Source organism: Paenibacillus sp. S28, from assembly GCF_016624415.1.
Taxonomy (GTDB): Bacteria; Bacillota; Bacilli; order Paenibacillales; family Paenibacillaceae; genus Paenibacillus_AQ; species Paenibacillus_AQ favisporus.
Map to the genome: position 1 here is coordinate 57,672 of NZ_JACVTM010000014.1, position 57,671 is coordinate 115,342.

Sequence of the window (57,671 nt, forward strand, 5' to 3'; positions counted from 1 at the left end):
GGTCGCCATCGGCTTTTCCACCAGGACGTGCAGCCCGGCATTCGCTGCATCGATGCTCATCGAAGCGTGAAGGTAGTTCGGCGTACATACGCTGACTGCGTCAAGCTTCTCGTTCTTCAGCAGTTCCTTGTAGTCGGTGTATGCTTTGGCACCGTATTGTGCCGCCACCTCTTCAGCGCGCTCCTTGAGCGGATCCGCGAAAGCAACCAGCTCCACATTCGGGTTCGCTGCGTATTCAGGAATATGTCTGCGCTGGGCGATGGCGCCGCAGCCGAAAACCGCTACTCTAATTTTACTCATGGATACAAATCTCCCTTTCTTCAGCTCTAATCTCAATCACATTAAAATTGGTTCAAGTAGTTCTGCTTCAGCCAGTTCATGCTGTTCTCCACGCTTTGCAGCGGAGGATTCTGGCACACGTCCTGCTCGACGATCAGCCACTGCGTACCGGCATCGGAAGCGGCCTGAATGACGCCCGGCAAATTCACGTCCCCTTGACCAAGCTCAAGCGTCTTCATGTTGCCATCGGCATCCTTACTGAAGTCCTTCAGGTGAAGGAGCGGCAGGCGTCCGGCATATTTCGGGATATAGGTGAGCGGATCCTGTCCGGCAAACTGCACCCAGCATACGTCCATTTCCACTTGAACGGCTTCAGGCGAAGTGGAGGAGTACATGGCGTCGAATACAAACTCGCCGTCAATCTTGTCCGCGAATTCAAAATCATGGTTGTGATAACCGAACGTCAATCCTTGTTTGCGCGCCTCGGTACCCACTTCCTCCAGGAAAGCGAACAGTTCCTTCCACTGCTCGATGTTCTCCCGGTCTTCCGGTGCAACGTAAGGACACATCATGGTTGTCGCGCCGATCATTTTCAGGTAATCGATCTCTTTCTGCAGGTCGGCCCGAAGCAGATGCAGGCCCACATGAGCGCCGATCGCTTGAAGACCGAGCTCTTGAAGAAGCGTTTTCATTTCTTCAGCAGGAATGTCACCGTATCCGGCAAACTCCACACCTTCATACCCAAGCTCAGCCACTTTGCGAAGCGTTCCTCGGAAATCCTTAGCCGTTTCATCACGAAGCGTATACAATTGCAAGCCAATGTTCAATTTTTTCATAAAAAGGGCACCTCGTTTCCCAATAAAATGATTGCTCTATCTGCTACTATCATACATGCAAGTAAGCTAAAATGAACATAAACAATATGATTGCAACATGAACTATTTGCTTGTTTTTTTGAGAAAGGGGAGCACATGATGGAAGCCAGACTGCTGATTTGCGATTACTCCTACCATTTCCAGCAGTTCAGCAACAGCCACCGCGCGGGCTTGACGACCTATTTGTTCCGGCTGCAGACGGAAGGATCCTGCACCGTATTCTGCAACGGCACCGATTACCATGTCGAAGGCGGGGACCTGCTGCTGCTGAAGCCGGGAGACGAATACGAGCTTATGGTGCATGAAGATGCCGGCGGGGGACGCGTCTCGAGCGGCGATTATTTTCTGTTTTGCGAAGGCGGCTGGATCGATGCCTGGTGGAGCCGGATGAGCCGGCCTGTCGTCAGCCGGATTGGCAGCGACGATCGCCTGCTCGGTCTGTGGAGGCAGCTGCTGCTAGAAAAAAGGCGCGGCCTGGAGGGGGAGAACGTGGAGCTCACCGGTTACCTGCTGCGAAGCTTGTGCCTTTGCCTGGACCGGGCCATCACGGAGACGAAGCCGGCGAACCGCACCGCTTATACCGCATTGAGGCTGAAGCGTTTTGTCGAGGAGCATGCCACCGTTACCTTTAAATTGGAGGAAGCCGCCGCCCATGTCGGCCTGAGCCTGTCCAGAGCCGTCAAAATCTTCAAGGAGCAGTACGGCAAAACGATGATCCAATACGCTCTGGAAATCCGGCTGAACGCCGCCATCGAGCGGATGAAATACAGCACCATGACCCAGGAGGAGATCGCCGAAACCTGCGGTTTTGCCAGTTATTCCTACTATCACCGCGTGTTCCGCAGCACCTACGGGATGTCGCCGGCCCAATACAGGGAGAGCTTCGCGCGCCTGATGCCAAGCCGCAGCCGGACAAATAATCGGTCATACCAAAAAGCAACCCGCCCGGTATGAACCGTTGACGGATTGCCTGATTTTACGCGAGCAGATCGTTTTCGATCATTGAACATCCACACTATCCTTTGGTGGAGCCGGCCACCATGCCCTTCATGATTTTCTCCTGAAGGATCAGATAGATGACGATCGTTGGAAGCACCGCGATGGCCATCGCCCCCATCGTCAGGCTGTAATCCGTGCCGAAACCGTCCGAGAAAAGGGACAGACTGAGCGGCAGCGTCTTCAGCGCCTGCGTGTTGATAAAGACGAGTGCGAAGGAAAAATCGTTCCAGAACCGCAGAAACGCCAGAATCGAAACCGTTGCCACAATCGGCGTGCAGAGCGGCAGGATCATCCGGCCGAATATCCCCCACCATCCGCTGCCGTCGATCATCGCCGCCTCTTCAATCTCTTTCGGAATCGAGGACATGTAGGCCATGGACAGAAACACGGCGATCGGCAGCTCAAACGCTGTATAGGGCAGAATGAGCGCACCGTAGGTGTCGAGGAGTCCCATGTTTTTCATCATGATAAACAAGGGAACCAGCGTGCTGTGGATCGGAATCAGAAGACCCATCGTAAACAGCACGACGACGACTTTTTTAAACGGGAACGAAAATCTCGACAGCACGTACCCCGCAAGCACGCTGAGCAGAATAGTCAGGATAACCGCCGAGACCGTAACGACCGCGGAGTTCAGCATCGCCCTTCCCATATTCCCCAGATCCCACGCCCTTACCAGGTTTTGCACCATCCACTGTTTCGGCAGCCCGTACGGATTGGCAAAGAAATCCTGGTTTGTTTTAAAAGCGCTCGTAAACAGCCAGTACAGCGGATACAGCGTAACGACGGCATACGCCAGCAGGATCAGCTTGCCGAAGCCGGCCAGCCCTTTGAAGACGGCTCTTTTGCCCGTGCCGCTCCGGGAAGCGGCCGTAATCGTTGCATTCATCCTTGCTTCTCCTCCCCTCAGCTGCTTTTGCGGCGCGTCGCCAAATAGTTCAAGGCGATCAGCACCGCGCTGACGATCATGATCATGGTGGACACGGCCGAGCCGTAACCGTACCGGTAAACGCTGAACGTGCTGTTGTACATGTACGTCGCCAGCAGCTCGGTTGACCGCGCCGGCCCCCCGCCCGTCATGACGATGACATGGTCGAAGGCTTTCAGGCTTCCGGAGATGCAAAGTACGATCGTGACGACCACTGTCCCCCAAATGATGGGGAGAGTGACGTGAATCAGCTTGTTCCAGCCGGCGGAGCCGTCGATTTTGGCCGCGTCGTGGATTTCGGGTGAAATATTTTGCAGCGCCGCGACGAAAATGACCAAGTAAGGGCCGATGTTCGCCCAGTTGATCGGAATGGATATGGCCAGCATGTTGACCTTCGGGTCGGACAGCCAGGCCCGGGTCCAGGAGTGGAGGCCGAGCAGATCCAGCACATGGTTCGCAACCCCGAACTGCGGGTGATAAATGTATCCCCAGATGAGGCCGACCACGACGGTTGACAGCACCATCGGCATAAAAACGGCCGAACGTACAAACCGGGAGAACAGCGAGTTCTTGAACAATACGATGGCCAAAACGAGCGCGATCGGAACCTGGCCGACGATCGACGATACGACCAAGATCAGATTGTTGCGCAGCGCCCGCCAGAAAATCGGATCCCGGAACATCTCCTTATAATTGTCCAGCCCGATGAATTTGGCGTCGCCAAAGCCTTTCCAGCTGAAAAACCCGTAATACGCCGACCAGAACACCGGAATAATGACGAAGATCAAAAACAGCAGAAGCGCCGGAAGAAGAGCTAGCGCTATGAATCCTTTACTTCTCATCGCTGTTGGCATGGCAGCTTCCTCCCTTTCTCATGTCCGTCATTAAGGCGCGGCCGACCGGGCCTGCGCGTCCTGCAGTTTCTGTGCGACGCCTTCTACGGAGCCGCCCATCATAATTTCCTGGAGGCCGTTATTAATGACCTCGGCCGCTTCCGCCGACAAATAAGCATCATAGACCGGCGTGACTTCGGTCGATTTGACGAGGTTGAAGGCTTTATAGTAGAGGGAAGTCACCTTAGACTTGTCGATATCGGTGTCGTACATCACCATGGAGTTGCTCTCGGCGATCGCTTTCTGGGCATCCGGTCCGCTGACCGCATAAATCAGCTCCAGCGCCAATTCCCTTGCTTTGCCTTCCGTCCGGCTGCTGAGCGCAAGTCCGCCGCCGGCACCGCCGGAAATCGTGCCTCCCTTCCCTTTCCCTCCTGGGATTGGCGGCATCACAGTCACTTCGATATCCTTCATCTGGTCTTCCGTAGAGGATGCCGCAAGGTTCGTGAGCGTCCAGGCGCCGCTGATCATCATCGCCGCGTTCCCCTGTATGAAATACTGCTCAGCCTGCGTATTGTCAATGCTGTTGGCGCCGTCCTGGAACGCCTTGTGATCCACCAGCTCCTTAAAATGACCTAGCGCCTGGATGAATTCCGGATCAGTGAATTTGGCCCCTTTCTGCGCAGCGGCATTCTTGAACCATTCCGTTCCCGTTACCCGGTCGGCGAGCGAACCGAGAATCGTGGACTGCGCTACCCACGGGGCTTTGTTGCCCAGCGCAATCGGGGTGATGCCTTTGGCATTGAATGCGCTGACGGCCGTCATCATCTCATCCCACGTGGTCGGGACTTTGACGTTGTTTTTTTCGAACAAGGCCTTGTTATAGTACAGGATTGAGGTGGCCGACATGCCCAGCGGAGCCGAATAGATCTGACCTTGCTCGAACTCATACGGTTCAAAAGCGCCCTGCAGGAACTTGTCCTTCCAATCCGAATGCGCGTCAAGCACCTCCGTAATCGGCTGAAGCAGCTTGGCCTGATACAGCTCGGAGGACTGGCTGCCTGCGTAGACGAAAAATACGTCCGGCATTTCATTCGCCGCGGCAACCGTGCTCAGTCGCTGGCGGTAACCGTCAGGCGGGATGGCTTGGGCGTCGAGCTCTACCTCCGGATGGTCTTTGGCGAACTGCTCGATGAAGCTCCGGACCGATTTGGCCCGCAAATCATCCCCGGCAAAATTGTGCCAGATCGTCAGTTTCACTTTCTCCTGACCGTCCGTGCTTCCCTCTGCCTGCTTGCCGCTCTCCCCGCTGCCGCAGGCGGCAAGGAGCATCGTCATGAGCAGCAGAACAATGCCTAATTTGCGTGTAGTTTTCATGGTCATCCCCCTCTGATATAAATCTTAAGTTCAATCAGCCTTGCGATGATTAGCCCAAGTATAAAAGAGGATGAACGTCTCCCACAGGGGATAGAATTCAGTCAAGGGAGGGACAAACTTCAGCACTTGCCCGATATTCCGAAGGGGTCAGACCGGTGAATTTCTTGAACAGGCGATTAAAATACTTCAGATCTTCGTAACCGATCTCGCCGGCGACCTCGCTGATTTTGGCCGGCGTTTCCCGCAGGAGCCTCATCGCCTTGCGAAGTTTCGCCTGCGTGACGTATTCGAGATAGTTGCGGCCGGTCTCCCGCTTGAACAACTCGCTGAAATAGTTCGGGTTCATATGGACGTGCTTCGCCACTTGCTGCAGCGACAGGCTTTGGTCCAAGTGGTCGTGAATGTAAGCAATGGCCCGTTCTACCGGACTGGACGCCGATACCATCCCCCTGTACTGCTGCATGATCTGTTTCAATTCATGAACCATGATTCGTTCTGGCCACTTGGCCAGCTCGTAGATATCGAATGGAGCCCCTGAAGGAAGCGGACTGGAGTAACCGATCGATGCGGCGGCCCGCTCCAGCCACCGACGGGCCGAAACAAGAATGGAATGAAGGTAAGCCTGCATCGATCCTGGCGTAGCCTCGGGGTCCAGTATGATCCGTTCCAGCAAATCCATAATCCAGGACTGCAGGCGGGACGTGTCGCCCGCCCGGAGAAGGGCAAACAGCTCGGTTTCTTCCTCCACCGTGCATACCGTCCGGATGCCCCGGCGGGAGGCTACCTCTTCATACCGGATGCGCCGTTCTGCACGCAGCAGCCATGCATAGGAGCCGGCCTCCGCTGCGGCAGCTAAGGCGGCGGGCAGGTCCTGAAGCTGGGTGAACGGCAGCCCGCCGGCCGCCGTGACCCGGCAGCCCAGCTCAGCCTCCACATGGCCCAGCACCGGCCTCATGCGGCTCCAGTCGTCCTCGCCCCGGCTTTTTACCAGAAGAAGCAGTGCACTGTTCCATTCGAGCCATGCGCATGGCAATCGTTCAGCCAGCCGGCTGCCGACGATGCGGTATACATCGCCGTCCGGGCGGCTGCCTCTCTCCCCCGAGCTGGAGGAATGGACCGACAGCAGCCAAATCCGGAGCACCGTGCCCCCGTCAGCATCGGGCCGAAGGTCGGGGAACCGGTCCCAAAACTCGGCTTCGGTCGTGGCATCGGGTGCGGATCCCGAAGCCAACAGTCTCCTTAAGAAACCTCGGTTCACGATCGTCTGCTGGACCCTGCCGCCCTCCTCGTTCCGCCGGCGAACCTCCAGCCGCTCCCTGGCCTTGGCCGCGGACTGGATGATTTCCCCCGGTCTGCTCGTCTTCAGCAAATAGTCGCTGACTCCTTCGCGCATTGCCTGCTGGGCATAGGCAAACTCGTCGAATCCGGAAATGATGATGATTTCGGTATCCGGGAACTGCTTTTTCACCTCCCGGGCCATATCGATACCGCTGAGCCCCGTCATCCGGATATCGGTAAATATAATTTCGGGCTGCTCATCCGGAATCCGCTGCAGCGCTTCTTCGGCGGAAGCGGCCGGCTCCAGCACCGTAAAACCGTTCTCCTCCCAATTGACCACCGTGCTTAGCCCGTTTCGGATAATCACTTCGTCATCAACGATCATAACCTTCATCTTCGTTCTCCCCTTTGCTTGATTCTTTCCGAGTCCATTCCTTTGGCTCCTGCACGATCGGGATCCTGAATGTAATCCGCGTGCCCGCTCCTTCCGCACTCTCTACCCGAAGTCCGGCATCCCTGCCGTAATGCAGCGCCAGCCGCTTGTTGACATTGCGCAGCCCGTAGCTCCCGCGGGCGTCAGGTCCCTGCCCGTAGGCCGCCGGATGCTCCGCCAGCCGGTTCCGGAGCCACTGAAGCCTCTCTTCGGGCATTCCGATCCCGTCGTCCTCAACGGCGAAATCGAGGAACCCCCCGCTGCGTTCCACCGCAATCCGGATCATGCCCCGCCCGTCTCGGCCGAGCAGGCCGTGAAGGATCGCATTCTCCACCAGCGGCTGAAGCAGCAGCTTAAGCATCGTTAGATGGTGCAAACTCTCAGCTGCATCGACCCGAAAATCGAATTTGTCGGGATACCGGATCGACTGGATATTCATGTAATGACGGACATGCGTGATTTCCTGCAACACCGTGCAGTATTCCTGGCCGGCATTTAAGCTGAACCGCAGAAAATCGCTCAGCGAGCCGACCATCTCGGCGATCTTGGCACCGTCCTGATTCATCAGCGCCAGCCATTGCACCGAGGAGAGGGTGTTATACAAAAAATGCGGGTTAATCTGCACCTGCAGCGCATGCATATCGGCTTCCTTCTTCAGTGATTCATTGTGCTTGACCTCATCGGTGAGCTTCACGATCCGCGAAGTAAGCCGGTTATAGCTGATGATCAGCTGACCTACCTCGTCTATCGTTTTGACCGGCAGTGCAGGCAGAGGTTCTTCCGGCCTGGCGTTTCTGAGGAATTTGGTGAGCGCGGAGAGCGGGTTAGTAATTTTTTGAATCAGAAAAAGGACCAGAATGATGACAAACAGGATCGCAGCGGTGACAGCGACAGCCGTAAGCCTTAGAAAATACTGGTTTTGCGAGCTGTATTCCGCAGCCGGTATGATCCCGACAAGCTTCCAGCCCACGCTGGACATCTTTTTATACAAAATCGTCTTCTTACCGCTCCCCTGCCCGTAGACCAAATCCCCGCTCTGTCCCTCAAAAGGGCCGATCGAAGGATAATAAGCGTCCAGCGTAAGATTCGTTTCCATATCCGGGGGGCCTGCGAGAATCCGGTTGTTCTCGTCCAGCAGCAGCACGAAGCCCGTTTTTTCCAATTCCACCTGCCGGACCTGGCTGGCGATGACCCCCTGATCCAGATTGATCTGCAGATTACCGATCGGCTTGTATTTATCGGTGCTGCGGATCGGTCTTGCCAGCGTGATCATCTTTCTCACCCCTTCAAAGGTCCACTGCCGGTGGACCGAAGACCACCATTTGGGATGCTCGGCATAATAATCAGGATCCCTCTCCGTGACATCCTGGAACTCCGACCGCACCAGCGACTTGTAGGAGATCGAGTCCTTGGCCCCAAGCGGCTCGACGATGATGTTCGCGATATAGTCTTTGGAAAAGGCGAGGCTTGTCAGAAAGTTGATGACGGCGGTCTGCTGCACATAATTGCTTTCAGAGCTTTTTAAATAGGACTGCACGCCTTCGTTGCCGATCAGAAAAAGCGAAATGTTCTCAACGTCCTTGACCATCGTCTCCAGATAGACATCCAGCTGCCTGAGATTGTTCATTCCGGAGGTTTTGGCTTTTTCCTCGGTCAGGCTCTCGGCCATTTTGTAGGAGAAAATGCCGAGGAACAGCAGCGGAACCAGCGCGGCCAGAATAGTGAGCAGAGACAGCTTATGCTTCAAGGATGTTCCGAACCAATGCTGCATATGAGCCCTCCTACGTCGGTTTATGAAATGATCATGTAATATTATATAACACTGAAAACGCTTGCTCATAGACTAATTGGCTTTATCACAGAGATTCATGTTAGGTTTATTCACTATCTTAGAAGATCACTAGGTCTTAAGTAAATGGTTAAAAAGTCGCAGTAGAATCCGGTTCGCATCTAAAAACTCGTCGGTTGAGGGAGTATTTCACGCGTCAGAGCCTGCTCCCAGAGGAACGCCGTTACTACAGCTATGATCCGATCCCGTTACGCTGGAAGCCTCGTTTTCCTGTTTGCAAAATAAAACGGGGAAAGAGCATCGCTCTCTCCCCGTTTCTATACATCCGGCTCAGCCGGCCTCCAGTCGGCCCCTGCATTCCAGGTTACTCTTCATCAGCCGCCTGTCTTGCATGATGTTACTCTTCATCAGCCGCCTGTCTTGCATGATTGTACAGCTGCTCATAGTATCCGTGCATGGCCAGCAGTTCGTCATGGGTGCCTTCCTCAATCGCCCGGCCGTCTTTCATCACCAGAATGCGGTCGGCGTGCATGACTGTGGACAGCCGGTGGGCGATCACCAGCGTCGTCCGTCCGGTGGACACGTTCGCCAACGCGCTTTGCACCAGCTGCTCCGTATGCGAATCCAGGTTGGCGGTCGCCTCATCCAGGATGAGGATCCGCGGCTCAAAGACCATGATCCGCGCGAAGGAGATCAGCTGCCGCTCTCCGGCTGACAGGCCGCTGCCCCGCTCTGAGAGCAGTGTGTCGTATCCGCCGGACATCCGCATGATCATGTCGTGCGCGCCGACGAACCGGCAGGCATCCATCACCTTTTCACGGGAGATGTCCTCCTGAAACAGCCGGACGTTATCGAGGACGGTTCCCGCGAACAGATAGGGCTCCTGCTGGATCAGTCCGACGAGACGGTGGAGCTGCTGCTGCGGAATATCACGAATATCCGCCCCGTCGATTTTGATGCTGCCGGAATTAACGTCGTAGAACCGGTTCAAGAGGCTGATCATCGTGCTCTTTCCCGCCCCCGTCGTTCCGACGATGCCGACCATTTCCCCGGGCTTCAAATGGAGGTCGAGATGGGGAATAACCGGCTTGGATTCCGAATAGCCGAAAGAAATGTGATTGAAGTCGACCCGGCCGCGGGCTTCGGACAAGCGCAGCCGGCACGTTTGGTCAGGCTCCGGGTCCTTTACTTCGGGCTCGGTGCTGAATATTTTCCAGATCCGGTCCATCGATACGGTCGTCGACTGGAACGTGTTCCACTGCATCGTGATCTGGTTGATCGGCTGGAAAAACTGCCGGATGTAGCTCGTAAACGCGTACAGAACGCCGACGGCCATATGCTCATGGAATACCGCCAGTCCGCCCAGCCAGACGACCGTGACGAGGGCGACGTTGCCCAGAATGTCGAAGGTCCGGTTAAACAGCACGTTGGCGCGGACCTCCCTCATGTTCGCTTCCCAGTAGCTCTGGTTATTTTCGTTAAAACGCCGGGTCTGCTCCTCTTCCTGGCGGAACGCCTGAATCAGCCCCATCCCGGACAAATTCTCCGCAATGAATCCGATTAACCGCGACAAGCGGCTCCGGGTTACCTGGTACGCCTGGCGTAGATAGCGGCGGAACAGGAAGGCCACGAGGCCGATGACGGGCAGCACGATCATCGAATACCAGGCCAGCGTCGTATCGAGCTGAAACATAAAGACAATGATCAGTACGAGCGTCATGCCGTCGCGGATCAAGCTGAGCAGCACCTGTGTGAAAAACTGGCTGATCGTCTCCGTGTCACTGGACACATTGGTCACCAGACTGCCGCGGTGCACGCGGTCGAAATAGGACATCGACAGCTTGGAAATATGCTGGAACAGGTCCTTCCGGATCTGTGCCACGATGCTTTGACCCGCGTACTGCAGTAGGTTATTCTGCAAATACGTGAATAAGAAGCTGACGATCGAAATGCCGAGATAAATGCCGGCGATCGTGGCGATATAACCCAAGTCCCTGCCGCCGACAGCCAAATGATCGTCGATCACGATCTTGACCAGATACGGCTGCAGCAGATCGGCGGAAATGCCGAGGATCGCGCAGACAAACACGCCGGCAAAAGCCCACTTGTGCGGTTTGCCGTAAGCCAGTATCGCCCTGAAGGCTTCAAATGATCTTTTCTTTTCCGCTGCATCCTTTGCTTGCGTTGCCTTGAGGGCAGCGGCTGAAGAATTAGGCATGCTGCAGTCCCTCCTGTTGGATCCGGTATAAAGATGCATATGGCCCGTCCGGACAGGCCATCAATTCCTCATGGCTGCCCCGCTGGACAATGCGGCCTTGATCCAGCACGATGATTTCATCGGCATGCTGGACGCTGCTGATCCGGTGCGCGATAATGAGCGTCGATTTGCCGCTGCGCTCCCGGATCAAATTGCCGAGGATGCCCGATTCCGTCATCGCGTCTACGGCGCTCATGCTGTCGTCGAGAATCAGGAGCTCGGGCTTTTTCATCAGCCCTCTCGCCAGACTCGCGCGCTGCCTCTGACCGCCGGACAGCGTAAGTCCCCGCTCGCCGAGCCGGGTCTCAAATCCCGCTTCAAAGGAGTTGACGCTTTCCAGCAGCAAAGCCTGGGCCGCTGCCTCGCGGATTTGCTCGATGCTGGCGGAGCGGTCGCTGAAGGCGATATTGTCGGCGATATCCGTGCTGAACAAGAAGCCGTCCTGCGGCACATAGCCGATCTTGCGGCGCAGTGATTCCAGGGTCACACGGGTAATATCCTGGCCGTTCACCTTAATGCTGCCGGCCGGGGGCTCATAAATGCGCAGAAACAGCTTTGCCAGCGTCGATTTGCCGCTGCCGGTGCGGCCGATGAGCCCGACGGTGCGGCCTTCCGGAATGGTGAAGCTGACGTCCTTAAGCGCTTGTTCCGACGTCCCCGGATAAGAGAACGTCAAGTGGTCCACGGCGATATCCCCGATGCGGGCAAGGTCCGAAGCGTCGTCCTTGTCCCTCACGCTCGGCACCCTGGCCAGCAGCCGGTTGACGCGTTCCAGGGAGGCTCCCGAGCGCTGCATCATGTTAATCACGTTGCCGATCTGCTGCAGCGGTCCCGTCAGCATCCGGAGGTAGAAGGTCAGCGCAACGAAGCTTCCAAGTGTCATCCGGCCCTGAATCGTCATATATCCGCCGACCAGCAGCGAGACGACAAGGGATAACGCCCCCAAGAACGGAAGCAGCGCCTGGAACAAGGATGACATCCTCACCAGATGCAGCTGCGCGCTGCGCACCCCGTCGACCGTCTCGTCAAACCGGCGCTGCGCCGTCTCCTCGATGGCGAACGTCTTCGTGACGCGGATGCCCCCGATTTGCTCATCGGCGGATTCCGTCATCGTCGCCAACCCTTCCTGCACATCCATCGACCGGTTCCGGATGCGGGGACCAAAATAAATGACCAGAAACGGAATGGCGACCAGCGGGCACACGCTGACCAGAATCAGAGTTACCGGAATACCTGTAACCAGCATCATGACAACACAGGAGATGACCATGAACACGGCGTTGGTCGTCTGCGTGACTCCGAATGAAATCGCTTCCCTAACCGAAGTCACGTCGTTCATGACATAGCTGAGCAGCTTGCCGGTCCCCTGTTTGGAAAAAAAGTCCTCACTGAGGCGGGAAAACTGGGCAAAGATCTGGCCCCTTGTCAAAAACTCGAACCGCCGGCCGAGACGCATAATGGTAAACTGCCCTAAACCGAACAGCACGCCATAGGACACGGCAATCCCCAGCAGGATCAGGCTGTAGCGGATGATGTCCTCGCGACCGATCGAACGTTCCTTCAGTCCATCCGTCACCTTACCGAGAATCTGCGGCAGCAGCGCCTGATCCACGTTGGACAGGATGATCAGGATGACGGCGGTCAGGTAGAGAAGCGCGTTTTTCTTCAAATAATTGGTGAGCAGTTCGAAGCTTTTCAAGAGTTCCATTCCCTCCTTTGGTTTCAATTGAATTGATATTTCATCATTACCCGCTTCCGACCCATCCATTAAAATATACCACAGAAAAAAAAGAATGGGCTTTTCCCAACCTGGCAGAGCAGCGAAAAAACCGTGTCCCGGAACGGATAAATTTTTTTTGGAGTCTTACTTCTGCCTGCAAAAAACCGGCCGTCCATTAATTTTGCCGCACTGGATAAATGTCCACGATCCGCAGCTCTCTTCGGCATAAGATGACAGTATGCGAAATTGCAATCAGCAAAGGAGGAGGACCGCTTGAAGATTCGTAAAGCGATCATTCCGGCAGCCGGTTACGGAACGCGGTTTCTTCCCGCCACCAAAGCAATGCCCAAAGAGATGCTGCCGATTATCGATAAGCCCACCATCCAGTTTATTATCGAAGAAGCCGCGGCTTCCGGGATTGAGGAAATTTTGATCGTGACCGGCAAAGGCAAAGAGGTGATCGAGGATCACTTCGACTCGGCGCTGGAGCTCGAATATTATTTAGAACAAAAAGGCAAGTTCGAGGAACTCCGCAAAATCCGGGAATTTACCGGCATTGTCGACATCCACTATATCCGCCAATCAGAGCGTAAAGGTCTGGGGCACGCCATCGGGGTAGGGCGCAAGTTTATCGGAACCGAGCCCTTTGCCGTCCTGCTTGGAGACACGTTTTTTGACGCTGATCCGCCGTCGCTAAAACAGCTTATGGATGGGTATGATCGGCTGCAGACGTCCATCGTAGGTGTGCAGAGCGTGGCGGCTGACAAGGTATCGAGTTACGGCATCGTCGACGCCAAACCGCTGGTCGATTCGTTTGCGTATGTGAACCGGTTGGTGGAAAAACCCGCGGTCGATGCCTCTCCTTCGAGGCTGGCCATGGTGGGCCGTTACATTTTGACTGCATCCATTTTCGATATCCTGGAAAACCAATCCCCGGGAGTTGGCGGCGAAATCCAGCTGACGGACGCATTGAATCAATTACTTGTCAAAGAAGCGATTTATACCTGCGAGATTAAAGGCCGCTGGCATGACGTCGGTGATCCGCTGGGTTATGTGAAGGCCATTTTGGCACTGACGAAGCAAAGAGCGCAACTGAAGCAACACCTGCAGGACGAAATGAGCGAGCTGTTACAAGAGGACCCGCAATTACCGGATTCCGGTTCCGGTGACCCTGCGCCGTAAGCCCCAGCTTCACCCGCCTGCCTTCTCGTGATGCAGGTATGTAACGGAAAACCAATTCTAAAGAGAGGTGTCCCCGCAAATGATTGAATTGGCTTTAGCTTTTACGGATAAGGACGGAACCTATTCCGAGCACGCTGCCGCCGCGTTGGCTTCGGTGTTCCGTAATACTTCCTCCGAGCTTCAGGTTCACATCCTCCATGACGATTCGCTCCTGGAAGAAAACAGGAACAAGCTCGCCCAGCTGGCGGCGGATTTCAAGCATCCGATCCACTTCTATCCTGTGACCCTGCCGGTGGAGATGATGAACGTTCTCTCGGGAACCGGCTCCATCGACCGATGGACGTGGGGCAGTCTTTATCGGCTGCTGCTGCCAGCCGTGGTACCTGCTGAACGGGTAATCTATCTCGACTGCGACGTGATGGTCAATATGGACATCACCGAGCTGTGGGAGATCGACCTGAACGGCGGCTACCTTGGGGCTATCCACGACCAAGGCATCCACGGCATAGCAGAAGTCGTGGCCGTCCAGGGTTTAAACCCCGAAACCTATTTTAACTCCGGGGTCCTTGTATTTGACCTCAATGCCATTCGGCAGCACGTGACGTGGTTTGAAGAAATACTGAACTTTTTCCGCGCCTTTCCCGGCACCTCGATGCCGGACCAGGACTGCCTGAACCACGTATTCGGGGGAAACTGCCTGCTGCTGGATCAACGGTTCAACTGGTTTTACGTCCCGGGTGCCGAAATGGACCTCCAGCAAAAAATCGTTCACTTTGCCGGTGATATGAAGTGCTGGGACCCGCTTTCCCCAGGATATGCCCTCTATCAGGATAATCTGAGATTAACGCCATGGAGCAAGGAGCCGATACTCCCGGCGCCCATCAAAAGAAGCGCGGACAGAAAAGCCCGGCATCTGCTTATGAAACGCAAAACCCGCAAACACTCGCCTAGAAAACCATCCTCCCACCACCGGAGCGAAAGGGAACAGAGTGAAAGGGTCGTCATGAGGAAGCGGAGAAAAGCCTCCAGACACTCCAGGTACTCCCGGCACAAATCTGCAACCGGCAGCGGCAGCAAGTCCCGCATCCTTAAGATGCGCCGCAGCTCCCGCAGAAAGCATGCCATGTACATTCAGGGCTTCAGCAGCGGCATCTATTTGTAACGGTCGTCTCAAGAAAAATGCAAACAACCTCCGCCCTTCCGGCGGAGGTTGTGCTTTATTCTTCAATGTAAATGTTGTTTCCGGCGCCCCATCCGGCCAGCATATAGACGATGGCCACGATCAGCAGGACCGAGGTCGCGGTCGTCCAGCTGCCGCTCAGGTCATGGACAAGTCCAATCAGCAGAGGGCCTACAGCGGCCAGCAGGTACCCGACCGACTGGGCCATACCGGACAATTCCGCAGCCTGTTCGGTCCGGCGGGTGCGGAGCATGAAGAACATCGTTACGAGGCCGAAGGCCGCACCGGTGCCGATTCCGACCAATACGACCGCGACCGGAACGATCGCGTTCCATCCGCTAAGCAGTAGCACAAAGCCCAGAACAAAGCAGAGGAACGTCCCGACGACCAGTCCGCGCTGATTCTTAAAGCGTCCCGCCAGAATCGGCACGAAGAACGTGACCGGCACGCTGAAAAATTGCATCAGCGACAGCATCCAGCCTGCCGTCGAACCGCTCATGCCCCGATCGGTCAAAATTTCAGGTAGCCAGGACACGACCGAGTAAAATACGAAGGATTGCAAACCCATAACAATCGTGACCTGCCACGCCAGTTTCGAGCGCCAGATGCTGCTTTTCGATGAAATCCGCACCTCGCCGGTCCGATGCCGGTACCGGAGCTGCGGCAGCCAGACGATGAGCGCGATCAACGACAGGATTCCCCAGATGAGCAGGGATCCCCGCCACCCGGAAGCGAGATGATTCGACACCGGAAGGCTGACGCCGGAGGCGATAGCCGCAAAGATGTTCATCGAAACGGAATAGATTCCCGTCATGACACCCACCCGCAGCGGAAAATCCCGCTTAATCAGGCTTGGCAGCAGCACATTGCTGACCGCGATGCCGAGGCCGAGCAGAATCGTGCCGGCAAATAAAGCGGCGACCGAAGGAACGAACCGCAGGACAATGCCCAGCGTTACAGCGGCCACTCCGCTAAACAGCGTCTTCTCCATGCCCCATCTCCGGGCCAACTTCGGAGCAATCGGGGAGACGATGGCAAAGGCCAGCAGCGGGAACGTCGTCAGCAGCCCCGCAAGGGTATGCGACATTCCCGTATCGATCCGGATCGTTTCAACGAGCGGACCCACCGAAGTGATAGGCGCCCGCAGCGTCGTCGCGATCAGGATAATTCCAAGAACCAGCAGCAGCGCCTTCATCCCTGTGGAAACCTGGGGATTCTCCGCCGGCTGCGTAGACATTTCGTATGTTTTATTCATGATGTTCTGTATTTCCTCCTTCAGACTAATCAAGCAAGGCATCTTGGGATGCCTGGATATACGACCGGACAATTTCGCCCGCCACCGCCGCGTCCCGGCGGATGATGGCTTCAAGCAGACGCTCATTGAGCCGGCAGTGCACAAGCACCAGATCCCAGCGCAAGCTGCCCAGCGAGAGGGAACTCGTCACGGATTCACTAATGCTGTCATACAATTCGCTGAGCAGCCGGTTATGCGCAGCGGCGATCACCTGCTTGTGAAAGGCCAAATCGGCAATGATATAAGCTTCCATATCTCCGGACTGTTCTGCGGCGCTGCAGGCCGCAAGCGTAAGCCGGATCTGCTTGATATCATCCGCCGTGCTTCGCTGGGCAGCGAGCCGGGCGGCTTCCTGCTCCAGCGCAGCGCGAACCTCCAGCGTCTCGCTCAGCTTGGAGCGCTCCATCCGCCGCTGAAGGACGGGACCGAGGCTGCTCGACGCGACAACGTACGTCCCGTCCCCCTGCCGTGTCCGGAGCAGTCCCGCATGAATCAGGGCACGGATCGCTTCACGGATCGTGTTTCGGCTGACGCCCAGCTTCTCCACCAGCTCCGGTTCCGGAGGAATGCGTTCCCCAACAGGCCATTGCCCTTCTTCAATCAGCTTCTCCAGCTGGGATGCGACCTGCTCGACAAGCGTTGAACGCGTTGGACGCTGCAAATTCATTCGAATACCTCCAAACATAGGATGTTTGGTTCATTGTAGCATGAACTTCGGTTTCCTGCACAATTTTTTCGTTTACGTGCCATAAGAGACCCTGAAACGCAGCAACGGCAGCCTTCACTCGGAAGACTGCCGATCTGGTGCAGCCGGCTCTGTTAGAGCATGCTGCCTTAAGCTTGAAGTTCCTTCTGGTGCCGTACTTTCTCCCGGCCGCGGAGTGCCCCGGGCAGGACATAGATCACGAAGTGGTAGATTTCCACCATCGCGATCGCCGAAACGGCGTCCCAGAGAACATGCTGTTTCACGAACTGTGTCGAGGCAATGATGAGAATCGACATTGTGCTGACGAGAATCATGATCACGCGGCTCCGGGCCTTACTTGTCAGAAAGAGTCGCATAACCATGTAACTCGAGAAGCAGTGAATGCTCGGAAAACAGTTGTAGGGCTGATCCCGTTTATAAATAAATCGGACAAGCTCACTGAACGGATCGCTGCCGGTCACGACCGGCCTTGGCACCGTCGTTTGAAACACAAGATAAATGCCGTAGCATGTCATTGCGCATAACGTGTACAGTATAATACCACGGTAATACAAATTCCGGTCCTTAAAGAAAAGGTAGACCAGGCAGGCATAGATATAGAAGATCCATACGCCGTAAGGGAGCGCAAAATATTTTATAAATGGAATAGCCAGATCCGCTTGCGTGACAAGGGAATACACGCGGTCATTCGGGTGGTTCACCAGCTGGTAAATCGACCCCAGAACGGGAAAAACGAGCATCAGTACTAATGGGGCGAGAGGACGCAGCCTCTGCATCATTGCATTTACCTTCGTCACCATATCAAACCTTTCTCTGCCGGTTGCAAAAGATGTTAAGGGATTCCTTCGAGAACCGCTGCCTTATTGTACTGCTAGAACCGGTTTCCATCAACCATATTTATGTATGAAGCCTTTTCCAGTTTCTTGTTCATTTCCTCACAGTCTCCTCACCGAAGGATGACGGCTATGTTAACGAAAACTGAAACAGATCCTGCAGCACGACAGCAGCCGCACCGATTAATTTGCCGTCATCCCCAAGCGAAGACTGCCCAACAACCAGATCGTCCTTCAAAATACGCATGGCATACCTTGAAATATGCTCCTCAACCTTATGAAGCAGGATAGGATTGTCCTGAGCCACGTTCCCGCCTAACACGATCGCTCCCGGATTAAACAGGTTCACCAGGTTGACGATGCCTGCACCCAGATGCTCGGCGATCTCCTCGGTGATGTCCATAGCCAGCCGATCCTCTCTGGACAGTGCCTCTTTATACACCTCAGGCTCGATCCGGCTGAAGTCGCCGCCTGTCAGATCGTGGATAAGCGTCTGCCGGCCCGAGGCCATCGCCGCCATCATTCGGGAGTGCACCGCAGGCCAGCTTACCGAGTTCTCCAGGCAGCCGACGTTTCCGCATTCGCAGCGGATTCCGCTCCGGTTGACGCTCGTATGGCCGAATTCGCCCGCTCCTCCCAGCTTTCCCCGGAGGATCATGTCGTTGACAAGGATGCCCGCCCCAATCCCATTGCCGACCATAATATAGATCAGATTAGCAAAAGAGCTGTAGCTCCCGAACCGCCGTTCCGCAAGCACGAGCGAGTTGGTATCGTTCTCGACCCAGGTTTTAATCCCATAGCGGCTTTCCACGAGTTGCTTGACCGGAACGTCATTCAGGCGGAGCTTGGAATTATAGTAGACAACCCCCTGCTCAACATTAACCACGCCCGGTGTCGTGACGGCTATGCCGATGCAAGCGTCCAGGCTGCCGGTTTCGGTGACGAAGCGATCGATCATGCCGAGCATCAGCTCGATGACGCCTTCTCCCTGACGCGTTCCGACAGGGGCGGATTCTTTGCGCAGGATGTTCGCCTCCAGGTTTAATTGGGCAACCTCGATGACTGTGTTTGAAATCGATGCGGCAAACAAAAAATGGTTATCCGGCGCAAATCGCAGCAAAATGGGCTTACGCCCGCCGCTGGACTCTCCTCTGCCGATTTCAGTCACATAGCCTTCCCGGATCAGCTCCTGAACCGCCGCAGCTACGGTGGAGGGGCTAATCCGGTTTCCTTTGGCCAGCTCGATCCGGGAGATCGGGCCGTCCAGGCGGATTTTATTTAAAATGATCGACCGGTTCAGCTCCTGAATCAGTTTCCAATCGCCTTTTCTCATCGTTTTCAACCATCTTCCCCTTTCTTCGGCAAAATGCATCAATATATTCCATCTTATTCCATATTTACAGTAAAATATAGTTCCCAATGCTCCATTCCATGTAACATATTCCAATGACCAAAATATGCGGAAACCGATACTTTCCACTTGAAAACGCCGTTTTCCTGCCTTCCAAAAGTTTTTATGCAAATATTTATCAAACTATTGAAAATAACAATCACCAAATATATAATCTTACGCAAATAGATGCCATTCTTTTCCTGATACCTTACATCGAATGGTCGGCTGGCATCTACTTATTTTGATTATTGGAATAAGTATGGCGATGGATTTTCGCAAGATAAGGAGGGAAAATTCGTACATCATTGGAACTGCGGCAGATCAAGAATGAGTGCAAGAACCATATTTAGAGGAGGTTATTGGAATGGCTAGAAAAATGTCGATCATCCTCGTGTTCCTGTTTCTGTTCACTGCTGTAATGACGGGCTGCGGCGGCTCTTCCGGAGAAGCCGGCGGCAAAAAAGTAATCAACGTGGCTCTATGGGATGAGAACGTGAAGGACACCGTCAACAAATCGATTGAGCTGTACAAGAAAAAACACCCCGACGTGGAAGTCAAAGTAACTTACACCCCTTGGGCCGACTATTGGACCAAATTGAAAACAAGTCTCGCCGGCAACAGCGGGCCCGACGTGTTCTGGATGAACGGCCCCAACTTCTACGCTTATGCCTCCAAAGGCTGGATCAAGGATCTGCAGCCGCTTATTGATGAAAGCAAGCTCGATACCTCCGTTTACACCAACGCCCTCGTCAATCTGTACACCTACAACGATCATCTTTACGGACTTCCTTATTTCCTCGATGCGGTTGGACTCTACTACAATAAAGAACTTTTCGACAAAGCCGGCGTGTCTTACCCGGACGGCAGCTGGACCTGGGATACGATCGAGCAGAATGCCGCCAAGCTGACGGACAAGCAGAACGGCGTGTACGGCTACACCGCTTTGATTGACAGCCAGTCCGGATATTACGATTTGATCCACCAGGCCGGCGGTTACATCATCTCCGAAGATAAAACGAAATCCGGCTTCGATTCGCCCGAGGCGCTGTCCGCTTTTCAATGGGAGAAAAAGCTGATGGACCAAGGCTATTCCCCGAACGCCCAGCAGCAGCTTGAGACCAAGCCGCTCCAGCTGTTCGGCTCCGGCAAAGCCGCCATGTTCCCCGCCATTTCCGTCAGCGCGCCCGAGCTGTACAAATTGCTGGGAGACAAGCTGGGGGTTGCCCCGCTGCCGGCAGGCAAACAAAAAGCGACGATCGTTCACGGCCTGAGCTGGGCGATGAACGAAAAAACGAAGCATCAGCAGGAAGCATGGGACCTGATCCAGGTGCTTTCCGGCAAAGAAGGCGAGCAGTACCTGGCCGAATCGGGCTTCAGCATTCCCGCTTATAAAGGAACGGAGGAAGGCTGGCTGAAGTCGATCCCTTCCCTTGACCTGAAGGTATTCGTGGATAGTCTGGACTTTGCCGTGCCGTATCCGGTGTCCGAGCGGACGGCCGAGTGGCAGGACGTGGAGACCAAGGAGCTTCAGGACGCCTACCTCGGGAAAAAGTCGTTTGAGGAAGCGCTGAAAACGATAGCCGATAAAATGAACGAGATTCTCGCGGAAGAGAAGAAGGATTAGTAGAAGAGTCTATGCTTGTATCCACTTAACTTCGAGAGAAAGGATGGTGCTGCCGGTGAATACGCCGCTGGCCGTCAAGTCGAAAGACCCGAACCTGCCTGCAGCCCGGAAGCGGAAAACTTCCAAGCTGGCCATCCAGGAGGCGGTCTGGGGGTACGTATTTATCCTCCCCGTCGCACTGGGTCTGGCCCTCTTTTATATGGTGCCTTCCGCCGCTTCCCTGATTCTGTCCTTTACGAACTGGGACGGCATGTCCGCTCCGGCGTTCAACGGGATCGACAATTTTATCCAGCTGATGCAGGACGAGAAGTTTACGCGTTCCCTGCTGAATACGCTGCTCTACACCGTTGCGACCGTCCCGCTGTCCATCGTCTTTGCCACGCTGCTCGCCGTGCTGCTCAATCAGCATATCAAAGGGATGGTCGTGTACCGCACGTTCTATTTCATCCCGGTCATCACCATGCCGATCGCGGTCGGCATGGTGTGGAAATGGCTGTATAACTCCGAGTTCGGCCTCATCAATTACGTGCTCGGAGCGATGCATCTGCCCCAGCCGAACTGGCTGTTCGACGAAAAGTTTGCGCTCATGTCGATCGTCATTGTCAGCGTCTGGACCAGCGTCGGTTACAACGCCGTCATCCTGCTGTCAGGGCTGCAGGGAATTCCGTCGAGCTATTACGAAGCCGCCTCGCTGGACGGCGCCGGCACGGTCTACCGCTTTTTCCGGATAACGCTGCCGCTGCTGACGCCGAGCTTGTTTTTCGTGCTCGTCATGTCCTTTATCAACTCTTTCCAGGTATTCGACCTCGTCTTCATCATGATGGGGCAGCAGACCTCCCTGCTCGATTCCACGCGCACCGTCGTGTACAGCATTTGGGAGGACGGCTTCAAGTACTTCAACATGGGCTACGCTTCGGCGGAGGCGTTCATCCTGTTTATCGTCATCCTGATCATCACCGCGTTTCAGATGTATTTCCAAAAACGCTGGGTTCATTATCAATAACCTTCATGAGGAGGAGAGGCTGTCATGATAACCCGAACTTCCGACCGCGGAAGACGGCTGGCCGTTCATATTCTGCTGATCGCGGGAGCCGTCCTGATGGTGACCCCTTTTGTCTGGATGCTGTCCACATCGTTAAAGTCCTTTGCGGATTCCATGAAGGTGCCCCCTACGCTGCTGCCGTCGGAATGGCATTTTGAAAATTACGCCAAGGTGCTGACCACCATCGACTTCGGCACTTACTACCTCAATACGATTCTGGTGACGCTAGGCCGCACGGCCGGACAGCTGCTGCTGTGTTCCCTGGCCGCATACTCCTTTGCCTGCCTGAAATTCCCGGGGAAAAACGTCATTTTTCTCGCCCTGCTGGCCGTGCTCATGGTGCCGTCCCAGGTCGTCATGATCCCGAGCTTTGTCATCATGCGGCAGCTGAACTGGCTGGATACCTTCTATGTCCTGATTATCCCCGGCATCTTCAGCGCATTCGGCACCTTTTTGCTAAGGCAATTCTTCATGACGCTGCCGAAGGATCTGGAGGAGGCGGCCAAAATCGACGGCTGCAGCTATTTCCGGATTTATTGGAACATCTACCTGCCGCTGTCGAAGTCCGCTCTCGTCTCTTTGGCTATCTTTACGATTCTTGCGGCATGGAACGACCTGCTGTGGCCGCTCATCATGACCAGCTCGGAGGATATGCGCGTGCTATCGATCGGCATCTCTTCCTTCCAGGGGCAGCATTCGACCGATTATCCGCTGCTGATGGCGGGTGCCGTGATGGCTACGCTGCCGATCATCATCCTGTTCATTTTCCTTCAGCGCTATTTTATAGAAGGAATCGCTATGAATGGCATCAAAGGATAAGGAAACGAATAGACCTTTTACAAGTGTAACCGGTCCATCATAAAAGGAGCTGAAAACCGTTATGATTCACGTACTCGTTATAGGCGCAGGGGCGATGGGGAGCACCCATGCCGCAGCCTATGCCGATATGCCGTATGCGCACTTGGCCGGTATCGTCGACACCGACGCCGGCAAGGGGGCGCGGGTGGCCGAGGCATGCGGCACCTCTTCGTTCACTTCCTACGCGGAGGCGATGGAAGCGCTTGACTGCGTCGATGTCGTCGATGTTTGCCTGCCGACGCCGCTCCACAAGAAGTTTGTTCTTCAAGCGGCCGACGACGGCAAGCACGTCATCTGCGAGAAACCGCTGGCGCGCAGTCTGGCCGACGCCAGGGAAATGATCGACCACTGCCGTTCGCATGGTGTCCGGCTGTTCGTCGGGCATGTTCTCCGCTTCTTCCACGAATATGCGCATGCCAAGCAGCTGCTGGATGATGGCGTCATCGGCAAGCCGGCCGTCATCCGCGCGGGCCGCGGTGGAGGGTATCCGATCGGCTGGCAGCATTGGTACAGCGATTTCGGGGCCAGCGGCGGCATTACGCTGGACGCCATGATCCACGATTTCGATTTTCTTCGCTGGTGCTTCGGCGAAGTGGAACGTGTGTATGCCAAGGGGCTCCATGGGAGAGTTCACGCCCAGCTGGACTATTCGCTCGTGACCCTCCGCTTTCAAAGCGGCGCCATCGCCCACGTCGAGGGAACCTGGTCGCATGAAGGCTTCTCCATGAACCTCGAGATGGCCGGCACGCAGGGGATCATCGGCTATGACAGCGCCCGGGATCAGCCGCTGCTGTCTTTTCAGCGCGGCGGTCATGCAGGCGGAGGCGGCGGCGTACCCGTCCCGGAAAGCCCGGTCGAGGAAAACCCGTATTTCCAGGAGCTTCGCCATTTCCTGAATTGCATCGAGCAGGATGAAGAGCCGATCGTAACCGCGGAAGACGCCTATGAGGCGCTCCGGATTGCGCTCTCGGCACTGAAATCGATGGAGACCGGGCGGCCAGTTCATCTCGGAACCGGTGCAGCCGACCCGAGCAGCAAAGGAGTGATCGGCTCATGAAAATCGGCATCGCCAGTTTTGCCCATATGCACGCTTACAGTTATGCGAAAGCACTGATCCAATTGGAAGGAGTGGAGCTCGCCGGCATTTACGATCCCGATGAGCAGCGGGGTCAAAAGTTCGCCGGCATCCTTGGCACCAGCTATTACGGCGATTATGCCGAGCTTCTGTCGCAAGGCCTCAGCGGGATCGTCGTTACGTCGGAGAACGCAAACCATAAGGAGCATGTCCTTGCGGCCGCTAAGGCGGGGGTTCATGTGCTGTGCGAAAAGCCCATATCGACCAATGCCGCGGAGGCCCGTGACATGATCGAGGCCTGCAAAGCCGCCGGCGTCATGCTGCAGACGGCCTTTCCGGTCCGGTACAACCGGTCCGTCATCCGGGCCAAGCAAATGATCGACGAAGGCAAGCTCGGCCGGATTCTCGCTATGAAGGGGACCAACCGCGGGCAAAATCCGGGCGGATGGTTCGTCGACCCCGCCCTGTCCGGCGGCGGAGCGGTCATTGACCACACCGTTCATGTCGCCGATATTATGCGCTGGTTCACCGGCGCGGAGGTAAAAGAGGTGTACGCGGAAATCGGGCAGCTCATGTCCGCCGCCCCCATCGATGACTGCGGAATTCTGTCCATCGAATTTGACAACGGCGTGTTTGCCACGCTGGACTGCAGCTGGTCCAGGAATCCTTCCTTCCCGACCTGGGGCGACGTGACGCTGGAAATCGTCGGGACGGCCGGCACCCTGACGATCGACGCCTTCGGACAGAAGCTGAACGTATTCAGCGAGGAGCGCGGCTACCGGCACCATTTCTGGGGCGACGATATGGACTTCGGCCTGGTCCGGGATTTTGTAACTTCAATCGCGGAAGGCAAGACCGAGGCGAACGTGACGGGCGTCGACGGGCTCAAGGCGCTCGAAGTGGCCCTGGCTGCATACCGCTCGGCGGAGCGATTGGCCGCCGTTTCGCCTGCAGAGCTCTGAACCTAAACCTGACAAAGGGGTGTATGAAGCGATGCTGAAGTCGATAAATCAATGGGGATTTCCGGAGGGAACCCCGCTCGAGATGATTTTTCTTCATGCGGAGCAGGCAGGTTACGATGCCGTCGAGCTGAACCTGTATCCGTCCGGCGGAACCGGGCTGACCATGGACACCACTGCACAGGAGGCGGAGGCCGTACTGGCTCTGGCTTCCCGTCACAACATTCAGCTGCGCAGCCTTTCGACCGGCATGCTGTGGAAATCCCCCCTGTCCGCGGCGGATCCGGATGTCCGCGCCGGCGGACGGGAGATCGTCACCCGGCAGCTGGAGCTTGCATCCCTGCTCGGGATGGACACCGTGCTGGTCGTTCCCGGAGCGGTGACGCCTTCCGTCACCTATGAGGAATGTTATAGCCGCAGCCAGGGAGAACTGCGGGAACTCATTCCGCTGGCCGAACAGCACGGCGTTCATATCGGCATCGAAAACGTCTGGAACAAATTTCTGCTCTCCCCGATGGAGATGGCCCGGTATATCGACGAGCTCGATTCGCCCTGGGTCGGAGCCTATTTTGATATCGGAAACGTCCTTCTCTTCGGCTATCCCGAGCATTGGATCCGGACGCTGGGCGAGCGGATCCGCAAAGTCCACGTGAAGGACTTTAATCCGGCAGCCGGACCGAACGGCTTCGTCCCGCTGCTGTCGGGCAGCGTCAACTGGAACGAAGTGCGGCGGGCGTTGAACGAGATCGGCTACACGGATACCGTCACGGCCGAGCTCACTCCGTACAGCGCCGACCCTTACCAGATGGTATATGATACTTCCGCACAGCTGGATATCATTACGGGCCGTTGAGGGCAAACATGCTGGCCACTTCAGCCAATGGTATTGGCTTGCAGTCATCTCAAGCGTTCTGCTTCGCTGAATAAGCTGAAAAATTCAGTCAACCTTAAAGGGCTGTCTCGCCGGCAGAGTCATTGTGCCGGAAGACAGCCCTTTTTTCCTAGATCAAAGCTTATTTCGGTATGATACATATAAATGCATGTTCAAAAAGGTCGGTTTTCAGCACCGAGAAGATTGGATGAAGCTAGGGGCTGAGGAGCAAAGCGTACGTAGTGGGTACGTGAGCACCGGAAGACCCGGCTGAATTCAAGATTCGATGCCGAATCAGCTTCCCGATTTACTTCGTGATCAAAAGAGGACTTTTTGAACAACCTCTAGAAGACCCTATTTCTTCAGGCGCCGGTTGCTGATCCACAGCGGAATGCGGAACAGCAGGTTCATCAGGAGGACGACGATGACCAGCACCGCGGCCGACTTGTCGGCGATTTGGCGGGCATCCTCCACGATCGCTTCCGATTGCACGTACCAGAGGTGTACAGCCAGCGTCTCACCCGGTGAGAACAGATTAAAGTCCCACATCTCCCCGGAGGTGCTGAGCCCAGCGGTCAGCAGGATGACGGCCGATTCTCCGAAGGCCCGGCCCGCCACGAGGCAGATGCCCGTCACAATTCCCTGCATGGCCATCGGGATAACGACGGTCCGGATGCATTGGAATTTGGTCATCCCGAGGGCATAGGATGCGTTCTTTACGTCATTTTGCACCGCGCGCACCGCTTCCTCCGTCACCCGGGCCAGCATCGGCAGGTTGAGGAAGGCCAAGGAAACCGCTCCACCGAGAATGGTCAAGCCAATTTGAAAATACTCGGCAAAAATGGCCAAGCCCAGCATTCCGAATACGATCGACGGAACGGAGGAGAGGCTCTCGACGCAGATCCGCAGCACCTCTGTAAATTTATTCGGCGGGGCGTACTCCGCCATGTAGATCCCTGCTCCGACCCCAATCGGAACGGAAATGAGCAGCGACAGAATCAAAATATAAAACGAGTTGAACAGCACCGGCCCGATACCGCCGCCGGGGTCCATGTCCTCGGGCAGCTTCATCAAAAACTCGAGGCTCAGCCCGGGTAGCCCTTTGCCCAGGATGGTCAGCAGCAGCCAGAAGATCAGCAGCAGAACCAGGATGCCGAGCCCGTAGAACCCGTACGTTGCCAGCCGGTCGTACACAAGCGATCTTTGCATTTTGCGGGTGCGCGTCCATTCGCTCATGCCTGCTCCCTCCCTTTGCGTCCCAAATAACGGATGAACAAAATCAGGACAAACGAGATGATGAGCAGCAGGAAGGCCATCATGTGCAGCGCGTAATTCCAGGTGGAGTCAAACTCCACGTTGGAAATCTGCATCACGATGTTGCTGGTCAGCACCGAAGCCGGCGTAAACAGGGACTTGGCGAGCTGCGCCGTGTTGCCGATGACCATCACCACCGCCATCGTCTCCCCGATCGCCCGGGTCATCCCCATAATCACCGCCGCAATGATGCCTCTGCCGGCGGCGGGAATGACGACCCGCATCATGACCTGCAAGCGCGTGGAGCCCATGGCATACGCAGCTTCACGGTATTTTTTCGGCACGGCGGAAATCGCGTCGTCGCTGATCCGGCATATCGTCGGCAGCACCATCAGGGCGAGCACGAGCGCCGCCGCCAGCAGCCCGTCGCCCAGATTCTCCCCGCTCAGCCGGCGCAAAAACGGAATCAGCACCGTCAGGCCGAGGTATCCGTAGACGATCGAAGGAACCCCGACCAGCAGGTCCAGAATCGGCCGCATGGCGTTTTTCAGCCAGCCGGGCGCGATTTCGGCGATCAGCACCGCCATCCCGACGGATACCGGCACGGCCAGCGCAAGCGTAAGCGCCGTCAGGGACAGGGTGTTGATGATAAACCCGGCTGCACCGTAGTGCTCCTCCTCCGGGGTCCAGTTAAAGGAAAGGAAGAAATCCGCAAAAGAGATGTCGCGGAAGGTCAGAAGCGCGGTTTTGCCGATAAAAAAGATCACCAGGCCCAGCACCAGGCACAGCGCCAATATGCTGAACCAGAAATAATACGTAAACATGCGGTTGGTGAAACGGACCCTGGCGCTGCGGCTGAACCTGCGACGCTTCGCGGGCGGGGTCTGCACCTGACGTTCCTCGGGCACGTACTGCTGCACGGGGGTGCTCAAACTGGCTCTCCTCCTATAAAGCGGCCAGCCCCATCGGTATTTGAGGCTGGCCGCGATCATGAATATGGCTTGGCTTGGATTGGCTCAATCCACTTGCCTTAACGCATGGCGGAAATCGGAATGAATTTCAGTTTTTTCAGGGAACCCTGCTGGAATTTCGCGCTTTGAACATACTCGATAAACGCTTTGGTAGCGCCGGTCGGCTGGCCTTTGGTCATGTAATATCCGTATGCCCAAATTTTGTAGCTGCCGTTGATGACATTGTCCGTTGTCGGCTGCACGCCGTTATAGCTCAGCGCCTTGATGTCGCTGTTTACGTACACCAGGTCGATGTATCCGATGGCGTTCGGCGTTGTGGCTACGGCGGTTTTCATGTCACCGCTGGAGCCGACTTCCTTGTAGTTTTTGGCCTTTTTGACGATGTCGCCGCCAGCCAGCGCTTTGGCCTGATAGTTGACGCGGGTGCCCGAGCCAAAGGCGCGCGTGATGACGACGATGTCCGCATCATCACCGCCGACTTCTTTCCAGTTGGTGATTTTGCCGGAGAAAATCCCTTTCAGCTGTTCGGTGGTCAGGTTGTTCACCTTCACGTTTTTGTTGGTGACTGTCGCAAAAGGAATGACGGCCACCTTGTTGGCTACCTGGCCTTCAAAAGCCTTGAAGCCCGGTACGTCCATGCTGGCGTCCCAGTCGCACGCCCCGATGTCGGCAATGCCCTTCTTCACAGCCTGCGGTCCGGTTACCGAGCCTTTGCCGGAAGCGGAGATTCTGACTTTCGGATTGATTTTCTGAAATTCCTTGGCTGCCTGAAGCGTGAGCGGAAGCAGCGCAGTGGACCCGTTAATCGTAATTTTGCCGGAGATGCCGGAGGCGGCGCTAGCGGAGCCGACCAGGGTGGTTACCGCTACCAGGGAAGTGACGGCAGCCAGCGTTAATTTTTTGAACAGTTTCATCGTTTATTCTCCTTTTCGGTTAAGAACCGCTTTTATTTGGTAAGCTGAATGGTCTTTCCGCCTGTTATGACTACAATCCTGCCGTCTTCGATCAGCGCGATCCGGCTGCCGTCCGCAGACACTGCCAGCTCGCTGACGGTTCCGGACGTGCTGTAAAGCTGCGCCTGGCCGCCGCTGTCGATCTTCAGCACTTTCGTGCTGCCGTCGGCAGCGATGCCCGCTGCAACAAGCGTTCCCGATGGCCCGGCCGCGATAACCGTCACATCGATGATGCTCGCCAGGTCCTGAACGCTGCTGTCTGGGCCGATCACCTTGATGACGTCCTTGGCAGTGACGCTATCCGGGTCGGCGCTCAAATACGCCGCTTTGCCGCCATCCAGTGCGACAGGATACAATTTATTGTCTTTACCCGTTGTTAGCTGAACCGGTTTAGCTTCTTTATTCGTGAGGTCCAGGGAATACAGCTGCTGGCCCGCGCCCGAATAGTCGATGCTGAGCGATTCTTCCGTGCTGTCCTTATCGCTGCTGGCCACGCCGGTCACATTAACGATATAGACCAATCGTTTGCCGTCCGCGGACAGGCTCACATCGGATTTGTTCTCCACTTTGTCGGCCAGCACTTCGGTCACCTTGCCGTCGGCTACAATCATGTAAGATATTTTTTCCTGCTTGTCGCCCTGGATGAAATAAATCCGGCTGTTATCCGCCGACCAGGTCAAATCTGTCTTGACGGAAGTGTCGGAGCCGAGTTTTTGCGAGAGCCCGCTGGCAAGGTTCATCAGGTAGAGCTGGCCGGCGTTATCGGTATAAGCTCCCCACTGCCCGTTCGGGGACACCGCCAATTCCGCAGCATATTCGTCCGTCGAGATCACCGTGCTGCCATAGCTTGTGGGGTCCAGTTTAACGATTTGGGCGGACTCCCCGTCGTCACGGCTGGCAATGATTTGCCCTTGGGCGTTCCAGCGTACAGAAGAATAGCTTCCTTCCGGTTTTTGAACCGTCAATACCTGCTGCGTCTGCCCGCTGCCCACGATCCATTCCCCGCCCAGTGCTTCCACGAGCGATTGAAGCTCTACGTAGGTTTTGCCATCTTGAAGCACGGGAGCGTTCGTAAAGGCTGCGGCCTCTCCATTCACCTTATAGGACTTTGCTCCTGCCTGCAGCTGAACGACGCGTGAACCGGTCGCATCCTTTATCGTGACGATCCCTTTGGCGGCGCTTGCGCTTGCCCCGAAAGCCTTGACGATGTCTGACACGGCTACCAGGTACGCCTGGTTTAGCTGGACCGCATTGACGGAGACGCTCGCGCCGTTCACGCTGAGTTCCACCTTGGCCGCTTTCAGTTTTGGCGACGTCATCTTTGCAGCCTGACCCGCAGATGATGATTTTGCAGTGGAAGCGGCTTCTGCCGTTCCTCCGGCCAGTACGGAAGTTACAACTGCAGAGGCCATCAGTACCTGAAACATTTTATTTTTCTTCAACATCGGCTCACCCTTCTTCTATTAGCATAAGTGCTATAGACCTATTTTCTACTAGAATTGTAAAAAGCGGTTGATTGGAATGTTATGGAAATATTAAATATTTTATCGTTGTATTTTGCAAAAATAGCGATTATTCTAGTTAAAAATACAAATGCTACATTTAACTGTATCCGAAAACCAACCAGAGACTTTAAATGAAACGACAGCAAATTGCAAAGCTAAGTATTGGAGGCCTGACCATTGTGTATGTAATTGGATTTATTGTGTCGCTTGTTATCGTTTTGGCTTTGATCCCTCCTTTAAGGAAGCTCGCGATCCGGGTTGATTTCGTCGACCGGCCCACCACTCGCAAAATACATAAGGAACCCGTACCGCATCTGGCAAGCATCGCCATCTTTCTCGGCTTCATGGTTCCCTACATCGTTCTCACCGGACACTGGGACAAGGAAATGGCCGGCATTGTGGCCGGCTCGCTGCTCATCCTCGGCATCGGCATGATCGATGACTGGTACAAGACGAAAGGCAAGGATTTTGCCGCTCTGCCCAAAACGCTCGTGCAGGTAGGCGCTGCAGTGATCGTCTACTATTCAGGGATCTCATTCGAAGGGATCACCGTTCCGTTCGCCGGCCATATGGTCGTGTTTCCGGAGTGGCTGCAGTTTATTCTGACGATTCTGTGGATCTTCGGCGTCACGACGGTCATTAATTTTATGGACGGTCTGGACGGGCTGTCCGGAGGCGTGGCCGCCATTTCGGCCTTTACGCTGTTTATCGTTGCTATTGCCAAAGGCCAGTCCCATTCCGCGATCATGGCAGTGCTGCTGGTCGGGGTGACGCTCGGTTACCTGAGATACAACAAGCCGCCCGCCAAAATTTACATGGGGGATGCAGGCGCGACGTTTATCGGGTTCATGCTCGGCATCATCGCCCTGGACGGAGCCTTTAAACAGGTGACCGTCATTTCCATTCTCGTTCCCGTGCTGGCGCTTGGTGTGCCGATCTTCGATAACATTTACGTTGTAATCAAACGGTATCGGGACGGCAAGCCGGTATACAAGGCCGACCGAAGCCAGCTCCATTATCGGCTGCTGTCCTGGGGGCTGAGCCCGAAACAGGCGGTCGTGTTCATCTATTTGCTCAGTGCCTGCCTGTCATTGTCCTCGATTATCCTGATGTTGATCAGTTAGCGTGGACCTTCCGGCTAGGCGTGGTTAACAAGGAAGTAAGCAGGAATCGTTCGATGGGAGCGATTGAAACGAAATGACAAAGGGGCTGCCCACCGTCGTGCATGACACGACAGCATGGGACAGCCCCTTTTATTATAGCTAACCGACATACGCCTATTTAGATCGAATTAGGCTTGAGAAGCGGATTGAAGGGCACGAATGGACAAATCCAGCTCCACCATGCCGCCCGGAAGGTCGCGCGATCCGGCAATCACCCAATTTACGGCCAGTGCTTTTTGCAATGCAGCAAGCTGTTCCAAGGTGAGCCGCAGCCCGTGAATCACGCCCTCGCCAACCTCAAAGTCCTTTTCCTCATCCAGGCCAAAACGCTGCACCAGCCAGTTTTTCAGCCCGTTCCGCGTGTTAAACGTCATGCGGTAGCCTTCCGTTGCCGCCTGGGCCAGCGGCTCCCCGTGTTCCTCCGAGTAGCCGAACAGGTTGGTATAACGCTCGCCCTCGAGCCCAGCCTGGATAAACGGCTCAGTGTCCTTGTTATGGACAGCCTCAGCGATGGCGGCCGCAGACAGTCCGGCCCGCTTCGCCTGCTCGATCAGCAGCGCGGTCCACTGCGATACTTTAATATCCTGATTCATCCGGTCTCTCTCCCTTCTCGCTCTACTTGCTTATATCTAAAGAAAAAGCCCTCGAGTGAGGGCTTTCCTTGTACGTCCCAGGAGGGATTCGAACCCCCGACCGACGGCTTAGAAGGCCGTTGCTCTATCCAGCTGAGCTACTGGGACTTGCTATGTAATAAAAAAAGCGAATGCGTTATTTATTATACCGCATTTAGCCAATTTTTCAAGAGGAAAATGAGAAAGCCGATTGGCGGGAAATACTATGGGTAATAACTTAACAAAATACGTTGTAAAGGAGCATTTCCCATGCGACAGTTGTTATCTTCACTTTCCTACTTCAGCATATTTTTCGCCCCGTTTATCCTGCCGGTGATCGTATGGATCGCTGTCCGGGACGAATACGTCGCCAGGCATGCCAAGCGTGCGCTGCTCTCGCATCTGCTGCCGTTCATTGCGGCCGTACCGCTGCTGTTTTTTACTTTGGCAGCCCACCATGCCGGCTCGATCCTGGGATATATCCTGCTGTTCTGCGTTATTTACTTCGGCACGTTCGTCTACAACATCGTTAAAGGCATTCAGGTGCTTCGCGAATATGCGTAAAGCGTGAACAGCTAAGAATAGCTGAACAAACCTCCGGGGAACGCCCGGAGGTTTGTTCATGGTTCAAGGAGGTTACTGGTTGCCAAAACGTCTTGGGTTATGGGGCACAGCCAAATTTCTCGAATTTCTGCTCGTCACTCCACCCGCAAAAGCGTTTTGTCGGGCGTACTTGCTTCTCTTGCCTTTTTTGTTCGTGAAGTCCGCCATTTAGCTCACCTCCCCTAAACCATAGTATGGGGCGGGAGTCTGCCGGCTATGTTTCTTAAATTATGGCTGCGTTTACTTTGCGAACCTGCTCCGCAGGTCCTCCTCTACGTTCCCAAAAGAGATCAGGTCGCGCAGGAACAGATCCCGCTCCTCCTCGGCCGTCAGAAAAAAGCTGCCTTCGAACGCCTGCATCGTCACATCGGTATACGCCTGATGCATGCTGTTGTCGTACCAGTCGAGATCTGTGTCGGCATCGTTGCGGATCAGCCGGATCAAGTCGTAGCAGCCCGGCGACGGCTCGGCCACATAAGCCAAAAGCGCAGGGTCGTCGACCGCTCCCGGCAGCACACCGATTTCGGCGCAGCGGGCCCCGTCCAGCTCCGTCATCCGCCGCACCTTGGCATCCTTAATATAATACATGCTTTCCTCCTCTCCCTGGTCAGCCGGAATTCAGAAATCAAGTATACCCCAGCATTTTGTTCTCCGTCAGATGCTGGCGCGTTTCTGCCGTGCCGTATTCGTATATTTTCCGGTACAGCTTGTTCAGGCTCTCCGTGTACTGCGAATTGACATCATCCTCCGGCGTATCCGGCCATGGAAACGTATAGGCCAGGAAGGAGTCTTCGGCATGCTCCTGCATATCCTCCATCATCTGCTGCACTTCCCTGGCCTGTCCCACCGTGCAGTACATTACCAGCTCATAAGGAGCGGCGCCCTGTTCGGCAAGAACGCTTCTGCCGTGTACCGATACATAAAAATGCTGCTTATCCATGTCACATTACTCTCCTTTGTAAAGATCATAGAAATTTATAAGTTTTCAGCGAAGCTGAACCATTCCATGATCGCAAGAAAAACATCCGCTAAATGCGGCCTGCCTGCTGTAGAAGTACGTCGACAGACACGTTTTTCTTACACTGCCTTTCCTATAGTTTTCGTTAAAGGACAGACATTTTATGCCCCGATTCGGCATATAACTGTATCACTTTGGCAAACAGAAAGGACAGCGAGTGGACAAACGACAAAGAGAGGATGACCCATCATGTGCGGAATAACCGGTTTTATACAATGGAGCGGCGACTTAACCCAGGATTCGCAGATCCTTGTCAAAATGACAGAAACGATGTCGGATCGCGGACCGGACGCTTCGGGAACATGGATCTCCAATCCATGCGCCTTCGGCCACCGCCGTCTGAGCGTCATTGACCCCGAAAACGGCGCACAGCCCATGATCGTTCATGATGATGATGATGTGTATGCGATTTGTTATAACGGGGAGCTATATAACGCGGCCGAGCTGCGGAGCGAATTGGTCAAAAGAGGACATCACTTCCGGACCCATTGCGATACGGAAGTTCTTTTGGTTTCATACATCGAATGGGGGCCGGCCTGCGTGGACCGGTTCAACGGCATTTTTGCCTTTGCCATCTGGGACAGCGTCCGGGAGCAGGTGTTTATGGCTCGGGACCGCCTGGGCGTCAAGCCCCTGTTTTACGCCTACATCGACGGCACTTTAATATTCGGCTCCGAACCCAAAGCGCTGCTGCAGCATCCCAAGATGGAGCCCGTGGTCGGCCCGGAAGGACTGGCCGAAGTGTTCATTATCGGCCCGGCGCGGACGCCGGGACAGGGCGTCTATAAAGACATGAAGGAGCTGCGGGCAGGGCACGCGATGATCTTCAGCCGCGACGGGCTGCGCAGTTACGCCTACTGGCGTCTGGACAGCCACATCCACGAAGACAGCGTGGAGGAAACGGCGGCCAAGCTGCGCGAACTGCTGCAGGATACGCTGGAGCGGCAGCTCGTTTCGGACGTTCCGGTCTGCACGCTGCTGTCCGGAGGGCTGGATTCCAGCGCCCTGACGGCCCTTGCCGTTCAGTATTATAACCGGACCAACCAAGGGCAGGTCCACACCTACTCCGTCGATTACGTCGGCAATGATAAGCATTTCAAATCGCATGCCTTCCAGCCGGGAGCCGACGCTCCGTTTATCCAGCGGATGGTGGAGGAACTCGGGACACAGCACCATTACATCGAATTTGATACCCCCGAGCTCGTGGAATCGCTGAACGCCTCCACCCTGACCCGGGACCTGCCCGGCATGGCGGACGTGGACGGCTCGCTCTACTTATTTTGCCGTGAGATCAAAAAAGGGGCGACGGTAGCCGTCTCCGGCGAAGCGGCCGACGAAATTTTCGGCGGCTATCCCTGGTTTCACCGCGAGGAAATGCTGAATTCCGGCACGTTCCCTTGGTCGGTCGCACCCGACATGAGGGCCAGCCTGCTGTCTCCCGAAATCCGCGAATGGATCCGTCCGCTGGATTACCTGGGCGATCGTTACGCCGATGCGGTACGGGAAGTTCCCAAGCTGCGCGGCGAGACCGGCCAGCAGGCCAAAATGCGGGTCATGTCCTACCTGAACATCACCCGTTTCATGCCGACGCTGCTGGACCGCAAGGACCGCATGAGCATGGGCGTCGGTCTCGAAGTACGCGTGCCTTATTGTGATCACCGGCTGGTCCAGTACGTATGGAATATCCCTTGGGAAATCAAAATGACCGGCGGTCGGGAAAAAGGCATTCTACGCAAGGCACTGGAAGGCGTGCTGCCGGACGACGTGCTCTACCGCAAGAAGAGCCCGTATCCGAAAACCCACAATCCGGACTTCCTTGCCGCCGTCAAGCAGCAGATGCTCGACATTCTGGACGATCCGTCTGCCCCGATCCTGCCGCTGATCGACAAGAACAAAATTCTCGAGATCGCCGCTTCCCCTGAGGCGTCCTCGAATCTGCCATGGTTCGGCCAGCTGATGTCGGGGCCGCAGCTGTTTGCTTACCTGGCCCAGGTCAACAACTGGTTGAAAACCTACAACGTGGCCATTCGTTAATGTAAAATGAACATGCAAAAAGGGTATCCGACAGGCTCTAGTCAGCCGGATACCCTTCTGTTTGTTCACCGCGGTGCATGCGTGCTTCATCTAGCCCACGTTAACCTGCCGAGCGCTTTTTCCGACAGATTCCCCTTTGATCAGCGTGACGTAGATGCGCTCATGCTCCACTTCCTCACCGGATAAAATTTTGATCAGCTGCTCCGACGCCAGCGCCCCCCATTTCCGTTTGGAGTAGTTGATGGTCGCCAGACGCGGCTGCATGTAGCTCGTCAGCTCAATATTATCGAAGCCGATCAAATGCACATGCTCCCCGACCCGATAATCGGTCTCCGCCAGCCGGTTGCAAAAACCGATGGCCATTTCGTCATTGAGGCAGAACACGGCCGCCGGGCCGGTATACTCACCTATGACCTGTTCGGCGGCGCGTTCCCCTCCGCTTTTCTTGAAGTCGCCGGGGATCTCGATCCACTCCACATCTTCCGTGCGGTCCGCTACCATTTTGACCGCCTTCATGCGCTGAATGGAGTCAAACGAGTCATCAGGCCCCGTCACGATGTAAATCTTCTTGTGGCCCTGCTCGACCAAAAATTCGGTGGCCAGCGTAGCCCCTGCCTTATTATCCAGCAGCACCTGATTGATGTTGGGATGCTCGAGCTCCCGGTCCAGCACGACGATTTTGTGGTTCCGCTCAGCATATTTGAGCAGCTCCGCGTTCGTAAACGCATGGTCCAGAATAATGGCCCCATCGATCATCCGCTCCGGAAGCATCCGGTGGGCCTGCTTGCCGCTGCATACGATCAGGTCGTAGCCCTGGGCGTTGCAGACCTCCTTCATCCCGTCGAGCAGGTCGCCATACACGTCCCCCTTAAAATCCGTCAGAAATACCCCGATGATCCGGGACTCCCGCTTCTTCAGCGATCTCGCGGCCGCGTTCGGCACATAGTTCAGTTCCTTGGCGATCGCCAAAATTTTCGAGCGGGTTTCATCCGTCACCTTGCTGCTGCCGTTCAGGGCATATGATACCGTCGATATGGAAACCCCGGCTTTTTTAGCGATATCCTTAATACTAACCAATGTTCCTCGCTCCCCCGTATCAAACCATTGCTAGGTCCAAAATTATCCATATTCCAGTTCTCATGGAAAAGGGCGATCCGTGAAGATCGCCTTAAACTGCTACATAAAAATCTCAACCACATTGTGGCCGTCCGGCTTCATTCCCTGCTCAAACACGTCCTTCGAAATCCGCAGTCCGCCCTCGCGGTACGGATTGCTCACCGCCGAAGCTTCCAGCTCCCGGCCGTTCAGCTTCACGCGGCGCTCGCCGGTGCCGTTCAAATGGTAAATGAAGGCCACGTCTTGACCGTCGTAACGGAAGTCGAAGCGCATGCCGTCCAGCACCTTCGGCAGCACCGGATCCACGATGAGGTCCTGCTGCTCCTGGCGGATGCCCAGCGCGTTCGAGATCAGCTGATTCATGTAGATCCCCGGGCCGCTGGAGTAAATACGCCATCCGCCCTTCACCTGCACGCTGCCGCTGCGCAGCTCATCAAAATGCGCCTGCGCGTCATAACGCGTGTTGAACTTGCCGTCGGAGCTGCTGAAATAGGCGTTGCTTTGACGCAGCTCGGCATTCGGCACGACATTGCGGATGCCGACCGGGTTGATCACGTTCAGGCCGTTCCATACATCATCGGCATGCCCGAGCTTCGCCATCGCTTCAATGAAGCGGATATGGGCGTGAACATACTGCAGGCCCACTTCGCGCCCGAAGTTCGACGCCTGCTCCGCCCGTTTGAAGTGCGTGCTGACGCCGCCGGCATACTGGGCCGGACGGTTCATGAGACGGACGCCATCCGGGAAGAAGAGCTTCTCTTTGATCAGCTCATAATGCGCCTTCGCGCGATCCGGATCCAGCAGCTCTGCAATCATGCTCCGGGTCATCGGCAGCAGGCGGTACTGAATGCCTGTTTCCTTGTCGGTCGGATGGAGCATCAGCTTCACCTCGTCCGGATTCTCCATATAGAGGAACCCAGGAATGACTTCCGTTCCGAGCATGTATTTTTCGTAATCACGCTTGATTCCCTGCGCCATATCATGAAGCTCCGAAGCCAATTCCGGCTTGGCGGATTTCAGGGCGCCTGAGAGCTGTGTCATCGTCTGGTACGTCAGGGCGACGGTCCAGCTGCTGACCATGTACTGCTTCAGCTGGGCGTTGGCCGGCTGCAGCGTATCGTCCCAATCTCCATCCCCATAAGAGGACAGATGGGTATCATGCAGGAAGTGGCTGCGAATGTAACCGATCTCCTTGTACACGTGATCCAGAATCGTGGCGGTTTCTTCGGTAAAATGGAACTTGTGCTTGACCGTATACGGAACCTTTTCCTCGAGAATGCCGAAGTCTTCGGTCGCCCGCAGGTAATCGCTGAGCACCTTCAGCGGCCATACGATGATATCCCCGTGGCTCTCCTCCTGCTGGACGGTAAAGTAGTTGTCGAACATGAACCACTGCGGCCAGTTGCCGTCGTCTTCGTACTGGTGGGAATACACCATTGTCAGAATGTCGCGCACCTGTTCGAATTTTTGCGTCGCCATAAAGTACTCGGTCGGCCCCTGGCAGACGTCACGCGTTCCCCAAGCCGCGCCTCCGTACTGTTCCAAGCCATGCGGCACCGAATAATGAACCAGCATATTATGGGTGTACCACCAGGCCAGCGCATTCACTTTGAAAAAGTCCTTGCCTTCTGTGCCATCCCCGCCGGTTAAGCGGAATCCGTTCATCACGTCCCGGAAGAACTCCCGGTACTTCGCGATTTCATTGTCTGCGCTTCGGTTAGCCTCAGGAAGGTCTTCCCCGTCCAGCAGCCCCTGCATCGTCAAAGTCCATTCCGAGGCAGCATCCAGCTTGAGCGTCACTACCGACGCTTCCCCAGCCTGAATGCCGCTTGCGAGTGCCGTTTCATCGCTAACAGCCGCCTTGGCGCCGTCGATCCGCATGGTATATTTCAGGTGCGGATAGGCTTCCTTCCGGAGTGCATCCTGGGCGCCGTGGAACGTCAGCACACCCGCCGATTCCGTCATGCGGACCGGTGCTTCGAACTCGTTGACGTCCATGGTGACCTGGCTGGTCACCAGGAATTCATACGCTTTGCCGCTCTCCGAGCGCACATGAAGGCGTACTTCAGGCACATCCGCCGCCGCGAAATTGGTGATTACCAGCATGTCATCCGCCGTTTTGTAATACCAGCGCACGTAGTTGAAGCCGATCTCGAACAGGGACGGCATCGTCAGGAGACGGTACACACCCTCGATGTTTACGTATATCCGCTGTCCCGCCGTTTTCGGCACGTTCAAGGCGCTGCGGGCATTGCTCATCATTTTGTTGAAGTTGGTATTGCCCACCACCAGATGGGAGTTGAAAATGCCGTACATATAAGAAGTCGTCGTCACGACTTTGGCGCCCAGCTTGACGCTGCCGCCGCTCATCAGAATATGCCCGTGCGGACGCTCCACCCGCAGCTCCTTCTCCTTCAGCACGACATGCTCATAGGTGTCGGTAAAGAACGCAAGAAGCTGTCCGTTCTCGGTTTCCTCCTCCTGTCTTCCGGCTGCCGGGAAAAGGGCTTCGAGCTCCTCCCCGGTAAGCGGCAGGGTGCGCAGCGGTTCGCCGATCTCCGGATTCAGGCGGACCCGCGGCAGTTCGTGCAGCGTACCGGCCGCAGCGGCCAGATTTGCCTGCACCTGATCCCAGGCTTTCAGCACCTCGTCCTTGAATTCCAGCTCGGTTACCGCAGCCGCATGATCCGGCTTGAACAAGCCGTAGAACACGAAGCGTGCTTCCCCGTCCAGCGTTACCGCTTCGGACTGAAGCGCCGTGTAGGCGAACTCGTATTGATAAACCTCGTTCGCCAATTGAGGCTGGCTGAGGCATGCCGGCACGTTCGTTTCTTTATAAGACAGGCCGAAGAACTGGAAGCCGTCCGTAGAGAACCCCGCGGCACGCGTCAGCGAACCCTGCTGTATGTAAGGGAACGCTCCGCCCTGCGGCTGGTTCTGGCGCGAGCACACCACATAGCCGTGGTCTTTGTCTTCGAATACGGTATGGTCGATGTATTGGGACAGGTACGCCTCGTTGCTGCGAACGGCGCCCGGATCCGCGTCCCCGATATCCTGGCCGTAAATGACGTCGACCTTGAGGCTATGCCCGGTCGCCCGGACGTCCCAGAACCATACGCCGAGCGGGCTGAGCGCAAACGTTACGCTGTACGCTACCCCTTCGGCTTCGCCTGTCCAGACGATGCGTCCTTCGCCTATGCTGACCCGGCTGTCCGAACGGATGCCGAGCAGCGGGTAGAAGCGGATAGCGGAATCGTCATGGATGCGAAGATACAGGTTATTTAAAGCCCCGTCGAGCGGGCTGCTCATCAGCTGGTTGATCATCGTCTTGCCGCTGACGGCTTGGAACAGGTCGCCGCTTTCCCAGAACGTAAAGGACAGATCGCCGGCCTGGACGTGAAGCTTGGAATTCGTAATGGTTGTCATAGTTGTTCATCCTCCTATCCCGGAAGCCGGCCGGAACCTGTCCGGTACGGCTTCGAGGCAGCTTTTACAGTATTTTTCATCCTGCATCGTCTTGTTGGTCAGCTCTCTCCAAGGCCATGCGCTGTTCTTTGTGTATGCGCATGGCCGTCTGTTCATCTAAACCAGCCGGAACGACTCAGCAAGGGTGTCCCGGCTGTTCGGACCGACAAACACCTGGAACGTTCCCGGATCGCTGGCTTGCGTAAGGTCGGAATGATGATAACGAAGCTGTTCCTCCGTGATCGTAAAGACCGCATCCGCGCTTTCCCCGGGAGCAAGCTCGAAACGTACGAAGCCTTTCAGCTCGCGCATCGGACGGACCACTTCACCGGCCACGTCGCGGATATACAGCTGAACCGTTTCGATGCCTGTGCGATCCCCGGTGTTCGTTACGTTCACGCTGACCTGAAGCGGCTGATTGGCCGTTATCTCGTTTCCGGACAATTTCAGCTCGCCGTATTCAAACGTCGTATAGGATAGGCCGTATCCGAACGGAAGCAGCGGATCATTCGGACTGTCGATATATTTGGACACATACCGCTCTTCCGTTTTGTCCGGATTCATCGGACGGCCGGTATTGTAATGGTTATAATAGACCGGAATTTGTCCCACCGAATGCGGGAAGGACATCGTCAGCCGGGCCGAAGGATTCACGCGCCCGATCAGAATGTCGGAGATCGCGGCTCCGCCTTCGCTGCCCGGGAACCAGGCTTCCAGGACGGCGTCCGCTTCGTCAATGATGCCGTGCAGGTCCAGCGGGCGGCCGTTGAAGATCACCGCAGCCATCGGCTTGCCCATCTTCTTCAGCTGCCGCACCAGCTCCAGCTGGGCTTCCGGCAAGCGGATGTTCGTGCGGGATCCGCCCTCCCCGCTCATGGCCGAATCTTCGCCAAGGGCGAGCACGATCACGTCCACGTCTTGAGCCGCGGCGATGGCAGCATCAATCTGCGATTGCTCCACGCTTACGACGCCGGAGCCTTCGGCAATGACCAGCTGTCCCTCAGCCAGCCGCTCCTGCAGCGCGGTTCCCAGCTTCACGGCGTCTTCCTTCACGCCGACGCAGGACCACCAGCCGAGGATGTCGTCGCTCTGGGCGAACGGCCCAATCAGGGCAACCTTCTTCCCAGGCGCAAGCGGCAGCAGGCCGCCTTCGTTTTTCAGCAGTACGCTCGACTTGGTTGCCAGCTCGTAAGAAACGTTTCGATGTTCCTGACAGAACAGCACTTCGCGCTCACGCTCCGGATCGGCTCCTCTCAGCGGATTGTCGAACAACCCGAGCTTGTCTTTCAGCCGCATTATCCGCAGCACCGCTTCGTCGACCAAGGCTTCGTCCACGCGTCCGCTCTCGATGAGGTCCGGCAGATGCTGTACGTAACAAGGTGTCATCATCTCGATATCCACGCCGGCCCGGATCGCTCGGTAAGCGGCCTCGCCATCGTCCTCCGCCGCGCCGTGCGCGATCATTTCGCGGATCGACGCCCAGTCCGAAATCAGGACGCCGTCAAAACCCCACTCATCGCGGAGGATGCCGCGCATCAGCTTCTCATTGCCGGTAGCCGGAATGCCGTCCACGGTATTGAACGACGTCATGACCATCTCGCAGCCTTCGTCCAGTGCCGCTTTATAGGCCGGCAGATACTGCTCCCGCAGATTGCGTTCCGACATGTTGACCGTGTTGTAGTCGCGTCCCCCTTCAGGAGCGCCATATGCGGCGAAGTGCTTCACGCAGGCAGCCAGCCGCTCCGGCTCTTCCTTCAGGCTCCCGCCTTGATAGCCGCGGACAAAAGCCCGGGCAAACAGGCTGTTCAGGTACGGATCTTCGCCGGTCGTCTCCATGACGCGTCCCCACCGCGGATCGCGCACCAGATCGACCATGGGGGCGAACGTTACATGAATACCGGATACCGCCGACTCTCTCGCGGCAATTTCGGCACTCTTTTCAGCCAGCTCCGTATCCCAGGAGCATCCGATCGCCAGCGGGATCGGAAAGATCGTTTTGAAGCCATGCACCACGTCGGCCATAAACATCAGCGGAATGCCGAGCCGGCTTTTGCTTAAATATGATTTCTGCACGTCGATGACCGACTGTGCTCCCGATAACCCTAGAACAGAACCGCTGGCGGTCACCATCGATTCGGTGATCCCCATTTCCTCAAGCGGTCCGGTAATTTGGCTTTCGCCGCCTTCATGAAAATTGGCGGTCAGCTGGAGCAGCTGCGCGATCTTCTCCTCCAGCGTCATCTGATGTAACAGCTCGGTTAACTGCAGGTTGTCCATTCCATTCCCTCCACAACAAAGTCGTATGATGATCCAGGCCTTCCGGACACGAATGGTCCGGCTCTTTCAGACCCTTTCTCCTTTCTCAGGAGCTTGCACAAAACCTGGCCGACAAGGGCAGCAAGGATGAAACCCATCCTTGGCGCTTATCTTTTGTGCAAATTCCTCATGAAGAAAAGCGTCTATCGATGTACATTTGCATTCTTTAAGCGTTATAAGAAACGATGTCTCCTCCCTGTGGCCAGGCCGGCCTATATATAATAGAAGAAATCCGGCCCGGCACCACTGTGGAAGAGAAGAACCCGGCTGCATCAAAATGTGCTGCACACCGGGTTCCTTAGACTCGGACTGCGTATAACGCTCAGTTCTTATCCTTATTTCAGAACGATCTGTTACTTGGCAAATTTGCTGTTCAGTTCATCCAGAACCGGTTGAACGAGAGACTGCTTGCTTTGTACCCACTTCTTCCAGTTTGCTTCCAGATCGCCGCCTTGCAGAATTAGGTTCGCATACTCGTTCTGGTAATCGAAGGATGCCTGGCTCTTCGCTTTGGAATCGTACAGCTGCACATCCCAGTCGTAAGTTGCCAGCTTGCCGCCTTCGCTGCCCAGTTTCGCTTTCTCTTTAAACAGCTCAACGGCGCGGTCACGGTATTCCTTCTTGATCGCTGGGTTCACGATACTGAAGTCGTCGCCCAAAATGTACAATCCTTCAAAACGTGCCGGATATTTGTCTTCCAGGGTCGTTCCTTCCGGAAGCAGGCTGACCGGCTCTTTGTTCTCATCGTACTTCCAATCCTTGCCCTCAAAGCCCATGTTCAGGAGCATTTGTCCTTCTTTGGTCGTCGAGTAATCGATAATATCCATGATGCGTTCGAACTTCTCTTTGCTGATGTTCGGCGAGAAGATCAGCGCAGACCAGAAGTTCGGCTGCTCCAGGTTGCGGTATTTGCCGTCGTCACCCAGAACGATCGCCGTATGGACGAGGTCGTCGCTGCTTACGCCCAGGTTCTTCTGCATGTTCTTGTCCATGTCTTGTCTGTACGAAGCCAGACCGCCCAGGGACATCATCGCGGCAACGCCTTTAACTCTGAAGTTGTCGCTGCCTTCGTTGTTTTTCCAGGTGTAGAATTCCGGATTAAGCAGGCCTTCTTTGTACGCTTTCTGCATCAGTTTCAGACCGGTCAGCGTCTCCGGATCGGCTGGTCCCCAATGGAACTTGCCGTCCTCTCCTTTGTAGAACGCCGATTCCACGCGGGAGTGCTCACTGTTGGCCATGATGATGTTGGTCAAAGCGTCATCCGCTGTGTATGAGATCGGAACGAGCTTGGAGCCCAGCTTCCCTGGGTCTTTCTCTTTGACCAGTTCCGCATAATGAATCAGTTCGCTTGTGGTGTAAGCATCCTTCAGTTCAAACCCGACAGCTTTGGCCCAGTCTTTGCGGATCGCAATGACGCCGATTTGGTTCACAAGCGGATCGGCCGGTTTGTTCTGGTAGTACACCGGTTTCGGCAGAATGTAAGTACCGCCTGTCAGCTCTTCCAGCTTGTCGCCGAGGCCGGTCAGCTTGTAGGCTGCCGCTACGTTCGGCCAGCGCTCTTTCCAGTCATCCGGGAATTTGTAGAGCAGTCCTTGATCGACATAGTTCATGAAATCGCCGTGCACGTAGTTCCAGCTGGCCACGTCAGGCAGGTCGCCAGAGTTGATCCACAGGCGGAGTTTTTCCGGCCAGGAATCCCACTGTACGTAGTTGTAATCCCACTCGACGTTGAATTTGTCCATCCAGTACTTGTGGAACTCGTTGTCGAGCACACCGTCTTTGACTTCCGTGGTCTGCGCGACGGAAATTTTTAATTTGTCCTTGTAGTTCCCGTCCGCGTCTTTTTCGTTGCCGCCGGATGATGCCGTGTCTTTCCCGCAGGCAGTCACCGTCAGCATCACCGCCGACAGCGCAACGGCCAGAAGCGGTTTGAACAGCTTTTTGGTGTTCATGTTTTTTCCCCTCTTTTGATCAGATTTTTTGTGGTAAAAAAAATCTATTGTGTAATCAGGTCTTGATAGCCCCTGTTAACACCCCTTTGGCGAAGTGCTTTTGCAGCATCGGGAAGAAGCACATGATCGGCACCATCGATACGAAGACCGAAGCCATCTTCATTCCCGTGGAAAAACCAGATTTGTTCAGGGCGTCCACGCTGGCTGCATTCGAAACGTTTGTCGACGATTCGACGATAATGGTCCGCAGGACGTTTTGCAGCGGAAGCATTTCCGCTTTTCGCAGGAAGATCATCGCATCATACCATCCGTTCCAGAAGGCCACGCCATAGAACAGCGTAATGGTCGCCATAATCGGCGCCGCGAGCGGAAGGACGACGGAGAACAAGATGCGCCATTCGCCCGCCCCGTCGAGCCTCGCGGATTCCATCAAGGACTCCGGCAGGCCCTGGAAGTAGTTCATCATCAGGATCATATTGAAGGCACTGAAGCTTCCTACCAGGATGACAGACCACAGGGAACCGGTGAGGTGCAGCGATTTCATGACCAGGTACAGCGGCACAATCCCGCCATTAAAGATCATGGTGAACAGGACGAGGAAGAAGATAAACTTTTTCCCCGGGAACTTGTTGCGGCTGAGGCCGTAAGCCATCGTGCTCGTCAGGAACAAGCTCAGCGGCAGGCCGACCACCAGAATTTTAATGGTGTTCCAGAAGCCCGTCAGCAGCCTGCCGTCCTCGAACAGCGCACGGTAGGCGTCCAGCGTCGGATGCTTCGGCCACAGCATCATCGGATTATCGGCATACTCCTTCTGTGAGGCGAGCGAAATCGCGATCACGTTCAGGAACGGAATCAAAATAATTAAAGCCAACACAATCAGCACGATAAACATGATGTAATCGAGAAGCGTCATTTTACCGACCCGGTATTTATGCCGTTTCTCAGCATGCGTACTCATCTCTCTAACACTCCTTTCCTAACGGAACAATCCGTCTCCGCCCATCAGTTTGGCCACGCGGTCCGCAGCAAGCAGCAGAATCATGTTCACGAGCGAACGGAACAAGCTGACCGCTGTCGAGAACGAGAAGTCCGTCGAGGACTGGAACGTGATCCGGTAAATGTACACGTCGAGCACCTGGGACACGTTCTGCGTCGCCGCATTCGCCAAGTTGAAAATCTGATCGAAGCCGGCGGACATCAGGCCGCCCACGTTCAGGATGAACATGACCGTGACGGTCGGCAAAATGTTCGGCAGCGTAATTTTGAAAATTTGCTGCATCCGCGAAGCGCCGTCGATCTGCGCCGATTCGTATTGGTCCTGGTCGATCCCCGAGATAGCCGCCAGGAAGATGATGGCCCCCCATCCGGTGGATTTCCAGATGTCTGTCAAAATCAGCATCGGCAGGAACATGGGCTCGGAGCCGAGGAAGTTGATCGTCGGAAGTCCAAGAAGCTGCAGCGCGCTGTTCAGCAGGCCGTCATAGGAAAGGACGTTGATCACGATCCCTGAAACTATGATCCACGACAGGAACTGCGGAAACGTAAAGATCGTCTGGAACAGCTTCTTCGTCTTCCGCATGCGGAGCTCGTTCAGCAGGAGCGCCAGCAGAATCGGGAACGGGAAGGTGATGATCAGCTTGATAATGTTGATGTACAGTGTTCTCCACACCGCTTGGGCAAACGTCGGGTCGCGGAATACATACTTGAAGTTCTCCAGGCCGACCCAAGGGCTGCCCCAAATTCCCATGTTGGCTTTGTAATACTTAAACGCGAGCGACAAGCCGCCCATCGGCAGATAAGCAAACAGGATCAGCCAGATGATGCCGGGAATAAGCAGCGTATACGTCATCCGGTGCTTCCAAATTTCCGTAAACAGATTACCGGTTTTGGAACGCCCCTTTGCATTTTTGTTCGGCCCTAAGGCTGCGGGTTTCAATTGGCATCTCCTCACTATTCTTGGGTCTTGTCTTCAAACAGAAAATCAAAAGCGGTCTTTAAATGCTCTTCCCAAAAGAGCCAGTCATGCGTTCCCGGTCCCTCAACATACCGGAAATCGAACGGGCTGTTCTCCATGCTGGCGGCAAACTGCCGGTTCATTTCTACGAACGGATCCTCCGATCCGCAGCAGCACAGCACCGGCGGCAGCCTTCGGCCCTCTTCGATCAATTTCGCGGACAGCGCATACACATCCTGATCCGGCTTCACCTCAAGCCCCGGTCCGAAGACGGCCTGCATCTCCCTGCGCATCCCTTCCGGCATCGCCGGGTCGTTCAGACGCTGACGGATGTCGGTCACTCCCGAGAAAGATACTGCTTTGGCGTATCGCTCCGGGTAGGTGAGCGCGCATTTGAGCGCTCCGTAGCCGCCCATCGACAATCCCGCCACAAACGTTCTTTCGGGATCGGTATTCAAATGCAGCAGGCGCCCGCACAGCTCGGGTAGCTCCTCCGTGATGTAGTGAAAATAGTCCAGCCCGTAAACCATGTCGGTATAAAAGCTTCGTCCTGCTTCCGGCATGATCACTGTACAGCCGTGCCTCGCCGCGAACATTTCCACGGTCGTCAGGCGGTGCCAGGTGCTGGCGTTGTCCCCCGCTCCGTGCAGAAGATACAACGTGCTTGAAGTGGGGACGCCGGTATCCACCGGAGAGATCACATGGATGCTGGTCGTCATCCGCAGCGTTGGCGAGCCGGTATCGATCGTTAGATGCGCCATATGTAACCCCTTTCATTTCAGTTCGACTGCTCTATCGTGTTGTCCGCCTTAGTCAGCAGCAGCCCCCTTTCGGGAAGCCGGCCCGGCTGAGCCGATAACGGACAGTTTCGGCCCGTCATTGGTTCTTCTGATCGCCGATTGCGTTCCCGCCTAAGCAAGATCCGATTCAGCCTCATCGGGCGTTATCGGTAGCTGCCGCAGGAGCGTCAAAAGCGATGAAAGCGATTTTTTCGAATCGTTTCGATTAACATCATAAGCCCGTTGTCTAAACCTGTCAACAACCTTTTTTACAAAGGCCCAGCGAACTGTATTTTTGTGCAAATCCCTGATCTCACTTACGTTAATGCGACAAAATCCCTATCTGATGACGAATAGTAACCGCTTACAAAATGGAGTTGACAAGATAAAGTAATCTGTAATAATCTCAAGATTAACGAGTCAATGTGGAAACGTTTCTATAGATTTCATCCTATTCCTGACGGCCGTAGCGGAACGGCACATGCTGTAACCCGTTTCAGCCATAGGGATCAAGCGGAAGGAAGGCTTAACGATGACATTTCAAATCGGCGGTTTTGTCGATAACGCAGGCTGCAGGAAACTGAACGTCTTATCGGTCCGGGTGCTGCAAAATGGGCAGCTGCTGGGGCTCTGGGACCGGGATGGCGACGCCCGCCGGCTTCAGCATTCGGTCAGCAAGTCTTTTACATGCATGGCGGTCGGACTTGCCATCGCCGAAGGAAAGCTGACACTGGATGCACGGTTAAACGATTTTTTTCCGGACTATGGAAAATCGGTGAAGGATTCGCCCTATCCACCGGGAGAGCTGACCCTCGGTCATCTGCTCCGGATGGCTTCCGGCCACGATGCCCCGCCGCTCTGGGCGGAAGAGCGGGAAACGCTGCAGGAGAAAGATTGGGCCAAATACTATATGTCCCTGCCCTTGGACCGGATGCCCGGAGAGATCTTCACGTACAGCAGCGGCGATACGTTTATGATCTCGGCCATGGTTCAGGCAGCCGTCGGGGAGACGGTGCGCGATTATTTGGTGCCGCGGCTGTTCGAGCCGCTCGGCATCCAGGATGTCCGATGGGACACGTCGCCGCTCGGCGTCACGCTCGGCTGCACTGGGCTGTGGATCAGCTGCGAAGAGCTGAGCCGGTTCGGCCAGATGCTGCTGCAGAAGGGGCGGTGGCAGGGCGTCCAACTGATCCCGGAGGCATGGATCGGCGAGGTTACGCGGAAGCAAATCGACACGCCGGGAACGGCGGACTGGGGTGCGGGTTACGGCGGCCAATTCTGGATGTGCACGCACGGAGCGTACCGCGCCGACGGCATGCGTGGACAGTTCTGCGTCGTCATCCCGGACAAAGAGGCCGTGATCGCCATCAACAGTGACGAGGATGATATGCAGGGCATTCTCGACGCCGTCTGGGCGGATATTTTGCCCCAGCTCTAAACGTGTTACATTTTCGTGACATGTCAGAAAATACAACAAAACGGTGCTTCCTCCTAGGCGAGGAGAGCACCGTTTTTGCTTGCTTGGGGATGAGGAATCTGGACCTTTCATATCTGTCATTCCCTTAAGAAATGACCCCTTTGGACAAAATCAGGTTGCCGTACAACGCACGTTCTCCGGTCGCCACGACCGCATAGGCTTTCTTCGCGCGTTCATAAAATTCGAAACGTTCCAATTCGGTGAACTTGATGTCTTCCCCTTCCGTCTCATGCACGATCTTGCGGTATACTTCCCACACCGGCGTTTCCACCGGATCTCCCGGCACCACCTGCATCAGCATGACGGGGTACTCCACGTACCTGTTCAGGGGCAGCAGTTCAAGCGCAGCCTGGAGCAGCTCGGGAATGCCGTGGCCGTCCGCCCGAACCAGCCGCTTGGCCAGACTGGCGGAAGGGAAATTTCCGTCGGCGAATACGATCTCGTCCCCGTGCCCCATTTCGCTTAATATTTTCAACAGCTCAGGAGACAGCAATGCAGAAATTCCTTTCAACATGACAAAAACCTCCTATTATGTTCCCACTCGGGGTGTCCTGAACATAATACGACACGCGGAAGGAATATCCTTCCTTAAATAAATTTTACAATCGCATGAAGCTCCGGGATGCAACGCTGTTGTATAATAGTGGAAAATGACCCCTAACACGAAACGGAGGATTTGTCGTCCATGAAAAAGACCTGGCTGCTCGGCTTCGGATTTTTCAGCATCAGCATTACCTGGGCGCTGTACAATGCGTTTGTTCCGTTTTTCCTCGATCCGTATCTGAAGAGCGCCGCGTGGATCGGCTTCATGATGACCATCGACAACTATTTCGCCCTGTTCCTGCAGCCATGGATCGGCAACCGGAGCGACCGGACCGTCTCCCGTTTCGGCAAGCGGATGCCCTACCTGCTTATCGGCATGCCGCTCGCTGCCCTGTTCGTCATCCTGATCCCCTTTCACACCAGCCTGCTGACGCTGGTCCTGTTCATGATGCTGATGAACCTGGCAATGAGCCTCTACCGCTCGCCAACGATCGCGCTCATGCCGGACATCACGCCGGAAGGGAAACGGACCAAAGCCAACGGCGTCATCAACTTCATGGGCGGCGTAGGCGGCATTCTTGCGTTTGCCGGCGGATCGCTGCTGTACAACCAGAACCGCTCCTTCCCGTTTATCGCCGCGGCGGTCATCACCCTGCTGTCGCTGTGGATTCTGTACCGCTTCGTCCCCGTTCGGGGAAGCGGTTCCACACCTTCCTCCGCGCCGCAGGAAGGAAGCCGGATCAAGCTGCGCGGCGAGCTGGACCGGACGACGGTGCTGCTGCTGATCGCCATCTTTTTCTGGTTCGTCGGGTATCAGGGCGTCGAATCGTTGTTTACGCTTTACGGCAAGCATCATATGGGGCTGCAGGAAAGCGCCGCATCCTTCTCCCTGACCTTCTTTTCGCTGTTCTTCGTCCTGTTTGCCATCCCGAGCGGCTGGCTCGGCAACCGTTACGGGAAGAAGAAGATCATCCTGACGGGCGTCGCCGGCCTGTTTCTCGTGTTCGCGGCCGTTCCGTTCATCGGGACCGTAGGACCGCTCCGCGTGCTGCTTGCCCTCGGCGGCATCTTCTGGGCGTGCATCAATATTAACTCCTATCCGTTCATCGTATCGACCGGAAGCGAAGCGAGCATCGGAACCCGAACCGGACTGTATTACCTCGTGTCCTCTCTGGCGGCGATCACCTCGCCGCCGCTGCTCGGGCTGATCATCGACCAGTTCGGCTACGCCTCCTTGTTTGTCGTCGCGTCGGCCAGCCTGCTGATCGCCCTGCTGTTCCTGACGATGGTTCGCCATGACGGTAAAACGGCCGGCGCAGGGTCCGAGACATCGACGCTAAACAGATAACCAGATGGGCGTATTACAAAAAAACATCCGCGGCTGACGAAGCCAAACGGATGTTTTTTTGCTATATGCGAATTGCCAATGCCTGCTACACCAGCAGGTCGGCGACCACCGGAAAATGGTCGGACGGCATTTTGCCATGGCGGTGGTCGGTGATCACGCCAAAATTGCGCACCCGTACCCCGCCGGTCACGAAAATAAAATCGATGGCGCTCTCGAACTCGAGACCATGCTCCTCGCCCGAGTTCAAATACGCAGGGAACAGCCGCGCGGCCGTTTCCCGGGAGTCAAAGCCCTGGAAGGTGAATGCCGGGCCGAAATGGCGGTAATCCGCGCTGACCGCCGCATCACGCAGCAGAGCCCCGCCCTCTTCTTCGCCGCAGAGGATGCGGTAGGCTTCCGAATCGCTGGTGACGTTGAAATCCCCGGTCAGCACCGCGGCGCCGCTTTCCACCAAGTCCCGGATCCGGCTTTTGATCAAATGCGCGCTCTGCTTGACCGCCTCCACCCCGATGTGGTCAAAATGAGTGTTCAGATGGATAAATTCTTTTCCCGTATATGTATCTTTGAACCGGCACCAGGTTACCATCCGGGTGCAGGCTGCGTCCCAGCCCAATTTGCCCGGCTTCTCCGGCTCTTCGGACAGCCAGAAATGTCCATGCTCCAGCGGCTCCAGCCGCTGCTTCAGGTAAAAGATGCAGGCGTATTCGCCGTCCTGCTTCCCGTCCTCCCGTCCGGCTCCGATCCAGCCGTACTCCGGCAGACGCTCTTCCAGATCCGTCAGCTGGTTATGCAGCACCTCCTGCATGCCGACCAAGTCGGCGCGGTGGAAGCGGACGATTCCAGCAACCAGGTCCCGCCGGCTGTTCCATGTATTCTCGCCTTCCTTGTCATAGTCGTTTTTGATGTTATACGACATGAACCGGAGCTCCATCTCCGGTTTAGCTGTGTTGCTCACATCAACACCTCATTTCTCAAAGTTTGCGCACGCCCATTCTACCATAATCCGCCGGAAAGCGATCACAAAATTTGGTTAAAGGCACGATCCCCTTCAGACGGGTCACAGCTGTGATATGATCGTGCTCTGCTTTGTGGGATCTACTATGTGGGACGCCAATACAGGACACGGCGAAAAGGCCGCTCTTTTGGATCCGACAGATCCAAGAGAACAGCCTTTATCGGAAACACGTTATTTATGGGGTCAGCTTGGCCATCAGGCTGCGGAGCGCCGCTCCGCGGTGGCTGATCGCCTGCTTCTCCTCTATCGTCAGCTCAGCCATCGTTTTCCCATAATCGGGAAGATAGAATAGCGGATCGTACCCGAAACCGCCCGAGCCGGCGCGGTCGGCGGTAATCCAGCCCTGAACCGAGCCGGAGGCCTCAATGAAGCCGCCCGTTGCCGGATCATACAGGATCAGCGTACAGACAAAGCTCGCCGGGCTGAGCAGCGAATCCTGAACGTCCGCGCCCATCTTTTTGTCCTCCAGCATTTGCAGCAGCTTCTCGTTGTTCTGCTCATCCGTGGCATGCTCACCCGCAAACCGGGCGGAGTACACGCCCGGACGGCCTTCCAGCTCGTCAACGCATAAGCCGGAATCGTCGGCCAGCACTGGAAGCCCGAGGGCATCGCCTACGGTTTTGGCTTTCTTCAGCGCATTCTGCGCAAACGTGCTCCCGTCCTCTACTACATCCGGGATGCCAGGATAGTCGAACATGCTTTTCACCTGTTTGCCCAGCGGGGCGAAGGCATGCTCAAACTCCTTGACCTTCCCTTTGTTCTTCGTCGCCACAATAATCGTATCGCCCGCCGGAATCATGCTAGGCCTCTCTTCCGGCTTGTCCCGAGCCGATCATCAGCGCAATGGGGCCAAGGGCTTCCTTCTGCTTGGTGATCAGCTCGCGGATGCCCTGCTCTCCAAGCTTCAGGAGCTCATCAAGCTCCTGCCGCGTGAACGGGCTTTCCTCGCCGGTTCCCTGCAGCTCGACGAACGCGCCGCTGCCGGTCATGACGAGGTTCATGTCCACCTTCGCCTTCGAATCTTCCTCATAATTCAGATCGAGCAGCGGCTCTTCACCGACCACCCCGACGCTGACCGAAGCCAGAAAGTCGCTGATCGGGAACACCGGCAGCTTGTGCTGCTGGGCGATTTTGTTGATCGCAATGGCCATCGCCACAAACGATCCGGTAATCGACGTCGTGCGCGTACCTCCGTCTGCCTGAATGACGTCGCAATCCAGCGTGATAGTCCGCTCGCCCAGCGCCTGCAAATTCACAACGGAGCGTAGCGCTCTGCCGATCAGCCGCTGAATTTCCATCGTACGTCCGCTGAGTTTGCCGCGCGCGGCTTCCCGCTGGTTGCGGGATTGCGTCGCCCGGGGCAGCATCGAATACTCCGCCGTTACCCAGCCTTTCCCCTGTCCTTTCAAAAAAGGAGGAACCTTTTCGTCCACCGTGGCGGTGCAAAGGACTTTGGTGTCCCCCATTTCAATGAACACGGAGCCTTCCGCGTACTTGTTTACGTTCACTGTCAAATTCATCGGCCTAAGCTGATGGCTGCTGCGTCCGTTTGATCTCATCATTTCTGCCTCCTACTTCGTTCGCATCCTGTTTAAGCAACCTTTATTTTACCAAAATGGAGGGATAAAAACACCCTGAGCTGCCCTTAAAGCGGGATTTCGTTAATATAATCGGGGCGTGTGACCGGCTGGCTGTAGTCCAGATTGTCGGTTCCGACGACCTTGGACTCCCCGTTCAGCTCGATTTTGACCTTTGGATTCCCCGCGTTTTCCGCCACTGTCAGCACGACGGACTGGAGCATTTCGGTCGGTACCGCATCGCCTTCGGCGAACATGTCTTCCTTCAAGGATACCGTTACCGTGCCGTCCTTCTCCTTCTTCACGGACTGCAGCTGCGTCTCGTCGGTCATGACTTGTTCCAGGCCGTCTGTCTCCTGCGGGCCGCGGATCAATTCGGCGAGTGCCGACTGCAGCGCGTCCTGGCCCGGTTTGACAAGCCGCGTTACCGGAACGTAATACTGGATGCCTGCCGGCGATGCCGCCGAGAAGTAAACGGTGACTGGCGACGAATTCGTCAGCGTTGCCCCCTGCCCGACTTCCAGATTGATGCCCATGCTCCGACTGAGCGGCTGATCTAGCGGAGTGCCCCCTACAGGCATTTCCGACAGCTTCTTGCCGTCAACCCACAGCTGGACCTTTTGCACATCCGCATTACCGGTCAGGGTCCAGGCCAGCGATTCGAGAATTTTGCGCTCATCCGGCGCTTTGTATTTCGTGAATGCACTGTTAAACTCGACAACGGCCAGCTTGTTATCCTTGTCCACCGTGACCTTCTTGACCTCGGTTCCTGCAGGCAGGACGCCCGTGAAGCCTTCCGGAATATATTTGGCATAGGCTCCGCCGGAGACGAGCGTTTCCACCGACAGCTGAACCGAAGTTTTATCCTTTACTTCCGGCAGACCGAGGGTGACGGGGGCAAGCATCCCGTTCCCGTCCGCCAAATACACGGTCGTCGGGGTGCCGGTAAGCTCGGCCTTAGCCTTGGCGCCTGTGGTGCCTGTGCCGTCCGACATATTGAGCATCTGCTCCTCGACCGCCTTCGGCGGCGCATCGATGTCTTCCGAAGCCGAATGGGTCCCGAACAAACCGCAGCCGGACAGGATAACGGGAACGGCCAGCAATCCGGCGGCGGAAATGCCGCGAATTTTGTTAAGCTTGGTCATAAGTCTGGTTCCTCCTAATCATTTTGTACAGTTTGTACTACCATGTATACGAGCCCCCTTCCGAAAAAATAACAGCCGGTCCATATTAATTTTATTCAGGCCCCTGCGCCTTCCCTGCTGCTTGAGGATGCGTCAAAATGGGCATAACTGGACAAAGATATACTGCAAAACATACAATCAAATTGCGTGAAGTTACATAATACTTGGATGACGGGGTGACGTAATGAGTGAAGCAAATGAGGCACAGCAAGCAAAAATTCCATACAGCTTAAACAGTAAAAAGGTATCCGAAGCGACGCGGGAATGGCTTCATAACCGGGGCGTGAGGGTGGAGGAGATCGCCGAGCTCGTTATGCTGCTGCAGAAAAAGTACTATCCGAACCTGACGATGGAGGAATGCATCCTGAACGTGGAGAAAGTGCTGAGCAAGCGCGAGGTGCAAAACGCGGTGCTGACCGGCATCCAGCTCGATATGCTGGCCGAGCAGGGCAAACTGCTCTCCCCGCTGCAGGACATGCTGGAAAATGACGAGAGCCTGTATGGCGTCGACGAAGTGCTGGCCTTTTCCATCGTGAACGTATACGGAAGCATCGGCTTTACAAATTACGGGTATATCGATAAGCTCAAGCCCGGCGTGCTGGAGCGCCTGAATGACAAAAGCACCGGGGAAACCCATACGTTCCTTGACGATATCGTCGGCGCGGTCGCCGCGGCGGCCAGCAGCCGGATCGCGCACGGCAAGCAGGCGGAGAAGGAAACGGGCGACGGGCCCGATGAGGTTCGGCTTCCCGAGGATCACTAAAACAACTCTATCATCATAGAGGAGGGCTGATTCGTCAGCCCTTCTCTTGTCATTTGGCGAGGAAAATAACGCAGAAGGTTCGGAGCCGGGACGGATGCAACACTCCGAACGCAAACAAGGACGGCCTCTTGGCCGTCCTTCCTGCTCTTCCTGCCGCTATGTAACGGCGGCTTCATATCGGAAGATGCCGTCATGACCCGGCACCTTCATAACCTGGCCGCGCCGCTCCAGCTCCTGCGTATGCGCCAGCGTCTCGCACATGGCGAAGCGCATCTGGTGAATGCCGAGCCCGGTGCCGAACAGGGCGGCGCACAGCTCGAAGCCGGTCGCCGGCCCTGCCTGAATCCGTCCCAGCACCCGCACCAGCCGCTCTTCATGATGCTGCAGAAGGGCTTCAAGCCGGGCCTCAAAGTGGTCAAACGGATTCCGGTGTCCCGGATAGGCCCGTTTTACCTGGAAGCTCTGCAGCTTCCTGAGCCCGTTCAGAAACGAATGCAGCGGCTCGGGATCGCTTCCGGGCAGCAGGCTGACGTTCGGGGAGATCTGCGGCAGCACCGCATCTCCGCACAGCATGACCCCGCTCTCCTCATGAAGCAGCGACATATGGCCTGGCGCATGGCCCCATGTTTCGATGGGGATCCATCGCCGCCCGCCCATCTCCAGCGGTTCCCCTTCGGTCAGCGGCAGCGCCGAAGGCAGCGGCTCCACCTGCGGGATGAAGCTCTCCAAATGGGCGGGCAGCTGGCTTGTCCACGCCTCGGGCATGCCGTGCTGCCGGAACAATAGCGGCAGGTCGTCATTCATCGTGGATGCCTCGCCCCACATCCGCTGCATTTCCTCCGCCGCCCGCGCGGACATCCGGACCGGGCAGCCCGCCTTTTCCTGGAACCACCCCGACAATCCCAAATGATCGGGATGATGGTGCGTAAGCACGACCGACTCCACGTTCCCGAAAGGGATGCCCAACTCATCCAATACCTTATTCCAGGCAGCTTCATTCTCCGCGGTCCGCGGTCCCGGATCGATCACCGTAACCCCGCCTGAAGGCCCCCGCAGAATATAGCTGTTTACCCAGCGCAAAGGGAATGACATCGCCATCTTTACCTGAATGATGCCGTCTTCATAGTGCGTAATCTCGGGTATATTCAATGCCCCGTCCTTCTTTCATTTATGCTTTCTCTTCCTGCGGGCGCCGTCCCACAAAAATCATCCGCTGTGAGCGCCCCTCGTCATAATCGACTTCCTCATTATAGCCGCCGTACACTTCGTCTGTCATGAGCCCGGCTTCCTGCAGCATTTCCTCCAGCCGGCCGCGCGTGTACAGCTTCACCCGCTCATGATACTCCCGTGTGCCCTTAGTGCCGTGCATATCCGATATGGAGATGTCCTTGATTACAAAATCCCCTTCGATTCGGCGCTTCTCAACGATTCGCTGCCCCTCTTCCTCCCGCTCCGATGCCGGAACCAGATGTCTCCGGACATAAGGGGAGTTCATGAAATCGATAATAAACCACCCTCCGGGTTTCAGCATTCGGCGAATCTCCCGAAGTACTTTGAGCTGCTCCCCGTCCTCGCGGAAGTACCCGAACGACGTAAACAGATTGACGACCGCGTCAAACCCGCCTTCCAGCGGAAGTTCGCGCATATCGGCCTGCCGCCAGTCCACCCGCTCCTTCGTGTCCAGCCTCCGGGCTTCCCGCAGCAGTACGTCGGAGAGGTCAACCCCGGTGACGCGGTAGCCCGCATCCACCAGCGCGAGGGAGTGCCTGCCTGTTCCGCAGCACAAGTCGAGCACCTGCGCCCCTGGCGGCAGGTCCAGCCAGGAGATCATCGTCTTGACCTCCCGGGCTGCCCCTTCGATGTCACGGTGCTTATATACCAGGAGATAATCCTCTCCAAAGCTTTTTTCATACCAATCCTTCATCCTCTGCGTCATCCTCCTGTGTATGTGAGTCGGTTCCATGAATTATTACATTCAAAAAGGACGGTTGAAACCAGCCTGCTGGCAGCCTGTGCCCGCCGTATGCAGTATAGGATTCGACGCGCCATGGGATTGTATGAATCGAGCCGATATCGGACTGGCCAGGTTTACGACTCAGGCATATATTCATGCGACAGGATCGAATACAGCCAGGAGTTCGCAAAGCCTCCTTTATTCGTCGGCATATGCTCGCGGAGATAGCCTTCTTTTTGCATGCCGATCTTCTGCATGACCCGCTCGGACCCGATATTTTCCGGACGGCAGGTCGCATAAATCCGGTGTACTCCCAGCTGCCGGAAGCCGA

The 57,671-nt window shown here is 55.8% G+C and carries 50 protein-coding genes and 1 tRNA gene (2 of these 51 cut by a window edge); 15 read left to right on the forward strand and 36 right to left on the reverse strand.

The genetic code is table 11. The features are described 5' to 3' along the window. Both IAE55_RS26105 and IAE55_RS26110 read right to left on the reverse strand, forming a co-directional pair. Nucleotides 1-300: the beginning of a Gfo/Idh/MocA family protein gene (locus IAE55_RS26105; protein WP_200634297.1), read on the reverse strand. Its footprint begins 720 nt before the window's first position; only the first 300 of its 1,020 coding nucleotides appear in the window; the start codon lies at nt 298-300; its stop codon lies off the left edge, out of view. A gap of 41 nt (nt 301-341) precedes the next feature. Further along, nucleotides 342-1,115: a sugar phosphate isomerase/epimerase family protein gene (locus tag IAE55_RS26110; RefSeq protein WP_200634298.1), complete on the reverse strand. Its 774-nt coding sequence runs from the start codon at nt 1,113-1,115 to the stop codon at nt 342-344. Nucleotides 1,116-1,253: 138 nt separating this feature from the next. Between IAE55_RS26110 and IAE55_RS26115 the strand changes: the two genes are divergently transcribed. Then, nucleotides 1,254-2,108 carry a helix-turn-helix domain-containing protein gene (locus IAE55_RS26115; protein ID WP_200634333.1) on the forward strand — a complete coding sequence of 285 codons (855 nt, stop codon included), beginning with the start codon at nt 1,254-1,256 and terminating at the stop codon, nt 2,106-2,108. Between the two features lie 61 nt (nt 2,109-2,169). Here the strand turns inward: IAE55_RS26115 and IAE55_RS26120 are convergent, their stop codons facing one another. The 7 genes from IAE55_RS26120 to IAE55_RS26150 form a co-directional block, all read right to left on the reverse strand. Then, a complete protein-coding gene (locus tag IAE55_RS26120) occupies nt 2,170-3,042 on the reverse strand; it encodes a carbohydrate ABC transporter permease (protein ID WP_200634299.1) in 873 nt (290 codons plus the stop codon). A 17-nt stretch (nt 3,043-3,059) separates the two neighbouring features. Continuing rightward, nucleotides 3,060-3,935 carry a carbohydrate ABC transporter permease gene (locus tag IAE55_RS26125; RefSeq protein ID WP_145163103.1) on the reverse strand — a complete coding sequence of 292 codons (876 nt, stop codon included), beginning with the start codon at nt 3,933-3,935 and terminating at the stop codon, nt 3,060-3,062. A gap of 30 nt (nt 3,936-3,965) precedes the next feature. Beyond that, nucleotides 3,966-5,291: an extracellular solute-binding protein gene (locus IAE55_RS26130; protein ID WP_200634300.1), complete on the reverse strand. Its 1,326-nt coding sequence runs from the start codon at nt 5,289-5,291 to the stop codon at nt 3,966-3,968. Between the two features lie 97 nt (nt 5,292-5,388). Beyond that, nucleotides 5,389-6,963, reverse strand: coding sequence for a response regulator transcription factor (locus tag IAE55_RS26135; protein WP_200634301.1), 1,575 nt, complete (start codon nt 6,961-6,963; stop codon nt 5,389-5,391). Then, nucleotides 6,944-8,773, reverse strand: coding sequence for a cache domain-containing sensor histidine kinase (locus IAE55_RS26140; RefSeq protein ID WP_200634302.1), 1,830 nt, complete (start codon nt 8,771-8,773; stop codon nt 6,944-6,946). The genes IAE55_RS26135 and IAE55_RS26140 overlap by 20 nt, the downstream gene beginning before the upstream one ends. A gap of 415 nt (nt 8,774-9,188) precedes the next feature. Continuing rightward, on the reverse strand, nt 9,189-11,009 hold the full coding sequence (locus IAE55_RS26145) for an ABC transporter ATP-binding protein (protein ID WP_105446148.1): 1,821 nt from the start codon (nt 11,007-11,009) through the stop codon (nt 9,189-9,191). Next, entirely contained in the window at nt 11,002-12,747 is a 1,746-nt protein-coding gene (locus IAE55_RS26150; protein ID WP_145163110.1) for an ABC transporter ATP-binding protein, read from the reverse strand. The genes IAE55_RS26145 and IAE55_RS26150 overlap by 8 nt, the downstream gene beginning before the upstream one ends. 294 nt (nt 12,748-13,041) lie before the next feature. On the opposite strand from IAE55_RS26150, the gene galU reads away from it, so the two are divergent. Further along, nucleotides 13,042-13,950 (forward strand): UTP--glucose-1-phosphate uridylyltransferase GalU, encoded by a 909-nt coding sequence (gene galU, locus IAE55_RS26155; protein ID WP_105446146.1) that lies wholly within the window; start codon nt 13,042-13,044, stop codon nt 13,948-13,950. Between the two features lie 79 nt (nt 13,951-14,029). Then, entirely contained in the window at nt 14,030-15,112 is a 1,083-nt protein-coding gene (locus IAE55_RS26160; protein WP_145163112.1) for a glycosyltransferase family 8 protein, read from the forward strand. A gap of 55 nt (nt 15,113-15,167) precedes the next feature. Here IAE55_RS26160 and IAE55_RS26165 read toward each other — a convergent pair whose 3' ends face one another. From IAE55_RS26165 to IAE55_RS26180, 4 genes are all read right to left on the reverse strand, one after another. Continuing rightward, nucleotides 15,168-16,385 (reverse strand): CynX/NimT family MFS transporter, encoded by a 1,218-nt coding sequence (locus IAE55_RS26165; protein ID WP_105446144.1) that lies wholly within the window; start codon nt 16,383-16,385, stop codon nt 15,168-15,170. Nucleotides 16,386-16,410: 25 nt separating this feature from the next. Further along, entirely contained in the window at nt 16,411-17,091 is a 681-nt protein-coding gene (locus IAE55_RS26170) for a FadR/GntR family transcriptional regulator (RefSeq protein WP_145163114.1), read from the reverse strand. A 167-nt stretch (nt 17,092-17,258) separates the two neighbouring features. Further along, on the reverse strand, nt 17,259-17,930 hold the full coding sequence (locus IAE55_RS26175) for a phosphatase PAP2 family protein (RefSeq protein ID WP_105446142.1): 672 nt from the start codon (nt 17,928-17,930) through the stop codon (nt 17,259-17,261). A gap of 163 nt (nt 17,931-18,093) precedes the next feature. Next, nucleotides 18,094-19,296, reverse strand: a complete 1,203-nt coding sequence (locus IAE55_RS26180; RefSeq protein ID WP_145163595.1) for an ROK family transcriptional regulator — start codon at nt 19,294-19,296, stop codon at nt 18,094-18,096. Nucleotides 19,297-19,720: 424 nt separating this feature from the next. Here IAE55_RS26180 and IAE55_RS26185 point away from each other — a divergent pair, with 424 nt between their 5' ends. The 6 genes from IAE55_RS26185 (at nt 19,721) to IAE55_RS26210 (ending at nt 25,767) form a co-directional block, all read left to right on the forward strand. Further along, the gene (locus tag IAE55_RS26185) at nt 19,721-20,980 is read left to right on the forward strand and encodes an ABC transporter substrate-binding protein (protein WP_145163116.1); all 1,260 of its coding nucleotides are present in this window, start codon (nt 19,721-19,723) and stop codon (nt 20,978-20,980) included. A 55-nt stretch (nt 20,981-21,035) separates the two neighbouring features. Continuing rightward, entirely contained in the window at nt 21,036-21,983 is a 948-nt protein-coding gene (locus IAE55_RS26190; RefSeq protein ID WP_145163118.1) for a carbohydrate ABC transporter permease, read from the forward strand. 24 nt (nt 21,984-22,007) lie between these two features. Continuing rightward, the gene (locus tag IAE55_RS26195) at nt 22,008-22,841 is read left to right on the forward strand and encodes a carbohydrate ABC transporter permease (RefSeq protein WP_145163120.1); all 834 of its coding nucleotides are present in this window, start codon (nt 22,008-22,010) and stop codon (nt 22,839-22,841) included. Between the two features lie 61 nt (nt 22,842-22,902). Further along, nucleotides 22,903-23,937 (forward strand): Gfo/Idh/MocA family protein, encoded by a 1,035-nt coding sequence (locus tag IAE55_RS26200; RefSeq protein ID WP_145163122.1) that lies wholly within the window; start codon nt 22,903-22,905, stop codon nt 23,935-23,937. Further along, nucleotides 23,934-24,917, forward strand: coding sequence for a Gfo/Idh/MocA family protein (locus tag IAE55_RS26205; RefSeq protein ID WP_145163124.1), 984 nt, complete (start codon nt 23,934-23,936; stop codon nt 24,915-24,917). The genes IAE55_RS26200 and IAE55_RS26205 overlap by 4 nt, the downstream gene beginning before the upstream one ends. Before the next feature lie 31 nt (nt 24,918-24,948). After that, a complete protein-coding gene (locus tag IAE55_RS26210; RefSeq protein WP_200634303.1) occupies nt 24,949-25,767 on the forward strand; it encodes a sugar phosphate isomerase/epimerase family protein in 819 nt (272 codons plus the stop codon). A gap of 372 nt (nt 25,768-26,139) precedes the next feature. On the opposite strand, the gene pstA is transcribed toward IAE55_RS26210, so the two are convergent. From pstA to IAE55_RS26230, 4 genes are all read right to left on the reverse strand, one after another. Further along, nucleotides 26,140-27,021: a phosphate ABC transporter permease PstA gene (pstA, locus tag IAE55_RS26215; RefSeq protein ID WP_089548403.1), complete on the reverse strand. Its 882-nt coding sequence runs from the start codon at nt 27,019-27,021 to the stop codon at nt 26,140-26,142. After that, on the reverse strand, nt 27,018-27,971 hold the full coding sequence (gene pstC / locus IAE55_RS26220; protein WP_234489877.1) for a phosphate ABC transporter permease subunit PstC: 954 nt from the start codon (nt 27,969-27,971) through the stop codon (nt 27,018-27,020). The genes pstA and pstC overlap by 4 nt, the downstream gene beginning before the upstream one ends. Before the next feature lie 98 nt (nt 27,972-28,069). After that, nucleotides 28,070-28,924 (reverse strand): phosphate ABC transporter substrate-binding protein, encoded by an 855-nt coding sequence (locus IAE55_RS26225; RefSeq protein ID WP_116234199.1) that lies wholly within the window; start codon nt 28,922-28,924, stop codon nt 28,070-28,072. Nucleotides 28,925-28,956: 32 nt separating this feature from the next. Continuing rightward, complete coding sequence (locus IAE55_RS26230) at nt 28,957-30,408, reverse strand: stalk domain-containing protein (RefSeq protein WP_200634304.1); 1,452 nt, start codon at nt 30,406-30,408, stop codon at nt 28,957-28,959. 191 nt (nt 30,409-30,599) lie between these two features. Between IAE55_RS26230 and IAE55_RS26235 the strand changes: the two genes are divergently transcribed. After that, nucleotides 30,600-31,592: an MraY family glycosyltransferase gene (locus tag IAE55_RS26235; protein ID WP_116234197.1), complete on the forward strand. Its 993-nt coding sequence runs from the start codon at nt 30,600-30,602 to the stop codon at nt 31,590-31,592. Between the two features lie 167 nt (nt 31,593-31,759). Here the strand turns inward: IAE55_RS26235 and IAE55_RS26240 are convergent, their stop codons facing one another. Beyond that, the gene (locus IAE55_RS26240; RefSeq protein WP_200634305.1) at nt 31,760-32,224 is read right to left on the reverse strand and encodes a hypothetical protein; all 465 of its coding nucleotides are present in this window, start codon (nt 32,222-32,224) and stop codon (nt 31,760-31,762) included. Between the two features lie 73 nt (nt 32,225-32,297). Beyond that, nucleotides 32,298-32,371 (reverse strand) — tRNA-Arg (locus IAE55_RS26245). Between the two features lie 141 nt (nt 32,372-32,512). Here IAE55_RS26245 and IAE55_RS26250 point away from each other — a divergent pair. Then, on the forward strand, nt 32,513-32,806 hold the full coding sequence (locus IAE55_RS26250; protein ID WP_076174239.1) for a DUF4870 domain-containing protein: 294 nt from the start codon (nt 32,513-32,515) through the stop codon (nt 32,804-32,806). A gap of 279 nt (nt 32,807-33,085) precedes the next feature. Here the strand turns inward: IAE55_RS26250 and IAE55_RS26255 are convergent, their stop codons facing one another. Beyond that, entirely contained in the window at nt 33,086-33,433 is a 348-nt protein-coding gene (locus IAE55_RS26255) for a hypothetical protein (protein ID WP_200634306.1), read from the reverse strand. A gap of 37 nt (nt 33,434-33,470) precedes the next feature. After that, nucleotides 33,471-33,785: a hypothetical protein gene (locus tag IAE55_RS26260; RefSeq protein WP_076174234.1), complete on the reverse strand. Its 315-nt coding sequence runs from the start codon at nt 33,783-33,785 to the stop codon at nt 33,471-33,473. 267 nt (nt 33,786-34,052) lie between these two features. Here IAE55_RS26260 and asnB point away from each other — a divergent pair, with 267 nt between their 5' ends. Further along, nucleotides 34,053-35,897, forward strand: coding sequence for an asparagine synthase (glutamine-hydrolyzing) (gene asnB, locus IAE55_RS26265; RefSeq protein ID WP_145163132.1), 1,845 nt, complete (start codon nt 34,053-34,055; stop codon nt 35,895-35,897). 90 nt (nt 35,898-35,987) lie between these two features. Here asnB and IAE55_RS26270 read toward each other — a convergent pair whose 3' ends face one another. The 7 genes from IAE55_RS26270 to IAE55_RS26300 form a co-directional block, all read right to left on the reverse strand. Next, on the reverse strand, nt 35,988-36,974 hold the full coding sequence (locus tag IAE55_RS26270; RefSeq protein WP_200634307.1) for a LacI family DNA-binding transcriptional regulator: 987 nt from the start codon (nt 36,972-36,974) through the stop codon (nt 35,988-35,990). A 99-nt stretch (nt 36,975-37,073) separates the two neighbouring features. Continuing rightward, on the reverse strand, nt 37,074-40,439 hold the full coding sequence (locus IAE55_RS26275) for a GH36-type glycosyl hydrolase domain-containing protein (RefSeq protein ID WP_200634308.1): 3,366 nt from the start codon (nt 40,437-40,439) through the stop codon (nt 37,074-37,076). Between the two features lie 156 nt (nt 40,440-40,595). Continuing rightward, nucleotides 40,596-42,755: a glycoside hydrolase family 3 N-terminal domain-containing protein gene (locus IAE55_RS26280; protein WP_200634309.1), complete on the reverse strand. Its 2,160-nt coding sequence runs from the start codon at nt 42,753-42,755 to the stop codon at nt 40,596-40,598. 392 nt (nt 42,756-43,147) lie between these two features. Next, the gene (locus tag IAE55_RS26285) at nt 43,148-44,746 is read right to left on the reverse strand and encodes an extracellular solute-binding protein (RefSeq protein WP_116234190.1); all 1,599 of its coding nucleotides are present in this window, start codon (nt 44,744-44,746) and stop codon (nt 43,148-43,150) included. Between the two features lie 55 nt (nt 44,747-44,801). Further along, nucleotides 44,802-45,704, reverse strand: coding sequence for a carbohydrate ABC transporter permease (locus IAE55_RS26290; RefSeq protein ID WP_076174223.1), 903 nt, complete (start codon nt 45,702-45,704; stop codon nt 44,802-44,804). Between the two features lie 18 nt (nt 45,705-45,722). Then, nucleotides 45,723-46,682 carry an ABC transporter permease gene (locus tag IAE55_RS26295; protein WP_200634310.1) on the reverse strand — a complete coding sequence of 320 codons (960 nt, stop codon included), beginning with the start codon at nt 46,680-46,682 and terminating at the stop codon, nt 45,723-45,725. 14 nt (nt 46,683-46,696) lie between these two features. Continuing rightward, on the reverse strand, nt 46,697-47,461 hold the full coding sequence (locus IAE55_RS26300; RefSeq protein ID WP_200634311.1) for an alpha/beta hydrolase: 765 nt from the start codon (nt 47,459-47,461) through the stop codon (nt 46,697-46,699). A 550-nt stretch (nt 47,462-48,011) separates the two neighbouring features. On the opposite strand from IAE55_RS26300, the gene IAE55_RS26305 reads away from it, so the two are divergent. After that, complete coding sequence (locus IAE55_RS26305) at nt 48,012-48,917, forward strand: serine hydrolase domain-containing protein (RefSeq protein ID WP_200634312.1); 906 nt, start codon at nt 48,012-48,014, stop codon at nt 48,915-48,917. Between the two features lie 124 nt (nt 48,918-49,041). Here the strand turns inward: IAE55_RS26305 and fucU are convergent, their stop codons facing one another. Continuing rightward, nucleotides 49,042-49,470, reverse strand: coding sequence for an L-fucose mutarotase (fucU, locus tag IAE55_RS26310; protein ID WP_076174215.1), 429 nt, complete (start codon nt 49,468-49,470; stop codon nt 49,042-49,044). 171 nt (nt 49,471-49,641) lie between these two features. Here fucU and IAE55_RS26315 point away from each other — a divergent pair, with 171 nt between their 5' ends. Next, complete coding sequence (locus IAE55_RS26315; RefSeq protein WP_145163145.1) at nt 49,642-50,847, forward strand: SLC45 family MFS transporter; 1,206 nt, start codon at nt 49,642-49,644, stop codon at nt 50,845-50,847. 85 nt (nt 50,848-50,932) lie between these two features. Here IAE55_RS26315 and IAE55_RS26320 read toward each other — a convergent pair whose 3' ends face one another. The 4 genes from IAE55_RS26320 to IAE55_RS26335 form a co-directional block, all read right to left on the reverse strand. Continuing rightward, nucleotides 50,933-51,802 (reverse strand): endonuclease/exonuclease/phosphatase family protein, encoded by an 870-nt coding sequence (locus tag IAE55_RS26320; RefSeq protein ID WP_325168683.1) that lies wholly within the window; start codon nt 51,800-51,802, stop codon nt 50,933-50,935. 235 nt (nt 51,803-52,037) lie between these two features. Continuing rightward, the gene (locus tag IAE55_RS26325) at nt 52,038-52,661 is read right to left on the reverse strand and encodes an XTP/dITP diphosphatase (RefSeq protein WP_145163146.1); all 624 of its coding nucleotides are present in this window, start codon (nt 52,659-52,661) and stop codon (nt 52,038-52,040) included. A 1-nt stretch (nt 52,662) separates the two neighbouring features. Beyond that, nucleotides 52,663-53,424, reverse strand: a complete 762-nt coding sequence (gene rph / locus IAE55_RS26330) for a ribonuclease PH (protein ID WP_313960391.1) — start codon at nt 53,422-53,424, stop codon at nt 52,663-52,665. A gap of 83 nt (nt 53,425-53,507) precedes the next feature. After that, the gene (locus tag IAE55_RS26335; RefSeq protein ID WP_076174208.1) at nt 53,508-54,584 is read right to left on the reverse strand and encodes a GerMN domain-containing protein; all 1,077 of its coding nucleotides are present in this window, start codon (nt 54,582-54,584) and stop codon (nt 53,508-53,510) included. 223 nt (nt 54,585-54,807) lie between these two features. Here IAE55_RS26335 and IAE55_RS26340 point away from each other — a divergent pair, with 223 nt between their 5' ends. Beyond that, nucleotides 54,808-55,386: a phosphatidylglycerophosphatase A family protein gene (locus IAE55_RS26340; RefSeq protein ID WP_145163150.1), complete on the forward strand. Its 579-nt coding sequence runs from the start codon at nt 54,808-54,810 to the stop codon at nt 55,384-55,386. Nucleotides 55,387-55,542: 156 nt separating this feature from the next. Here IAE55_RS26340 and IAE55_RS26345 read toward each other — a convergent pair whose 3' ends face one another. The 3 genes from IAE55_RS26345 to IAE55_RS26355 all read right to left on the reverse strand — a co-directional run. Continuing rightward, nucleotides 55,543-56,535 (reverse strand): MBL fold metallo-hydrolase, encoded by a 993-nt coding sequence (locus IAE55_RS26345; RefSeq protein WP_200634313.1) that lies wholly within the window; start codon nt 56,533-56,535, stop codon nt 55,543-55,545. A gap of 19 nt (nt 56,536-56,554) precedes the next feature. Beyond that, nucleotides 56,555-57,310 (reverse strand): class I SAM-dependent methyltransferase, encoded by a 756-nt coding sequence (locus IAE55_RS26350; RefSeq protein WP_200634314.1) that lies wholly within the window; start codon nt 57,308-57,310, stop codon nt 56,555-56,557. A 164-nt stretch (nt 57,311-57,474) separates the two neighbouring features. Continuing rightward, on the reverse strand, nt 57,475-57,671 hold the end of the coding sequence (locus tag IAE55_RS26355; protein WP_105446121.1) for a GNAT family N-acetyltransferase. The gene runs 340 nt beyond the window's last position; 197 of the gene's 537 nt are visible here — the last part of the coding sequence; its start codon lies beyond the right edge, outside the window — the gene reads right to left on this strand; its stop codon occupies nt 57,475-57,477.

What these genes read in the sequence shown, in the direction of transcription:
- IAE55_RS26110 (WP_200634298.1), bottom strand. Translation starts at nt 1,115, where the DNA reads ATGAAAAAATTGAACATTGGCTTGCAATTGTATACGCTTCGTGATGAA.
- IAE55_RS26115 (WP_200634333.1), top strand. Translation starts at nt 1,254, where the DNA reads ATGGAAGCCAGACTGCTGATTTGCGATTACTCCTACCATTTCCAGCAG.
- IAE55_RS26120 (WP_200634299.1), bottom strand. Translation starts at nt 3,042, where the DNA reads ATGAATGCAACGATTACGGCCGCTTCCCGGAGCGGCACGGGCAAAAGA.
- IAE55_RS26125 (WP_145163103.1), bottom strand. Translation starts at nt 3,935, where the DNA reads ATGCCAACAGCGATGAGAAGTAAAGGATTCATAGCGCTAGCTCTTCTT.
- IAE55_RS26130 (WP_200634300.1), bottom strand. Translation starts at nt 5,291, where the DNA reads ATGAAAACTACACGCAAATTAGGCATTGTTCTGCTGCTCATGACGATG.
- IAE55_RS26135 (WP_200634301.1), bottom strand. Translation starts at nt 6,963, where the DNA reads ATGAAGGTTATGATCGTTGATGACGAAGTGATTATCCGAAACGGGCTA.
- IAE55_RS26140 (WP_200634302.1), bottom strand. Translation starts at nt 8,773, where the DNA reads ATGCAGCATTGGTTCGGAACATCCTTGAAGCATAAGCTGTCTCTGCTC.
- IAE55_RS26145 (WP_105446148.1), bottom strand. Translation starts at nt 11,009, where the DNA reads ATGCCTAATTCTTCAGCCGCTGCCCTCAAGGCAACGCAAGCAAAGGAT.
- IAE55_RS26160 (WP_145163112.1), top strand. Translation starts at nt 14,030, where the DNA reads ATGATTGAATTGGCTTTAGCTTTTACGGATAAGGACGGAACCTATTCC.
- IAE55_RS26165 (WP_105446144.1), bottom strand. Translation starts at nt 16,385, where the DNA reads ATGAATAAAACATACGAAATGTCTACGCAGCCGGCGGAGAATCCCCAG.
- IAE55_RS26170 (WP_145163114.1), bottom strand. Translation starts at nt 17,091, where the DNA reads ATGAATTTGCAGCGTCCAACGCGTTCAACGCTTGTCGAGCAGGTCGCA.
- IAE55_RS26175 (WP_105446142.1), bottom strand. Translation starts at nt 17,930, where the DNA reads ATGGTGACGAAGGTAAATGCAATGATGCAGAGGCTGCGTCCTCTCGCC.
- IAE55_RS26180 (WP_145163595.1), bottom strand. Translation starts at nt 19,296, where the DNA reads ATGAGAAAAGGCGATTGGAAACTGATTCAGGAGCTGAACCGGTCGATC.
- IAE55_RS26185 (WP_145163116.1), top strand. Translation starts at nt 19,721, where the DNA reads ATGGCTAGAAAAATGTCGATCATCCTCGTGTTCCTGTTTCTGTTCACT.
- IAE55_RS26195 (WP_145163120.1), top strand. Translation starts at nt 22,008, where the DNA reads ATGATAACCCGAACTTCCGACCGCGGAAGACGGCTGGCCGTTCATATT.
- IAE55_RS26200 (WP_145163122.1), top strand. Translation starts at nt 22,903, where the DNA reads ATGATTCACGTACTCGTTATAGGCGCAGGGGCGATGGGGAGCACCCAT.
- IAE55_RS26205 (WP_145163124.1), top strand. Translation starts at nt 23,934, where the DNA reads ATGAAAATCGGCATCGCCAGTTTTGCCCATATGCACGCTTACAGTTAT.
- IAE55_RS26210 (WP_200634303.1), top strand. Translation starts at nt 24,949, where the DNA reads ATGCTGAAGTCGATAAATCAATGGGGATTTCCGGAGGGAACCCCGCTC.
- pstA (WP_089548403.1), bottom strand. Translation starts at nt 27,021, where the DNA reads ATGAGCGAATGGACGCGCACCCGCAAAATGCAAAGATCGCTTGTGTAC.
- IAE55_RS26225 (WP_116234199.1), bottom strand. Translation starts at nt 28,924, where the DNA reads ATGAAACTGTTCAAAAAATTAACGCTGGCTGCCGTCACTTCCCTGGTA.
- IAE55_RS26230 (WP_200634304.1), bottom strand. Translation starts at nt 30,408, where the DNA reads ATGTTGAAGAAAAATAAAATGTTTCAGGTACTGATGGCCTCTGCAGTT.
- IAE55_RS26235 (WP_116234197.1), top strand. Translation starts at nt 30,600, where the DNA reads ATGAAACGACAGCAAATTGCAAAGCTAAGTATTGGAGGCCTGACCATT.
- IAE55_RS26240 (WP_200634305.1), bottom strand. Translation starts at nt 32,224, where the DNA reads ATGAATCAGGATATTAAAGTATCGCAGTGGACCGCGCTGCTGATCGAG.
- IAE55_RS26250 (WP_076174239.1), top strand. Translation starts at nt 32,513, where the DNA reads ATGCGACAGTTGTTATCTTCACTTTCCTACTTCAGCATATTTTTCGCC.
- IAE55_RS26255 (WP_200634306.1), bottom strand. Translation starts at nt 33,433, where the DNA reads ATGTATTATATTAAGGATGCCAAGGTGCGGCGGATGACGGAGCTGGAC.
- IAE55_RS26260 (WP_076174234.1), bottom strand. Translation starts at nt 33,785, where the DNA reads ATGGATAAGCAGCATTTTTATGTATCGGTACACGGCAGAAGCGTTCTT.
- asnB (WP_145163132.1), top strand. Translation starts at nt 34,053, where the DNA reads ATGTGCGGAATAACCGGTTTTATACAATGGAGCGGCGACTTAACCCAG.
- IAE55_RS26275 (WP_200634308.1), bottom strand. Translation starts at nt 40,439, where the DNA reads ATGACAACCATTACGAATTCCAAGCTTCACGTCCAGGCCGGCGATCTG.
- IAE55_RS26280 (WP_200634309.1), bottom strand. Translation starts at nt 42,755, where the DNA reads ATGGACAACCTGCAGTTAACCGAGCTGTTACATCAGATGACGCTGGAG.
- IAE55_RS26285 (WP_116234190.1), bottom strand. Translation starts at nt 44,746, where the DNA reads ATGAACACCAAAAAGCTGTTCAAACCGCTTCTGGCCGTTGCGCTGTCG.
- IAE55_RS26290 (WP_076174223.1), bottom strand. Translation starts at nt 45,704, where the DNA reads ATGAGTACGCATGCTGAGAAACGGCATAAATACCGGGTCGGTAAAATG.
- IAE55_RS26300 (WP_200634311.1), bottom strand. Translation starts at nt 47,461, where the DNA reads ATGGCGCATCTAACGATCGATACCGGCTCGCCAACGCTGCGGATGACG.
- IAE55_RS26305 (WP_200634312.1), top strand. Translation starts at nt 48,012, where the DNA reads ATGACATTTCAAATCGGCGGTTTTGTCGATAACGCAGGCTGCAGGAAA.
- fucU (WP_076174215.1), bottom strand. Translation starts at nt 49,470, where the DNA reads ATGTTGAAAGGAATTTCTGCATTGCTGTCTCCTGAGCTGTTGAAAATA.
- IAE55_RS26315 (WP_145163145.1), top strand. Translation starts at nt 49,642, where the DNA reads ATGAAAAAGACCTGGCTGCTCGGCTTCGGATTTTTCAGCATCAGCATT.
- IAE55_RS26325 (WP_145163146.1), bottom strand. Translation starts at nt 52,661, where the DNA reads ATGATTCCGGCGGGCGATACGATTATTGTGGCGACGAAGAACAAAGGG.
- rph (WP_313960391.1), bottom strand. Translation starts at nt 53,424, where the DNA reads ATGATGAGATCAAACGGACGCAGCAGCCATCAGCTTAGGCCGATGAAT.
- IAE55_RS26335 (WP_076174208.1), bottom strand. Translation starts at nt 54,584, where the DNA reads ATGACCAAGCTTAACAAAATTCGCGGCATTTCCGCCGCCGGATTGCTG.
- IAE55_RS26340 (WP_145163150.1), top strand. Translation starts at nt 54,808, where the DNA reads ATGAGTGAAGCAAATGAGGCACAGCAAGCAAAAATTCCATACAGCTTA.
- IAE55_RS26350 (WP_200634314.1), bottom strand. Translation starts at nt 57,310, where the DNA reads ATGAAGGATTGGTATGAAAAAAGCTTTGGAGAGGATTATCTCCTGGTA.